Source organism: Mycolicibacter virginiensis (genome assembly GCF_022374935.2).
Taxonomy (GTDB): Bacteria; Actinomycetota; Actinomycetes; order Mycobacteriales; family Mycobacteriaceae; genus Mycobacterium; species Mycobacterium virginiense.
Map to the genome: position 1 here is coordinate 2,283,724 of NZ_CP092430.2, position 57,671 is coordinate 2,341,394.

Consider the following 57,671-nt stretch of genomic DNA (forward strand, 5'->3'; position numbering starts at 1 on the left):
CGGCGATGTCACCGATTTCAGCGAGGAATGGCTGCACAAGTTCAAAGAACTGACCCGCGAGGACCTCGCCGAAGGGCTCAGCGCGGCGGTTGCCGAGAAGAAAACATCCTGACTTTACAGCCGCCCGACAGTCGATTCACAGCGTAAGGACCGCCTGTCTGGGTTGACGCTCACTGGTACCGATGCCACCATTGCGCAGGTAAGGGGGCCGGTGCTTTTGCCCGGTCCTGTTGGTCTCTGTCGGTGTCAGGAGGTGAGGACGAGAGTTGTGTCCCGGCGATAATGCCCGCCCGGAATCGGCGACTGTTTGGTCCCGATCCGGCTCCGGCACCGTTTCTGTTATTTGAACCGCGTTGCGTTGAACACGCTCCGATACGACGTCGTCCCGGGGCCACTGTTCGGCGTAGCGTCGTGAAAGTCGGTCTTTAGCGGCCGGCAATCTTGGAGGAGAGCCCCATGACTTTTGTGAACACCCAACCGGAGGCGCTGACGGCGGCTGCGGGCAACCTGGCCGCCATCGGGTCGGCGCTCAGTGCTCAGAACGCCGCGGCGGCAACGCCGACCACGGGTGTCGTTCCGGCCGCTGCTGATGAGGTCTCGGCGCTGACTGCTGCGCAGTTCGCCGCGCACGCCAGCATGTACCAGGCCATCAGCGCCCAGGCGGAGGCTATCCACCAGGCGTTCGTGGCCACCTTGAACACCAGTGCCAACACCTACGCGGCGACCGAGGCGGCTAACGCCGCATCGGCCGGATAGTTCCAAATACCCCTTAGTTTCAACAACTTTCGCAGAATCGAGGAGAGAACCATGGCAACACGTTTTATGACTGATCCGGACGCGATGCGTTCGATGGCGGGCCGTTTTGATGTGCACGCGCAGACGGTGGAGGACGAGGCTCGCCGGATGTGGGCGTCGTCGACCAACATCTCTGGTGCTGGTTGGGGTGGTCTGGCGGAGCGGACTTCGATGGACACCATGGGTCAGATGCAGACGGCGTTTCGCAACATCGTGAACATGCTGCACGGTGTGCGTGATGGTCTGATTCGCGACGCTAACCACTACGAGCAGCAGGAAGCTGCTTCTCAGCAGATCCTGTCGAGCTAGAAGGAGAACCACGACCATGTCGATTAACTACCAGTTCGGTGATGTGGATGCGCACGGTGCGTTGATTCGTGCTCAGGCTGCGTCGTTGGAGGCCGAGCACCAGGCGATCGTGCACGATGTGCTGGCTGCCGGTGATTTCTGGGGTGGTGCGGGTTCGGTGGCGTGCCAGGAGTTTGTGGCGCAGTTGGGTCGCAACTTCGCGGTGATCTACGAGCAGGCCAACAGCCACGGTCAGAAGGTGCAGTCGGCCGGCAACAACATGGCCAACACCGACGCCTCGGTCGGCTCCAGCTGGGCGTGATCGCCCGGAGCGCGCTGGGGCGCTAGCAGATCTTCACCCCAGCAACGCGGAAAACCGCCCGACGGTCGACTGACCAAAGGCGACTGGCATGGATTTCGGAGCGCTACCGCCCGAAATCAACTCGGGCCGGATATATTCCGGCCCGAGTGCCGGTCCCCTTGCTAGCTGCTGCCGCCGCCTGGCATGACCTGGCCGGTGAGTTGACAACCGCTGCGTCGTCATACGCCACCGCGGGCGAGGGGGCTGGGTTCGGTTCCGGGGCTTCGGCATTGGCAGGTTCGGCGTCGTCTGTGCCGCCCCCAGCGACCGGATCCGAACCGCTATCGGCCCCGGTTGGGCGCGGGGGCCACGGTCGGCAGGATCAGCGTTCCGCCCACTTGGGTGACCAGCGCGCCGGTGGCCGAAGATTCCCACCGGCGGTGTTCGTAGATATGAGCCTGGCAGGGCGGGCGTTGACGGGCGCCGCGCCGCGGAGCCGGCCCGCTGCGGCCATGAATGGCCATTGCGCAGAACCGTCTGGAACGCCTGGTCACCGAATTGGCCGGCACCACCGAGGTGCAGCACTGCCACGTCGATCCCGACCGGCTCGACAGCCTCCTCGAAGGACTTGCCGAGCAGCCCGGCGTGCATGCCGTTCACGTCAACCAGGGCGGCTAGCACCGCACCGGACCGGCTCGCCAACCTGGTTGATACCTGTGCGACTTCTGGCCGAAGGCAAGCGGTTTCGTGTCCGGCACACACTCGTGGACGACAGCCCGCACGCGCCGCGCCGCGTCCGATTGACCCTGCCAGCGCACTGGTGCAGTATTGTTAAGCAAGCACCTCGTTAGGTGAGGCGTCTGCACGGATATAGGCCACTGACCCCGAACGTCGAAAGACGCCCCGGGTCAGGACAGCTCCTCCCGGATTAAGGGTTGAGCCCAAGTGGCTTCCGGGTTTGCACGTTTGTGCAGGCCAGGACACGCCGTGCAGTGCCGAAGCTCTGACGAGAGGGGTGCGGATCTCGGTTGTCGCCGGGTTACTTCACCTCGTCGTGCATAAGTGCAGGCACCCGCGCGTGCCCAGGCCGAGAGGAGGTGAGAGCGACATTGAGTCCGAGTGATAGTTCCTATCCGAGATCGATGTTCGTCTCCTTCGATCTCGGTACTGCTTTCACCATCTGATTCGCACCGGCGCTGAACTCGTCGACTGGCGTACCCTCCCGCAGCGGAAGGCGCCAGGCTTCGTCATGCCCTGAAATCGATTGGTAGCTCGGCTATTTCGTCGAGCCTGCGATCGACTTGGCGTGAGCTGCTCCGGCATGTCGCCATGACCGCTGTCCCGATTTCTCCTGCCGTCCGGATAACGGCTGCAACACATATCGGGCGCCGACCCTGCCTGCACAGCACCCCAGGACCAGCCATTTATGGCCCAAAAACCATCAAAAAGGAGCACTGCCATGGACTTCGGAGCATTTCCGCCGGAAATCAACTCAGCACGTATCTACACCGGCCCCGGTTCGGGACCGATGATGGCCGCTGCGGCGGCCTGGGACAAGATGGCCGCCGAACTCAGCTCGGCCGAAGCCGCCTACCAGGGCGTCATCAACGGCCTCGTGAGCGAAGGCTGGATGGGGCCGGCCTCCAACGCGATGGCCGCCGCGGCGACCCCCTACGCGGTGTGGATGGGCGTCACCGCCGCCCAGGTAGAGCAGGCCGCCATGCAGGCCAAGGCGGCGGCCGCGGCGTTCGACGCGGCATACGCGATGACGGTCGCACCGCCGCTGATCGTCGCCAACCGGTCCCAGCTCGCAGCTCTCGTGGCGACCAATTTCCTCGGTCAGAACGCTGCGGCGATCGCGGCCACCGAGGCCCAGTACGGCCAGATGTGGGCCCAGGACGCCGCTGCCATGTACGGGTACGCGGCGTCGTCCGCAGCGGCCACCAAGGTCACGCCGTTCACCGCACCGCATGAGGTCGCCGACCCGACGGCGCAGGGTACGCAGCAGGCGGCGGTCTCCCAGGCCGCCGGTACGGCCGCCACTTCCAATGCGCAATCCGCAGTGTCCCAGGCGCTTACGAACACACCGAACACTCTGCAGAGCCTTGCTTCGCCGCTGCAGGGAGCGGCTGAGGCCGGCGGCGGCGTCGTCGAACCGCCGATCAGCACCGGCGACCTGGCGAACGGGGTGACCAACCTGATGAGCAGCTCGTTCAGCCCGATGGGCGCGGCGGCGATCTCCAGCTTCGCTGCCGACATGGCGGTGGTGCGTGGTGCTGCCATCGCCGCCGGCGACCCGCTGGGTTTGGGTGCCATCGACCCGTTCACGCCGATGCTCGGCGGGCTGGGCGCTGGATTGGGCAACGGAATGCACGGCTTGGGTGGTCTGGGTACCGCCTCAGCCAGCATGGGCCACGCCGCGTCGGTCGGTGCGCTGTCGGTGCCGCAGTCGTGGGCTGCTGCCGTTCCGGCCACCGCCGCTCCGGGCACCTCGGTCGCGGCCACCGGCTGGACGGTCGCCGCGCACGCACCGGAGGCCGGCGCGGCCGGCATGCCCGGGGTGCCGCTGGCGGGCGCCGGTCAGGGCCGCAACTACGGTTTCGCCGCCCCGCGGTACGGCTTCAAGCCCACCGTGATGGCTCGGCCGGTGGTCGCCGGCTAGGCATGTGTCATCGTTGAAGTCATGCAGACGCTGAGCGTCGCCGAGTTCACGTTGCGACTGGCTGTCGGGCTGGGCTGCGGTGCACTGATCGGGCTGGAAAGACAGTGGCGTGCGCGCATGGCGGGACTGCGGACCAACGCGCTCGTCGCCGCCGGTGCCACGCTGTTCGTGCTGTACGCCGTCGCCGTGGAACCCAACTCCACCCGCGTCGCGTCGTACGTGGTGTCGGGGGTGGGCTTCCTCGGCGGTGGAGTGATTCTGCGCGAGGGGTTCAACGTCCGCGGTCTCAACACCGCGGCCACCCTGTGGTGCTCAGCGGCCGTGGGCGTGCTGGCGGCGGCCGGCGACCTGGCGTTCGCACTGATCGGGACGGGCGCGATCGTCGCCACTCATCTACTGCTGCGGCCGCTGGGGCGGCTCATCGACCGTGATCAGCACGTGGAGGAGGACGAACCGCAGTCGCCGTATGAGGTGCAGGTGATCTGCCGGCCGAAGTCCGAGAAATACCTACGCGCCCAGATCGTGCAGCACACCGCCAGCAACGACCTGATACTGCGGGGGATTCACACCGTTCGCGCCGGCGAGGACAACATCGCGCTCACCGCGTCGATGCTGTCAGACAGTCGGGCGCCCGACCGGCTTGAGCGACTGGTGGGCGAGTTGTCGCTGCAGCCAGGCGTCTACGCGGTCCAGTGGCACGCCGAGGATCAGTCGACACTGTCCTCGGACTGATCGGCCTAGGCTGATGTTTCGGAGGTAGGAGACGGTGGATGCGATCGCGGGTGTGTGGTCGGCGTTGCCCGGGCCGATGCGCGACCCGGTTATCTTCGCCGTGCCTTTTTTCCTGCTGCTGCTGAGCCTGGAATGGTTCGCCGCACGCAGACTCCAACAGTTGGAATCAGAGCGCGCGCCCGTCGGTGCGTATCGCACCGAGGATGCCTGGGCGAGCATCTCGATGGGCCTGGTGTCCATGGCCACCACCGCCGCGTGGAAGTTCATCGCGCTGCTCGGCTACGCGGCGATCTACACCTATGTGGCGCCGTGGCATCTGTCGCCCACGCGCTGGTACACCTGGGTGATCGCACTCGTCGGTGTGGACCTGCTCTATTACACCTACCACCGCATCGCGCATCGGATCCGGTTGATCTGGGCGACTCACCAGGCGCACCACTCCAGCCGCTACTTCAACTTCGCCACCGCGCTGCGCCAGAAGTGGAACAACAGCGGCGAGATCGTGATGTGGATTCCTTTGCCGCTGTTGGGTGTTCCGCCGTGGATGGTGTTCGCCAGCTTCTCGGTGAGCCTCGTCTACCAGTTCTGGGTGCACACCGAACGGATCGACAAGCTGCCTCGGGCAGTCGAGTTCATCTTCAACACACCGTCGCATCACCGGGTGCACCACGGCATGGACCCGGAGTACCTGGACCGCAACTACGGCGGGATCCTCATCATCTGGGACCGGATGTTCGGCAGCTTCGCGCCGGAGCGGTTTCGCCCGCATTACGGGCTGACCAAACCGGTCGACACCTTCAACATCGTGACCCTGCAGTTCCACGAGTACGCCTCGATCATCGCCGATGTGCGGAGCGCGACTCGGTGGCGTGACCGGTTGGGTTACATCTTCGGGCCGCCCGGCTGGCAACCCGTCGCGCCGGCAGTGGCCGTCGCCCAGCAGCCGAGATTGCCCTGACGTAATGCGGGGCACACCGGCGGGTGTTCGCCTAGGCTGACTAACGTCGCATCCGAGCGACAACGCCCGGCGAATCAAGTCGCGGCGTGCCGATGAGAAGGGGACAACGTGGCACAGAGCTTGGGAGACACCCTCACTGCAGGTAAGAAGCTCGTCAAAGGCGAGTCGCTGACCTCCAACAACGGGGCTTACACCCTGACGCTGCAGGAGGACGGCAACCTGGTTTTGGCGGCGCGGGGCAAAGCTATCTGGGCGTCGGGCACCAACGGCAACGACGTGGTGCGCGCCGAGGTGCAGGCGGACGGAAACTTCGTGCTGTACACCGCCGACAAGCCGATTTGGCACACCGACACCAAGGGCAAGAAGGACGTCAAGCTGGTTCTGCAGGACGACCGCAACCTGGTGCTCTACGCCGCCGACGGCGCGGCCTGGTCCACTAAGACCGAGACCGACGCTCCGCCGCCGGAGGAGCCCAAGGCCGAAGAGGCTCCGGCTCCGGCTCCGGTGGAGGAGGCCGCACCCGCGGCACGCACCTACACCGTGGTCGCCGGCGACACCCTGTTCGCCATCGCCGAGCGGTTCTACGGTGACGGCAACAAGTACCCGCAGATCGCGGAGGCCAGCGGTATCGCCAACCCTGACCTGATCCACCCCGGTCAGGAGCTGACGATCCCCTGATCGCCGAGCAACGCCGCTGCGGCGGCCCGGATCCCTTGGGGCCGGGCCGCCGCGCTGCGCCATGGTGGCTTGGTCCGGCCGGACCGAAACCGGCCCTCAACGATAGGAGTCGACGGTTGCGCAGGCTCGTTGCGCGGGTGCTGGCGGTGCTGCTGGGGATCGGTGCGACAGTTACTGGGCCGACGGTCTTTCCGGCCCGAGCCGATCGAGTGCTGGTGTTCCCGGGGATGGAGATTCGCCAGGACACCCATGTCTGCACTCTCGGCTACGTCGACCCGGTGATGCGGATTGCCTTCACCGCCGGCCATTGCCGGGGGAGCGGCACCGTCACCGACCGCGGCGGGGCCGTCATCGGCAGGTTGGCGACGTTTCGCGACAACACTCCTAATGGTTCGACCGTCAACACCGACCAGGTGATCGCCGACTACGAGTCGATCGTGCTGGCCGATGATGTCGACGCAAACGATGTCCTACCGGGGGGTCTGCAGCTGCAGGCCGGCCCGGACATCGAGCTGAAACCCGGTGATCCGGTCTGCCACTTCGGCATCGTCACCGGCGAAACGTGCGGCACCGTCGAACGGGTAAACAACGGGTGGTTCACCATGACACGCAGCGTTCGCAGTCAACAGGGTGACTCCGGCGGCCCGGTGTACGCGCCGGGCGGCTCCGGCCCGGCCCGAATCGTCGGGCTGTTCAACAGTGTCTGGGGCGAGTTCCCCGCCGCGGTTTCGTGGCCGGCGATCTCCCAGCAGGTCCGCGAAGACGTCGGCGTTCCGTCCCCGCTGTCGTGACCCCGCCGCCTCGTCCACCCATCCAGATCGCCTGGGTCACAGGCGATCTCGATGCCACCGAGTCCGCGCTGACTGCATTGCTCGGCGTGCGCAAATGGATCCGTATGGCCGGGGTGCACTTTGCGCCGGACACGTGCAGCTACCTGGGCGAGCCGGCTGATTTCGTCGCCGACATCGCGCTGAGCTACGTCGGTGACATGCAGTTGGAGCTGATCGCACCGGTGCGCGGGCGCAGCCTCTACGACGACTTCCTGCGTGACCACGGGCCGGGCCTGCACCATGTCTGCATCGAGGCCGAGGACCCCGAAAACTTCGACGTTATGCTGAACGACACCGCCGAGCAGGGCGCCCAGGTGGTTGCCCGGGGCGTGATGCCCGGCGGCATGCAATTCGCGTACGTCTCAGCTCCGGAAGCCGGCATCCCCTACCTGGAGATCGCCTACATCCCAGCCGAGATCCGAGCGGTCTTCGACTACATCAAACAGGAGCAGCGGTAACCACCGCATCGGCGCCGATGACCAGCGCCGGCGAAAAAGAGGAGTGGCGGCAATGAGCACCCAGATCCCGGACACCACCAGTGCCGAAGCGGTTTCGGAGTGGTCCGACGAGTTCGACGTCGTGGTGATCGGCTTCGGCATCGGTGGCGGCTGCGCGGCCGTCACTGCGGCGGCAGCCGGGGCCCGGGTCCTGGTGCTGGAGCGCGCCGCCGAGGCGGGCGGCACCACCGCCATGGCGGGCGGCCACTTCTATCTCGGCGGCGGCACCGCGGTCCAGGAGGCGACCGGGCATGCCGACACCGCAGACGAGATGTACAAGTACCTCGTCGCGGTGTCGCGCGAACCCGAGCACGACAAGATCCGGGCCTACTGCGACGGCAGTGTCGAGCACTTCAACTGGCTGGAGGATCTCGGTATTGCTTTCGAGCGCAGTTACTACCCGGAGAAGGCGGTGATCCAGCCCAACACCGAGGGGCTGATGTTCACCGGCAACGAGAAGGTGTGGCCGTTCCTGAACGAGGCCGTTCCGGCGCCGCGCGGGCACAAGGTTCCGGTGCCCGGTGACACCCAGGGCGCCAAGATGGCAATCGACCTGCTGCTCAAGCGGGCCGACCACCTCGGGGTGACGATCCGCTATGAAACCGGAGCCACCGGGCTGGTCACCGACGCCTCCGGCACAGTCGTGGGTGTCTCGTGGAAGCATTTCACCGAAAGCGGTGTGATCAAAGCAAAGTCGGTGGTGATTGCCGCCGGTGGCTTCGTGATGAACCCGGAGATGGTCGCCCAGTACACGCCGAAGTTGGCCGAGAAGCCATTCGTGCTGGGCAACACCTACGACGACGGACTGGGCATCCGGATGGGGATGTCGGCGGGCGGCGCCACCAAACACATGGACCAGATATTCATCACCGCGCCGGTCTACCCGCCCTCGATCCTGCTGACCGGCATCATCGTCAACAAGGAGGGCAAGCGCTTTGTCGCCGAGGACTCCTACCACTCACGCACGTCGGGATTCGTCATGGACCAACCCGACAGCGCGGCCTTCCTGATCGTCGACGAGGCCCACATGCGCAAGCCGCAGGTGCCCTTGGTCCCGCTGATCGACGGATGGGAGACCGTGCCGGAAATGGAAGCCGCACTGGGTATTCCGGAAGGAAACCTGGTGGCGACCCTGGACCGTTACAACACGTATGCGGCGCAGGGACAGGACCCGGACTTCCACAAGCAGCCGCCGTTCCTGGCTCCGCAGGACAATGGCCCGTGGGGCGCGTTCGACCTGTCGCTGGGCAAGGCGATCTACGCCGGCTTCACGATCGGCGGGTTGGCGACGTCAGTGGACGGCGAAGTGTTGCGCAGTGACGGCCAGCCGATACCGGGCCTGTATGCCGCCGGGGCCTGTGCGGCCAACATCGCCCAGGACGGCAAGGGCTACGCCAGCGGGACGCAGTTGGGCGAGGGCTCGTTCTTCGGCCGTCGGGCCGGGGCGCACGCGGCAACTCGCTAGCGGCTAGACCGGGGACAGGTCCCAGCGGCCCTGGCCGAGCAGCTCCAGCACGTGCTTGTGGTGCTGGCGCACCGTGTGCCGGTGGCTCACGCTGACCAGGATGGTGTCGGGCAGCTCGGAGCGCAGCAACCGATACAGCGTCAACTCCAGGCCTTCGTCGAGGGCCGACGTCGACTCGTCGAGGAACGCAGCCTTGGGCCGGGTCAACAGGATTCGGGCGAACGCCACCCGCTGCTGCTCACCGGGCGAGAGCACCTTGGCCCAATCCTCGACATCGTCGAGCCGGTCGACCAGGTTCGGCAGTGACACCTTAACCAACGCCTCGGTGATCTCGGCATCGGTGACCTCGCCGACCGACAGTGGGTAGGACACCACCGCTCGCAGATCACCCAGCGGGATGTAGGGCAGCTGCGAGATGAACATCGTGGCGTTGACCGCATCGGGGCGGCGCAGGGTTCCCGACGCATATGGCCACAACTGGGCCAGGCTGCGCAGCAGTGTCGTCTTGCCGCTGCCCGACGGTCCGGCGATCATCAGTGCGTCGCCGATGCCCAGGTGCACGTCGAGCGCCTCGATCAGCGGGACGCCCTCGGGATTGCGCACCTCGACACCCTCGAGGGCTACCGTGCCGTCCGGGCTGGGCTTGACCAGCAGCTCGGGAAGGTCCCGAGCCTCACGGTTGGCTTCCACCAGGCCGTGCAGACGAATGATCGAGGCACGGTAGCCGGCGAAGTTGTCGTAGGCATTGCGGAAGAATGACAGGGAGTCCGAGATGTTGCCGAACGCCGACGCGGTCTGCGCCACCCCGCCGAACATGATCTGTCCGGAGAACAGCCGCGGCGCCTGAATCACCCAGGGCAGCGGCACGATCGCCTGACTCACCGACAGGTTCCAGCCGGAGAACCCGATGGTCCGGTTCACGAACTTCAGATAGTTGGCGATGATCGCGCGGAACCGCGTCCGCAGCTGGACCCGCTCGGCCAGTTCGCCCCGGTAGAACGCCACCGACTCGGCGGCGTCGCGCACCCGCACCAGCGCATAGCGGAAGGCGGCATTGGTGAGCTCGTTACGGAAGCTCAACCGGATCAACGGACGGCCGATCCAGAACGCCACGATGGTCGCGATGGCCACGTAGACCAGGACGATCAAGAACATCGCCCGCGGAATGTCGAACCCGAACACGGTCAGCGTGCCCGACAGGTTCCACAGGATGGCGGTGAACGACACCACCGTGACCATGGACTGCACGGCGCCGAACAACAGCGTGCTGCCGGTGCCGTTGGCCGGGGCGTTGACGTTGGCGCCGTTGCCCGCGGTGAAGATGTCGATGTCCTGTTGAATACGCTGGTCGGGGTTGTCGATCGCGCCTTCGATGGCTTCGCCGACGGCGGGGTCGAGCGGTGTCTTGACGAAGTGCGCCCGGTAGTAGGCCCGCCCGTCCAACCAGTCACCGGTCAGTCGCTCGGTGAGCCAGCTGCGCCAATTCACCATGAAGTGCTGGGTCAGGTAGATATCAAGCATGACGCGCATCACATGCATTACCGCCATCAGGCTGAAGATGCCGATGGACATCCAGAATCCATGTACGCCCGAGGCTTTGATGGCTTCGTCGCCCCCGGCGGCGCCCTGGAAGGCGGTCTGCAGCGACGAATACATGTCGTTGCCCTGGAAACTGAACAACACGTTGAGCCGGACCGCGGTGATCACCGACAGCAACAGCACACCCAGCATCACCCAGACGCGGACGCTGTCACGCCCGGTGAAGTAGGCGCCGCTGATCTCCCAGAACTGGCGTCCCCACCGGGTGCTGAACCGCAGCAGGGCCGCCACGGCCAGCACGCCGACGGCGCTGATGGTCCAGGCCAGTGCGATCCACACCAGAGAATCGGGCAGTGCATGCGCCCAGTCGATGGACGGCTTGAACACCTTCGAGTCCACTGCCACATCTCCTTCACCGCCGAATCGACGTGCCGGCCGGTAGATCAAAAATCCCGTGCGAAACCTACCGCGTAGCGCGGCGCGGCGTCGGATGAGCACCGCCGAAGCAGCCCGGTACCGTTGTGCTGTGGCTAACACCTCCAAGACTGTCTCCGGAACGCGAACCAAGTCGGGTCGGCTCAGCGGGAAATTCTGGAAACTGCTGGGCGCCAGCACCGAGAAGAACCAGAGTCGTTCGATGGCCGAGGTCACCGCGGCCGGCGAGTACGCCAAGAAGGCCGCTGGGCTCGACGACGAGCAGCTGCGCAAAGCCGCGCAACTGCTGAAACTCAAGGAACTGGCCGACGCCTCGGACATCCCGCAGTTCTTGGCGATCGCCCGCGAGGCCGCCGAGCGCAGCATCGGGCAGCGTCCGTTCGATGTTCAGCTGCAGGGCGCGCTGCGGATGCTGGCCGGGGATGTGGTCGAGATGGCCACCGGTGAAGGCAAGACGCTCTCCGGTGCGATCGCCGCCGCCGGATACGCCATCGGTGGCCGGCACGTGCACGTGGTCACCATCAACGACTACCTCGCGCGTCGTGACGCCGAATGGATGGGCCCCCTGCTCGAGGCCCTAGGGGTCACCGTCGGGTGGATCACCGAGGACTCCACGGCGGCCGAGCGCCGCGCGGCTTACAAGTGCGATGTCACCTACGCATCGATCAACGAGATCGGCTTCGACGTGCTGCGAGACCAGCTGGTCACCGATGTCGACGATCTGGTCTCGCCCAACCCCGATGTGGCGCTGATCGACGAGGCCGACTCGGTGTTGGTCGACGAGGCGCTGGTCCCGTTGGTGCTGGCCGGCACCACCCACCGGGAGACGCCCCGGATGGAGATCGTGGAGCTGGTCGGACGGCTCAAGCCCGGGGTGGACTACGACTCCGACGAGGACCGGCGCAACATCCACCTCACCGAGGTGGGCGCGAACAAGGTCGAGAAGGCGCTCGGTGGCATCGACCTGTACTCCGAGGAGCACGTGGTCTCGACGCTGACCGAGGTCAACGTCGCCCTGCACGCCCACGTGCTGTTGCAACGCGACGTGCACTACATCGTCCGCGACGGCAAAGTGCAGTTGATCAACGCCTCGCGCGGCCGGATCGCCGCCCTGCAGCGCTGGCCGGACGGCCTGCAGGCCGCGGTGGAGGCCAAGGAGGGCATCGAGACGACCGAGACCGGCGAGGTGCTCGACACCATCACGGTGCAGGCGCTGGTCAATCGGTATCCGACCGTGTGCGGTATGACCGGTACGGCGCTGGCGGCCGGCGAGCAGTTGCGGCAGTTCTATCAGTTGGGGGTCTCGCCGATCCCGCCGAATATGCCCAACATTCGCGAAGACGAGGCGGACCGGGTCTACATCACCGCCGCGGCCAAGAACGACGCCATCGTCGCCCACATCGTCGAGGTGCACGCCACCGGGCAACCCGTGCTGGTCGGCACCCACGACGTCGCCGAGTCCGAGGAACTGCACGAGCGGCTGCGCAAGCGCGGTGTCCCGGCGGTGGTCCTCAACGCCAAGAACGACGCCGAAGAGGCCACGGTGATCGCCGAGGCCGGCAAGCTCGGGGTGGTGACGGTGTCCACCCAGATGGCCGGTCGCGGCACCGACATCCGCCTGGGCGGATCCGAAGAGTCCGACCACGACGCGATCGTCGAGCTGGGCGGGCTGCACGTGATCGGCACCGGCCGCCAGCACACGCAGCGCCTCGACAACCAGTTGCGGGGCCGGGCCGGCCGTCAGGGCGACCCGGGATCGTCGGTGTTCTTCTCCAGCTGGGAAGACGATGTCGCCGCGACCAACCTGGAAGCCAACAAGCTGCCCACCGAGACCGATGACGACGGCCGGATCCTGAGCCCCAAGGCCTCCGGTCTGCTCGACCACGCGCAGCGCATCGCCGAGGGCAAGCTGCTGGACATCCACGCCAACACCTGGCGGTACAACCAGCTGATCGCCCAGCAGCGCACCATCATTGTGGAGCGGCGCAACACGCTGTTGTCCACCCCGGCGGCTCGCGAGGAGCTGGCCGAGCTCACCCCGAAGCGCTACGCGGAATTGAAGGAGCAGCTGGGGCAGAACGGGGAGGACGGTGAAGCCAAACTGGAGAAGATCTGCCGGCTGATCATGCTCTACCACCTGGACCGCGGTTGGGCCGACCACCTCGCCTACTTGGCCGACATCCGGGAGAGCATCCACCTGCGTGCCCTGGGCCGGCAGAACCCGCTTGACGAGTTCCACCGGTTGGCGCTCGACGCGTTCGCCTCACTGGCCGCCGATGCCATCGAGGCGTCCCAGCAGACCCTGGAGACCTCGGATTCGATCGAGTCCGAGCCGGGTATCGACCTGTCGAAGCTGGCCCGGCCCACTTCGACGTGGACCTACATGGTTCGCGACAACCCGCTGAGCGACGACAGCATGGACGCGCTGAGCCTGCCCGGGATCTTCCGCTAGGAGGTCGGTATGGCTGCCGGGTCTGGCACCGAGCAAGTCCAAGACCGGGTGCTCACGGTGCCCAACGTGATCAGCCTGGCCCGTCTCGGGCTGATCGGCGTCTTTCTCTACCTCCTGCTGGTCGCGCGGGCGGACGGACCGGCGGTGGCGACGCTGATGCTCAGCGGCGCCTCGGACTGGGCCGACGGCAAATTGGCTCGGCTGTTGAATCAGTCCTCGGCGCTGGGCGCCCTGCTCGATCCGGCGATCGATCGGCTGTACATGATCGCCATTCCGGTCGCGTTCGGGGTGCGCGGACTGGTGCCCTGGGCGATCATCGCAACGCTGCTGGCCCGAGACCTGCTGCTGGCCGCCACGCTGCCGGCGCTGCGGAGTCGGGGGTTGACCGCGCTGCCGGTGACCTATATCGGCAAGGCGGGCACGTTCGCGCTGATGTCAGCGTTTCCGCTGATCCTGTTGGGACAGTGGGATCAGCTGTGGAGCCGGGTGGTGCTCTCGGCCGGATGGGGTTTCCTGATCTGGGGCCTGGGTATGTACCTGTGGGCGTTCGTGCTGTACCTGATCCACGTGAGACTGGTGGTCCGCACCATGCCGAAGGTTGCCGGTGGCTGAGCCGTTCTTCGCGCTGAGCGGATACGACTCCCAGGGGGCGGGCGCCCATCAGGCCGGCCGGCCACAGAGATTCGCGGTGCCGTCTCTGCTGCGCTCCCTGCTGTCCGAACATCTCGACCCCGGCTATGCCGCCGCTGCGGCCAGGCGGGCACGCCGCACCGCGCCCCCGGCGGCCACCGCCCGCGCCGCGGGGTGGGCATGGGAGGCGGTGGCTGCGTTGCTGGTGGCGACGGTGTTCGCCGTCGCGGTGGCGCAGGCACGGTCGGTGGCCCCCGGGGTGCACGACGCCCAGCAGGTGCTGGCGACCAATGTCCGAGCCGCCGAAGCTGTCACCGGCCGGCTGGCCGACAAACGTGACACCTACTCCAACCGTGTCGACGAGTTGCGCCGGCACCGGCTGGCCGACGACGCTCAGGGGCAGCGGGTGCTGGCCGGCCTGGATGCGCTCAGCCTGGAGGCTGCCAGCACGCGGGTGAGCGGTCCGGGGGTGACCGTCACCGTCACAGACCCCGGAGCCGGGCGAAATCTCTCCGACGCCTCCAAACAGCGGGTGTCGGGCAGCCAGCAGATCATTTTGGACCGCGACCTGCAGCTGGTCGTCAACTCACTGTGGGCCAGCGGCGCCGAGGCGATCGCCGTCGGCGACGTGCGCATCGGCCCGAATGTCACGATCCGGCAGGCCGGTGGAGCGATCCTGGTCGACAACAAGCCGATCAGCAGTCCCTATGCGCTGCAAGCCATCGGACCGCCGGGCGGACTGCGCGACGCCTTCGACCGCAGCCCGGGGCTGTACCGGCTACGGCTGTTGGAGGCCTCTTACGGGGTGGTGGTGCGTGTTGACGGCCGCAACTCGGCCGACATCACCCTGCCGGCCGGATCGGTACGAGATGTCCGGTTTGCCAAACAGATAGGGGCATCGTGACGCAAGCTTGCGCTGCGGGCCGCGGCTTGGCCGCCGTGGCCGGCACGGGTCGGGTTCGGGAGGCTGGGGTGATGTCGCAATGATCGGTATCGCCGCACTGATCGCCGGCATCGTCTTGGGGTTGATCTTTCACCCCAGCGTGCCGGAGGTGGTTCAGCCCTACCTGCCGATCGCCGTGGTGGCCGCGCTGGACGCCGTGTTCGGCGGCCTGCGCGCCTACCTGGAGCGGATTTTCGACGCGAAGGTGTTCGTCGTGTCGTTCGTGTTCAACGTTCTGGTCGCGGCGCTGCTGGTCTACCTCGGTGACCAGTTGGGGGTCGGCACACAGCTGTCGACCGCGATCATCGTGGTGTTGGGCATCCGCATCTTCGGCAACGCGGCGGCGCTGCGGCGACGGCTGTTCGGGGCCTGACACGCATGAGTAGCACCGACCCGCCGTCACACGGCCGCCACGAGCTGCCGCAGCCGCCCCCGCAGAACGGTGTGCCGCCGCCCCGCGGCCGTTCCGGGCCGCTGTTCAGCGTGCTGGGAATGCTGCTGTGCCTGCTGCTGGGCGTGGCGATTGTCACTCAGGTGCGCCAGAACGACTCCCAGGACGCGCTGGAGACGGCCCGGCCCGCTGACCTGCTGGTGCTGTTGGACTCGCTGCGCCAACGCGAGGCCACCCTCAACACCGAAGTCGCCGAACTGCAGCAGACGCTCAACGCCCTGCAGGAGTCCGGCAGCAGTGACCAGGCCGCCATCGAGAACGCCCAAGCGCGCCTGGCCGCCCTGGCGATCATGATCGGCACCGTGGGTGCGGTCGGACCCGGTGTCGTGATCACCGTCGACGATCAGGCCCGCGGGGTGGCACCCGAGACGATGCTCGACGTGATCAACGAGCTGCGGGCGGCCGGTGCCGAGGCGATGGAGGTCCGCGACGGCACTAAGGCGGTGCGCATCGGGGTGGATTCGTGGGTTGCGGGCACGCCCGGTGCGCTGGAGTTCGACGGAACGCCTCTGACGCCCCCGTATTCTGTTCTGGCGATTGGGGATCCCCCCACCTTGGCGGCGGCGATGAACATTCCCGGCGGGGCCGTCGACAGCGTCAAGCGGCTTGGCGGCGCGATGACCGTGCAGCAGGCCGACCGCGTTCAGGTGACCGTGTTGCGACAACCGAAACCCCGCCAATACGCTCAGCCAGTCAAGTGAGCCCGACAGCGCAAGGAGCACGATCACCGTGAGCTCGGAAAGCCTAGTTCCATCGGACCTGTACTACACCGCTGAGCACGAGTGGGTTCACCGCACCGGACCGGACACCGTCCGCGTGGGTATCACCGACTTCGCGCAGGCCGCCCTGGGTGACGTGGTGTTCGTGCAGTTGCCCGCAGCGGGTACCGGGGTCACCGCGGGAGAGGCCTTTGGCGAGGTGGAGTCGACCAAGTCGGTTTCGGACCTCTACGCACCGATCACCGCGTCGGTGAGCGCGGTCAACGCCGAACTGGACGCCAACCCGCAGTTGGTGAACTCCGACCCCTACGGTGCCGGGTGGCTGCTGGAACTTCAGGTGGCGAACGCGGATTCGGCGGCTCTGGACCAGAGTCTGTCGGGACTGCTGACCGCCGATGCCTACCGGGCGACGTTGTCGGAATGACGATTGTTAGCCTGCCTGCCGGGACGCGCCGGGTGTCCGGCGACACGATCCCGCGGTGCGGGGGACATGACGGACCGCTGCGCGGTACGGTCGACTCAACGATTCAGGGTTGGGCGCAACACATGTCCGGCGGGTGCGACCAGGTAGCAAATCAGCGGCCAGTGAGGAGTAGCGGGTGACGGAGAAGGACCCGGCAACGGGGCAAGACCAGGCAGGCGATGAGGTCACGGTGGAAACCACATCGGTTTTCCGCGCCGACTTCCTGAACGAACTCGACGCTCCCTCGCAGGCGGGCGGCGAGAGCCTGACCTCGGGTGTTGAAGGGCTGCCCGTGGGTTCGGCACTGCTGGTCGTCAAGCGCGGTCCCAACGCCGGATCGCGGTTCCTGCTCGACCAACCGGTCACCGCGGCCGGTCGGCACCCCGACAGCGACATCTTCCTCGATGACGTCACGGTGAGTCGTCGTCACGCCGAGTTCCGGCTGGAGGGCAACGAGTTTCAGGTTGTCGACGTCGGCAGCCTCAACGGGACCTATGTCAACCGGGAGCCGGTCGATTCGGCGGTCCTGGTCAACGGCGACGAGGTGCAGGTCGGCAAGTTCCGCCTGGTATTCCTGACCGGCCCGAAGACGGGTGAGACCGAGGCCGGGCCGGGCAGCTAATGACCGCGCCTGACAGCCCTGAACTGGCCGGGATGTCAATCGGAGCGGTGCTGGACCTGCTTCGGCCGGATTTTCCCGACGTCACGGTCTCCAAGATTCGTTTCCTGGAAACCGAGGGGCTGGTCATGCCGCAGCGGGCGGCGTCGGGCTACCGTCGATTCAGTGCCTACGACTGTGCACGGCTGCGTTACGTGCTGACCGCACAACGCGACCATTACCTGCCGTTGAAGGTGATCAAGGCGCGGCTGGACGCAGAAGCGGACGGCGCGCTGCCGTCGGCGGAGTCGCCGTACCCCACGCCCCGACTGGTGTCGGCAGGCGGCGAGACCGCCCATGACGGGACGGCGCGGCCTGTGCCGCCGCGGCAGGTGCGGTTGAGCCGGGAGGATCTGCTGCAGCGCTCGGGCGGCGACGACGCGCTGTTGACGGCATTGGTCAGATCGGGCGTGATCACCTCCGGGGCGGGTGGGCTGTTCGACGAGCACGCGGTGGTGATCGTCCAGTGCGCGCGCGGCCTGGCCGACTACGGCGTGGAGCCACGGCACCTGCGAGCGTTTCGCTCGGCGGCAGACCGGCAATCCGACCTGATCGCCCAGATTGCGGGCCCGCTGGTCAAGGGGGGCAAGGCGGACGCACGCGACCGCGCCGACGACTTGGCGCGCGAGGTCGCGGCGCTGGCGATCGCGCTACACACCGCGCTGCTCAAGTCGTCGGTACACGACGTACTGCACGGCTGAGGACTAGACTTCGCCTCGGCGGCTCGTTGCGCGGCATGCGGTTTCCGACCGGGGGTTTCGCAGCGAGTCATACTGGGACGACAGGGACTTGGGACGACAAGGACTTGGGACGCAGCGAACGCGGAGGGCTGACTGGAGATGGGTGAAGTACGCGTGGTCGGCATCCGCGTCGAGCAGCCGCAGAACCAGCCGGTACTGCTCCTGCGCGAAGCCGACGGTGATCGATATCTCCCGATCTGGATCGGGCAGGCCGAAGCCGCCGCCATCGCCTTGGAGCAACAGGGCGTGGAGCCCGCCCGGCCCCTGACTCACGACTTGATCCGTGACTTGATCGGCGCCCTCGGACATTCGCTCAAGGAGGTCCGAATCGTCGACCTGCAAGAGGGCACGTTCTACGCCGACCTGATCTTCGACCGCGACATCACGGTGTCGGCGCGCCCGTCGGACTCGGTGGCCATCGCGCTGCGGGTGGGTGTGCCGATCTTCGTCGAAGAAGCGGTCCTGGCCGAGGCGGGCCTGCTGATCCCCGACGAGGGCGATGACGAGACCGCCGGCGCGGTACGTGAAGACGAGGTGGAGAAGTTCAAGGAATTCCTCGATAGCGTGTCGCCCGACGATTTCAAAGCAACCTGACCCGGCGCGGCGGACTCAGCCTCGTCACAGATCCGTTTCATCTCTCTGCCGTCGGCGCGACACGCCCAAACGAAAGCAACACGCATAAAACGCGGCACCCATACTTGAACCACGGCGGGAACAACTGCACGGCAGCTCGTCGGACGGCGTATGCTCACGACCAACTCGGGCAAGAGCAAACGCGGCCACTGGCCAGTCAGTGGCAACGAGCGCGATCGGCGAGAGGAAGCAGCGTGGGCGACCAACCGGGGCAGGAACAGCTGGACTTCACGGGTCAGTCCGACAAGGGCGACCGCGAAGTCCCCGCGGCCCCCTCCAGCGCCGGCCAACCCGTACAGGGCGGCCTGTTCCCGGACGACTCCGTTCCCGACGAACTCGTCGGTTACCGGGGCCCGAGCGCCTGCCAGATCGCCGGCATCACCTACCGTCAGCTCGACTACTGGGCTCGTACCTCGCTGGTGGTGCCCTCCATCCGGGGCGCGGCCGGCTCCGGTAGCCAGCGGCTCTACTCGTTCAAAGACATCCTGGTGCTCAAGATCGTCAAGCGACTCCTCGACACCGGCATCTCGCTGCACAACATCCGGATCGCCGTCGACCACCTTCGGGAGCGCGGCGTCCAGGATCTGGCCAACATCACGCTGTTCTCCGACGGCACCACCGTGTACGAATGCACCTCGGCTGAAGAGGTCGTCGACCTGCTGCAGGGCGGCCAGGGGGTGTTCGGTATCGCGGTATCGGGCGCGATGCGCGAGCTGACCGGCGTGATCTCCGACTTCCCCGGCGAGCGTGCCGACGGCGGCGAGTCGATCGCCGCGCCGGAAGACGAACTGGCCAGCCGCCGCAAGTTCCGCGACCGCAAGACCGGTTAGGGCTCAAAGCCTCGGCGCAGCGGTCGAAAAACCGTTGCTGAATCCTGGTCGACCGGGCCCGACGGGTAGTATTGGGTCCGCATCAGCCTCTCGCGGGAGAGTTCCGTGGCAGCCAGCCGCGGACGCCGAAGGAGCAATACCTCTCCGTCAACCTCTCAGGCACCCGGACCGCGGCCGGCATTGATGCCTCTGGAAAGCGGTGACGCCCGTACGGGTTACACCCGCCCATGGGGAAAGGCGCCGCAGGCAGCTCGGCGCCGAATCTCTCAGGCGCCCGGGCCGGGCAGACGACAGAGGGGGAGGACACGAATTCGTCTCGCAGTCGTCTAGCGCCCAGGAGTTCCCGTGTCCGAGTACACCGAATCCCGCTTTGTTGACCGGCACATCGGCCCCGACAGCACCGCGATCAGCGCGATGCTCGCCGCCATCGGTGTCGCGTCGCTGGAGGACCTGGCCGCCAAGGCCGTGCCCGCCGGCATCCTCGACGCGCTGAGCGCTGACGGCATCGCGCCCGGGCTGGAGGTCCTGCCGGCCCCGGCCACCGAGGCACAGACCCTGGCCGAACTGCGCGAACTGGCCGATACCAGCACGGTTGCGGTGTCGATGATCGGCCAGGGCTACTACGACACGCTCACCCCGCAGGTGTTGCTGCGCAACATCATGCAGAACCCGGCGTGGTACACCGCTTACACGCCGTACCAGCCGGAGATCAGCCAGGGCCGGCTGGAGGCCCTGCTGAACTTCCAGACCATGATCGCCGACCTGACCGGGTGCGAGATCGCCAACGCCTCGATGCTCGACGAGGGCACCGCGGCCGCCGAAGCGATGACGTTGATGCACCGCGCCACGCGCGGCACCTCGCATCGGCTGCTGGTCGACTCCGACCTGTTCACCCAGACCGCGGCGGTGCTGGCGACTCGCGCCGAGCCGCTGCGCATCGAGATCGTCACCGCCGACCTGCGGGAGGGACTTCCCGACGGCGACTTCTTCGGGGTGATCGTGCAGTTGCCGGGCGCCTCGGGCCGGATCACGGATTGGTCGGGGCTGATCGAAGCCGCCCACGAGCGCGGCGCACTGGTGGCGGTGGGCGCGGATCTGCTGGCATGCACGCTGCTCACCCCGCCGGGCGAGATCGGCGCCGACGTGGCATTCGGCACTGCCCAACGGTTCGGGGTGCCGATGGGCTTCGGCGGCCCGCACGCCGGCTACCTGGCCGTGCACTCGGGTCACGCCCGCCAGCTGCCCGGCCGGCTGGTCGGGGTGTCCAGGGATCGGGATGGCGCTGATGCCTACCGGCTGGCGCTGCAAACCCGCGAACAGCACATCCGCCGGGACAAGGCCACCTCGAACATCTGTACCGCACAGGTGCTGCTGGCGGTGATGGCCGCGATGTATGCCAGCTATCACGGCGCCGACGGTCTGACCGCGATCGCGCGGCGCGTGCACGCCCACGCCGAGAAGATCGGCGCCGCACTCGGTGAGGCGCTGGTGCACGACCGCTATTTCGACACGGTGCTGGCGCGGGTGCCGGGCCGGGCCGACGAGGTGATCGCTGCGGCCAAGGCCGACGGGATCAACTTGTGGCGGGTCGACGCCGACCACGTCTCGGTGGCCTGCGACGAGACGACCACCGACGCGCAGGTGGCCGCGGTGCTGGATGCCTTCGGGGTGGCGGCGGTCGAGCCGGCCGACGCGCCCATTGCCACCCGCACGTCGGAATTCCTGACCCACCCGGCGTTCACCCGCTACCGCACCGAAACCGCGATGATGCGTTACCTGCGCACGCTGTCGGACAAGGACATCGCCTTGGACCGCAGCATGATTCCGCTCGGGTCGTGCACGATGAAGCTCAACGCCGCCGCCGAGATGGAGTCGATCACCTGGCCCGAGTTCGCGCGCCAGCACCCGTTCGCCCCGGCCGGCGACGCCGTGGGCTTGCGGACGCTGATCGCGCAGTTGGAGACCTGGCTGGCGGGCATCACCGGATATGACGCGGTGTCACTGCAACCCAACGCCGGCTCGCAGGGGGAGTACGCGGGTCTGCTGGCGATCCACGCCTATCACGCCAGCCGCGGCGAGTCGCATCGCGACATCTGCCTGATCCCCTCCAGTGCCCACGGCACCAACGCCGCATCGGCGGCGCTGGCCGGAATGCGCGTGGTGGTGGTCGCCTGCCGTGACAACGGCGACGTCGACCTCGACGATCTGCGCGCCAAGGTCGACCAGCACGCCGCGGCGCTGTCGACGTTGATGATCACCTATCCCTCCACGCACGGCGTCTACGAGCACGACATCGCCGAGATCTGCGCCGCCGTGCACGACGCCGGCGGCCAGGTCTACGTCGACGGCGCCAACCTCAATGCGTTGGTCGGACTGGCTCGGCCCGGAAAGTTCGGGGGAGACGTCAGTCACCTGAACCTGCACAAGACCTTCTGCATCCCGCACGGGGGCGGCGGCCCGGGCGTCGGGCCGGTGGCGGTGCGCGCGCACCTGGCCGAGTTCCTGCCCGGTCACCCGCTGGCCGCCGAGTTGCCCGCCGGGCATCCGGTGTCGGCAGCGCCGTACGGGTCCGCGTCGATCCTGCCGATCACCTGGGCCTACATCCGGATGATGGGTGCCGATGGCCTGCGTGCGGCGTCGTTGACGGCGATCGCATCGGCCAACTACATCGCCCGACGGCTGGACGAGCACTACCCGGTGCTCTACACCGGCGAGAACGGCATGGTCGCCCACGAGTGCATCCTGGACCTGCGCGAGATCACCAAGAGCACCGGTGTGACCGTCGACGATGTCGCAAAACGGTTGGCAGACTACGGTTTCCATGCCCCGACCATGAGCTTCCCGGTGGCTGGAACCCTCATGGTGGAACCCACCGAGAGTGAGAGCCTCGCCGAGGTCGATGCGTTCTGCGAGGCGATGATCGCCATTCGCGGCGAGATCGACCGGGTCGGTTCCGGCGAATGGTCGGTGGAGGACAACCCGTTGCGCGGGGCCCCGCACACCGCGGAATGCCTGGTGGTCGACAAGTGGGAGCACCCGTACACCCGGGAACAAGCCGCCTACCCGCTGGGCCGCGGATTCCGGCCGAAGGTGTGGCCCCCGGTGCGCCGGATCGACGGTGCCTTCGGCGACCGCAACCTGGTCTGCTCGTGCCCGCCGGTGGAGGCCTACAGCTGAGTCGCCGGCGTTCGGGAAATAGCCAGCAAAGTCTCAGCTAGAACCAAAAAGAGTCTAGGATCGCCCTTATCCAATTCATGGTTGAGGTGCGCATCTAGGAGGACTCGTGCAGGAGCCCCTTTCTCGCTCCTGCGTCACCGCCGGCATCGCACTCGTCGGTGCGGGGATCGTCACGGTCGCTCCGGTTGCGGTGCCGCCACCGGCCTCCGCGGTTTCCCCTGGCGTGGCGCTGACCACTTCGTACGGCGACCTGTTCTCCAACACCTGGGACAACGTCGAGCGCATCAGTGCACACGCGGACTGGTCGGCGATCTCGCAGCTGTTCACCGCGATGTTCTCCAATCCGGTCGGGCTGTTCGATGCGGCCAGCAACTTCACGCTGGCGGTGGACACCGACACCGCGTCGCTGCCGGCGACGCTCTCGGTGCAGCTGTCGCCGGGGCTGGAGTTGCTGATCGCGGCCCTGGCATCGCACGTGGCGACGCTGGACGCACTGTTCGGCGTGGTCGACGATCTGGGTGACCCCAGCACCGCGTTCACCGCGCTGTTCAACGCGCCGGCCACGCTGCTCGACGCCCACCTCAACGGCCAGCACAACCTGTCCTTGCTGGGCGGCATCGTCAGCATCCCGGTGTTCAACGGGGTTCTGGCACCCGAGCAGAACCTGGAGATCGACCTCGATTTGTCCAGGTTGCTGGAGATGCTGGGGTTGGGCACTCCGGATCTGAGCAACCTGAACCTCGACGGCGTGATCGACCAGATCCGTCTTGGCACCCTGACCGTGGGGGGACTGCTCAGCGGCCTGGGTTACGGCGACGAAGGCGTGGGGGACCTGCTGAAGCTGGCCACCAACGTCAGCACCCTGGGAGATCTGCTCGACTTCTTGAGCCTGGGCGACTTGGGTCTGAGCCGCTACAGCCTGACCGCCCTCTTGGGCGAACTGGGCCCCGACACCGACTTCTACCGCGATCTCGATCTGGACCTCCCGCTCGGCAATTTCGGGCTGGTCGACGTGCTGAGCGCGTTCGGGATCGACGCCCAGATTCCCGTGGCACTGGGCCAGGTGCTGGTCGGGCTTGGCGACGGCAACCTGGCCGGCGAACACCTCGGCAGCCTGCTGTCGGACGTCGGCCTACTCAGCCAACTACTGAGCTGGCTCAATGCGACCGCGGCTGACCTCTTCGACCCCATTCCCCTGCTAGGGCCCTTGCTGACTGACCTGGTCAGCGACCTCGTGGGGGCCGATGACCTGGAGGCCCTCCTCAACACCTTCACCGTCGGCGATCTGCTGGGCGACCTGCGCATCGACGACACCGTCAGTTCGCTGTTGGAGAGTGTGGGCAGCGCGTTGATGTTCGTCGGCAACCTGACCGTCGGCGGCTTCCTGGAAGATCTCGGGTTCACCGATTCCATCGGCGACCTGACGCTGCGCGACGTGCTCAACGGCCTCGGCGGCGCACTCGGCGGCGTACTGACCGATGGCCCGCTCGGGTTGGACCTGACCTGGCTGTTGAACGGCTTTGACGTGGGTGACCTGGTCAGTTTTCTGGGGCTCGACGGTTTGTCGCTCAACCTCGGCGACCTCGTCGGAGACTGGGTGAACCCCTACCTCGCCGACCTACTCGAGGGCTTCGTCCAGGGGCAGGTGAGCCTGGCCGGCGCCACTGTCGGCTCGTTCGGCGGCACGTTCACCGAACTGTTCGTCAGCATGCCCCAGCAGCTCCTGGCCATGCTGGGCGCGTAGCGGCGTTCGTAACACTCGCAGCAGTGCTGCGGGGCGCTGAAAGTACCAGCGAAAAAATTCAGTGGAATCTCAAGTTAATCCCTAAAAGGGTTTACGCTGAACTCATCCGAATCGTGATTAACATCATCTGAGGAGAGATCATGCAACAGCTCACTCTTCGCCCCTACCTCACAGCCGGTATCGCCGTCGCAGGTGCCGGGATGCTCGCGGTCGTGCCGGTCATGCCCGTAGCTGCGCCGGAGCTCTCACCAGTCGGCGCGCCTGCTGTCGAGCTGACCACCTCCTACACAGAGTTGTTCACCAACACCTGGGACAACGTGCAGAACATCAGTGCGCACGCCGACTGGTCGGGGATCCTTCAAGTCTTCACCGCGATGTTCACCAACCCGCTTGGCGTGATCGATGCCGTCACCGACCTCACCCCGACGGTGGACACCGACATCACATCGCTGCCGGCGACGGTGTCGGTACAACTGGCGCCGGCAATGGAGTTGCTGATCGCCAACCTCGGTTCGCAGGCGGCGACGCTGAACGCGATCAACAGCGTGATCACCGAGCTGAGTGATCCGGCGACCGCATTCACCGCACTGCTCAACGCGCCCGCCACCGTGCTCAACGCCTACCTCAACGGCCAGGACAACTTGAGTCTGCTCGGCGGCATCGTCAATATCCCGGCATTCAACGGCATCCTGGCGCCGGAACAGAACCTGGAGGTCGACCTCAACCTGACCAAACTGCTGGACGCCCTGGGGTTGGGCAACCTCGATCTGACCGATGTCAACATCGCGGCCTTGATCGACCAACTCGGCTTGGGCGATCTGACCCTGGGGGGATTGCTCACTGAGCTGGGAATCAGCGGTGAGGGCTTGGGTGACCTGCTGAAGCTGGGCAGCAACATCTCCGACCTGGGCGGGCTGCTCGACTTTCTGGGCCTGGGCAACCTCGGGCTGGGCAGCCTCAGCTTGACCGGCATCCTGAGCGGGTTGGGCCTGGACACCGACGTCGACCTGAACAGCCTGAGCCTCGACGACGTGCTGAACGCGTTCGGCATCAATACCGAAATCAACCTCGGCCTGGCTCAATTGCTGACGAATCTGGGTTTCGGAGGTCTGGTCGACTCCTCGCTGGGGTCGCTGCTCGAAGGGCTTCCGGGAGGTGTGCTCACCGATATCACCGGCCTCCTGAACTCCGTCCTGGCGACCATCATCAACAGCCTGCCGCTGCTCGGGCCCGTTCTGGAAGAGGTTCTCGATGCCGTCGTCCTTACCCCGCAGAACCTGATCGACGCGCTGAACACCGTCACCTTCGGTGATCTGTTGGGCGGTCAGAGCATTGACGAGACCGTCAGCTCACTGCTGGGCGCTCTCGGGGTATCGCTGCCGACCGGCGACCTCACTATCGGTGGAATCCTGGAAGGTCTCGGCTTCGCCGACTCCACGGGCGAGCTGACGCTGAGCGGCTTGCTGGGCGGACTCGGTGGTGGACTGCTCGGACTCGACGTCACCGGACTGTTGAACGGTTTGGATCTCGGTGGTCTGATCGGCGGTCTGGGCCTCGACAACCTGCCGCTGAACCTCGGCGACTTGGCCGGCGACCTGTCGAACCTGAACCTCGGTGAGCTGCTTGACGATCTCGGCCTGGGCAACCTGGACCTGGCCAGCATCAGTGTCGGATCGTTCGGCGGGATGATCACCGAACTGCTGGTCACCGTGCCGCAGCAGATCCTGGACGCGCTGGTCGGGTAGCGCAGCTGGGCGCCGGCCTGGCGGTGCGTCAGCTCAGCAGTGAGTTCAGCGCGCCGGCCAGTTCGGGGGAGTTGGCCCCGCGCAGATTCTGGTACGTGCCACCGGAAAGTTGTGCCACCGACTGCCACGTGGCTTGGTCGGCGTCCGCGCCGAAGTCGATGACGTTGACCGCCACCGGTCGTTCCGGATCGGTGTTGGCCCGGATGAAGTCCAGGAGCCCAGGGCCGTCCAATGTCCGGTCGGTGTGCGGACCTGCGGTGATGACCAGTACCGAATTGGCCTGCCCGGGGTGGTAATTGGCCAAGGCCTGGTTGTACACCAGACGCAGCGTGGTAAAGGACACCGCACCTCCCGGCGTCGAGCTCAGGTCGTTGAGCTCGCTGACCAAGGCCTCCGCGCGAGTCCCGCCGTTGAGCGGCTCGTCCAGCGGGCCACCGGTCACCACATTGCGGCCCTCGGTGCCGTCGAAGGTCCACAAGCCCACCGACGAATTCGGGGACAGGCCCTTGATCCGTTGATCGAGCGCCGCGATCACATGGGCCAACCGGCTCTTGCCGCCTTCGTCGGTAGTCATCGACTGGTCGAGCATCACCGTGACGGCCGCACTGCCCGGCAAGGTGGTCAGGGCGTTGGCCAGGGCGGCGCGCGTTGCGTCGTCGCCGGCCGACAGCGTGTCCGACACCGCCGGGAAGCCGGTTACCTCGCTGCTGGGCGGTTCGACACCTTCGACGCGGAATCCGGCTTTGGCCAGCTCTGCGAGCTGATCGGGCTTGCGGGCGAAGCGCGCGAACTCGCTGGCGGCGCTGACCTGTTCCTGCGACAACCAGGACCCGGCGAGCAACACCGTGGGGTAATCGGCGACCGGCACCGGACCCGGCGGCCGCCAGGATGCCAGCTGGGTCGCCGGATCCGACAGCGACTGGCCACGGGTGAACAGTTGCTGCTCGGTGGTCACTACCGCGTGCACCGGCGACGCCGCCAGATCTCCCTGGCGCAGAAGCACGTTCAACGCTTCAGCGAGCGAAGCGTCGGCGAGCTTGGGTTCTCCGCCCGCGAGCCGGTGCACCCCACCGACGCCATCGATGATGGGTGCGCCCTTGGGGGCTACTCCGGCAGCCACCGCCTCGCCGGCCAGGAAGGCGGCGTCGCCGTTGCCGCCGATCGGCAGCGCCAGCCGCAGCGGGCCCCAGCCGGCCAGCCCGAGATGGCCCAGCCCGTCCGGGTCGGACTGCAGGTCGGGCAGACTCGCCCAGCTCTGCTTCTGCAGCGCGCTCTTGAGCTCGGGGCGGATCGCCAACAACACCGGTGAGGTGACCAGAGAACGACTGTCGCTGACCGTTTCCGCGCCGGTGGAGGCCTGCAGCCGGGCCGTGGAGACCGAACTGCCCGGAATCCACAGCGCCGGCCGTTGCCCGAGTTGCGCGGGCCAGTCGCCGATGAAACCGCTGACCACGGCATCGGAATCGACCGGCTTGACCTGCACCGACACGCAGCGGTCGCCGATCGGCTTGGCGGTCTTGTTGAACCTGTCGGCGAAGCCCTGTACGTGGTCGGCGATCGTCGGGTCCGCGACGACGGCCACTGTCAGATCACCTGCCGGGCAGTTGCCGGCGGCGACGGCGGAACGATGCGACAACGAGTTGCCGAAGAACCGCCACAGGATCACCGCGCCAACGATGACGATCACCGACACCAGCGCGGCGATCACACCGACGCTGACGCCGCGTGGCCCGGAGTCGTTGCGATGCCGACGCCACCGCTCGAGGTTGCGGTGCCCGCCGCGCGGCTCGTCTTGATCGGCGACCGATGGCTCGCCGGCCACGCCGCCGATGGCGCCGAAAGGACCGGTGCGGTAACGCGACTCCTCATCAGGCTCACCGCCGCGGCGCATGTACTGCGCCGGGTCGGCATCGTCGAATCCGGCCTCGAAACGGGCGTCGTATCGCGGCTCGCGATATCCGGCGTCAGCACCGTCGGAGAACGACTCGTCATAGAACGCGTCGTGATAGTCGTCGACGTAGTCGTCATCGTCCGGGTCGCCGAAGCCGAACAGGTCGGGGCCGTCGGAAAAGTGGCTGTCGTCGGGCTCGCTGCCGCCCACCGGCTCGTCGGAATCGTCCGGGCCGGGGAAACTGTGCCTACCCACGGTGGGTGCGTCCTCTCCGCCTGGTCAGTTGTCCGGCCACGGTGATGTCCATCGGGTCTGCGTTGGGTCAGACACCGGCCTGGGCTTTGAACTCCCGCCGGCGTCGGTGCAGGATCGGCTCGGTGTAGCCGTTGGGCTGCGTGGTCCCGGACAGGATCAGCTCGCGTGCGGCCGCGAACGCGATGCTGGACTCGAAATCGGGGGCCATCGGCAGGTAGCTCGGGTCGCCGGCGTTCTGGCGGTCTACCGCCGGCGCCATCCGCTCCAGGCTGGACTGCACGTCGTCGGCGGTGATCACCCCGTGCCGCAACCAGTTCGCCAGCAGCTGCGACGAGATCCGAAGCGTGGCACGGTCTTCCATCAGTGCCACGTCGTGGATGTCGGGAACCTTCGAGCAGCCCACACCCTGGTCGATCCAGCGCACCACGTAGCCCAGGATCGACTGGCAGTTGTTGTCGACCTCTTCGCGGATCTCGTCGGGCGCCCACGCCAGACCCTCCGACAGCGGGATGGTCAGCAGCGCATCGATTGTGGCGCGCCGCTTTCCGGCCAGTTCCTTCTGCACCTCGAACACATCCACCTGGTGGTAGTGCATCGCGTGCAGGGTGGCGGCGGTGGGGGAGGGCACCCACGCGGTGCTCGCCCCCGAGCGCGGGTGGCCGATCTTCTGGGTGACCATGTCGGCCATCAGGTCGGTCATCGCCCACATGCCCTTGCCGATCTGGGCGTGGCCGGTCAAGCCGGTGGCCAATCCCGCGTCGACGTTGTTGTCCTCGTAGGCCAGGATCCACGGCTGCGACTTCATGCTCGCCTTGCGGACCATCGGCCCGGCCTCCATCGACGTGTGGATCTCGTCGCCGGTGCGGTCCAGGAAGCCGGTGTTGATGAACACCACCCGGTCGGCGGCGGCCTTGATGCACGCCCGCAGGTTGACCGTGGTGCGCCGCTCCTCGTCCATGATGCCGATTTTGAGGGTCTTCTGCGGCAGGCCCAGGACGTCTTCGACCCGGCTGAACAGCTCGGCGGTGAAGGCGACCTCATCGGGACCGTGCATCTTGGGCTTGACGATGTAGATCGACCCGGTGCGGCTGTTGACCAGCGGCCCGGTGTCGTCGGATGCGGTCAGGCCGTGCGAGGCGATCAGCCCGGTGAACAGCGCGTCCTGGATGCCCTCGAACACCTCTGCGCCGGCGCTGTTGACGATGGCGTCGTTGGTCATCAGGTGACCCACGTTGCGGACGAACATCAGGCTGCGGCCCGGCAGGGTCAGGGTGCCCCCGTCCGGTGCCGTGAACTCCCGGTCGGCGGCCAGGGTGCGAGTGAAGCTCTTGTCACCCTTGCTGACCTGCTCGGACAGGTCGCCTCGGTTCAGTCCCAGCCAGTTGCGGTAGCCGAGCACCTTGTCCTCGGCGTCGACCGCGGCCACCGAGTCTTCGAAGTCCATGATCGTGGTGACCGCCGATTCGAGCACCACGTCTTTGATGCCGGCGGCGTCGGTGGATCCGATCGGCGACTCCGGGTCGATCAGGATCTCGAGGTGCAGGCCGTGGTGGGACAGCAGCACCGACGACGGCGAGGCCGCGTCACCGGTGTAGCCGACGAATTCCGCGGGAGCGGCGACCGCGGTCTCCAGGCCGTCGCCCAGCGTGACCACCAACGCGCCGTCGTTCACCGCGAAACTCTTGACCTCGGTCCAGGCGCCGTTGGTCAGCGGCACGGAGTCGTCGAGGAACCGGCGGGCGTAGGCGATCACCTTGTCGCCGCGCACCTTGTTATACGACGTGCCCTTCTCGGCGCCGTCGTCTTCGCTGATCACGTCGGTGCCGTAGAGGGCGTCGTACAGGGAGCCCCAGCGGGCGTTGGCGGCGTTGAGCGCGAACCGGGCGTTGAGCACCGGAACCACCAGCTGCGGGCCGGCCTGCGCCGCGATCTCGTCGTCCACCCCGGCGGTGGTGACCGTGAAGTCCTCGGGTTCGGGCAACAGGTAGCCGATCTCGGTGAGGAAGGCCCGGTACGCCTCGGTGTCCAGCGGCTCGATGACCCGGTGCCGGTGCCACTTATCGATCTGCGCCTGCAGTTCGTCGCGACGTGCCAGCAACGCCTGGTTCTTGGGCGTCAGATCGGTGACGACTTTGTCCACGCCGGCCCAGAAGCTGTCGGGGTCGACACCGGTGCCCGGCAGGGCCTCGTCGGTGATGAAGTCATACAGCACGCGTGCGACCTGCAGGTCGCCCACCGACACCCGGTCCGTCATGATTTCCTCCCTCATAGCCGATCTACCACCTTACCGGCAGGTCGCGAGGCTATTCGCATCCGGCGATTTCTGTCAGCAGGTCGCACCGATCCAACAGTGCGGCCCGTAGCGGTGCGGCGCGGTGTGCGATCTCGCTTTGGTGGCGGACGTATTCGGCACGGCCGGCCGCACTTTCGATCGGGATCGGCAGATAGCCGTAATCGCTCAGGTCATAGGGGCTGGCGCGCATGTCGATCTCGCGCGCCGACGCAGCCAACTCCAGGCAGGCCAGCTGTAGTTCGGAGTCGACCAGCGGACCCAACTTGTAGCACCACTTGTAGATGTCCATGTTGGCATGCAGGCAACCTGGCTGCTCCCAAGCGATTTGGGTGGCCCGGCTCGGCGCCGCGGCGTTGCGCGGCGCCGCGGCCGGGGTGAAGAAGCGGACCGCGTCGAAGTGGGTGCAGCGCAGGGGGATTGATTCCACCACCGCGTCGATCTCAGCCGCAGCCAGGCGCAGCGGAACATGATCGTGGCGCACGGCTTGCAGTACTGGGCCGCGATACACCATTGCCCACTCGTGCAGGCCGAAGCAGTTCAGCTGGGCCGGCCGCTCGCCGGTGGCGCGCAACAGCCGTGCGATGAACGTCACGGTGTCGGCTCGCTCACGCAGGTATTCCGCGGACACGCCGACCTGGCCGCCGCGCACCGCGTACCCGCGCCGTGCGCGATAGTCGCGCACCGCCTCCGGCCCGGCGAGAGCCACCCCGAAGCCGGGATTCCAGCTGCGCAACTGCGCCGGCCGCAGGCTGTAGTAGCTGAACAGGAATTTCGGCACCGGGTCGCCGGCCGCGATCCGCCGCAAGAGTGGGGCCAAAAAATCCTCAAGGCGCTGCCGGTATTCCTCGGCCCGGGCCTGCCACTGCCTGCCTTCCAGAACCCGTTCCGCCAGGTCAAACACGGTGCGTCCCGTCGCGAACGGTACCGACCACGTCCTCGACCATGTCTTCGAGGGTCACCATCCCCACCGCCGTACCGTCCTCGGTGACCGCCAGCGCCAGATGGCTGTTACGGCGCCGCAGTCGTGACAACGCATCGGCCAGCGGCAGAGAGGCGGGGATGCGCGGCAGGGGGCGCACAACGGCGACGTCCACAACGGCGTCGCCTGCCGCCGCCAACCCGGTCGGGGTCTCGCTGAGCAACAGCACATCCTTGATGTGCAGGTAGCCGACGAATTCGCCCTGGTCGACAACCGGGAACCGGGAGTAACCGGTCTGGGTGAAAGCCTTTTCGATAGCCGCGACGGTCGGGCCGCGCCCGGTCGCTGCCACCGGCACGGCCCGAATGTCGCCGATCGGCAGCGCGACATCGGCGACCACCCGGGTGCGGATCTGCAGGGCGCGGGTCAATCGGGTGTATTCCTCCAGGTCGAGCAGACCCGCCGAGACCGACTCGGCGATCATCTCGCTCAACTCGACGGTGGACACCGTGATCTCCAGCTCGTCCTTGGGCTCGACCCGCATGGCGCGCAGAGTGATGTTGGCGCACCAGTTGTAGAAGACGATGAACGGCCGGGCAGCGGCCATGTAGACCAGGTAGGGCGGGATCAGCAGCATCGCCGCGGTCTCCGGGCCCGCCAGGGCGATGTTCTTGGGCACCATCTCGCCCAACAGCAGATGCAGCGCCACCACGATCGTCAACGCGACGACGAACGCCACCGTGTGCAGCAGCGGATCCGGGATTCCGGCCAGCCGAAACGCGGGCGCAAGCAGGTCGGCCACAGCCGGCTCACCGATGCGGCCGAGCAGGATCGAGCACACCGTGACGCCCAATTGTGCTCCGGCCAACATTCGTGACAGCTGCTCACCGGCCCGGATCACCGTAACCGCACTTTGCCTGCCCTGTTCGGCCAGCGCCTCGAGCCGGTCGCGTCGTGCTGAGATCAGCGAGAACTCGGCGGCGACGAAGAAGGCGTTCGCCGCGATCAGCAGCGCGGTCAGTGCGATGTTGAACAGATCAGCCATCGCGTGCCCCCAAGTGGGTGAGCTCCAGCAGGTCGATACGTCGGCCGTCCATCCGGACCACCCGGGCCAGCCAGCGTGGCGGGTGCGCGGAGAGCTCGTCGGGGTCGAACGCCGTCAGTTCGACAGTCTCGCCGGCCTCCGGAATGTGGCCGAGCTCCTGCAGTACAAGTCCGCCGATGGTCTCGTAGGAGCCCTCCGGTGCACGGTAGCCGGTGGCGGCGGCCACCTCGTCGATGCGCAGTAGGCCCGATACCTGCCAACCCCCGCCGGACGCCACCACGTCGGGGGTGGCATCGTCGTGTTCGTCGCGGACATCACCGACGATCTCCTCGATGAGGTCTTCGACGGTCACCATCCCGGCGGTGCCGCCGTATTCGTCGACGACCATGGCCGCCTGTTGGCCGTTGGCCCGGATCTGTTCCATCACGGCGTCGCCGTCGAGAGTCGAGGGCACCACCGCGACCGGTTGGGCCACGGTCGTGACCCGGGTGGATGCGCGATCGGCGACAGCGACCGCGAACACCTGCTTGACGTGAACGATGCCGACGGTGGCATCCAGATCGCCGTCGACCACCGGAAACTTAGAGAAACCGGTGTCGATGGCGACCGCGGCCAGATCGGCGACGGTGTCGCCGGCCTGCAGACTCACGATCTTCGATCGCGGCGTCATCAGCTCGGCAGCGGTCAGCGCACCGAATCGCAGCGAACCCTCCACCAAAGCGGCGGTTGTCGGGTCGAGGGCACCGCTGCGAGCCGAATTGCGCACCAGCGACGCCAGCTCACGCGCCGAGCGGGCCGAGGCGAGCCGTTCGGCGGGCTCGATCCCGACTCGGCGCAGGATGCGATTCGCCGTCCCGTTGGTCACCCTGATCGCGATCGCGAACACCCGGGAGAACAACAGCTGCGGCCCCGCCACTGCGCGGGCGATCGGCAGCGGGCGCGCCACGGCCAGATTCTTGGGCACCAACTCGCCAAAGACCATGGACAACGACGTGGCGATCACCAGCGCGAGGGCCAGCGCAACCCCGCCCGTCATCCGCTCGGACAGGCCCACGGCCACCAGCGGGGGGCGCAGCCAGCGGGCCAGCACGGGTTCGGCCAGATAGCCCGTGGCCAGCGTGGTTATCGAGATGCCCAGTTGGGCGCCGGACAGCTGAAATGACAGCGTGCGGTGGGCGTCTTGGATGTAGGCGTCTCGACGGCCGCCACGCTGGGCGTTGGCCTCCACGACGCTGCGTTCCAGGGTGGTCAGGGAGAACTCGGCGGCAACGAACACCGCGGTGCCCAGGGTCAGGATCGCGAACGCCAGCAGACTGGCCACCGTGACAGCGATGGTCATGGCGACATCCTGCGAGCTGTCGCGAAGCCGTTACGCGTGCTCGCGCCCATGGGTCTCACCAGCCGAACGGTAGCGGATGGCCCTCGGCGAATCCCGCAGCTGACTGCACTCCCAGTACCACCCGGTCATGCAACTCGGCCAGGTCGGCCGCTCCGACGTAGGTGCAGGTGCTGCGGAGGCCGGAGGTGATGTGGTCCAGCAGATCCTCGACGCCGCCGCGTTCGGGGTCCACGGCCATCCGCGACGTCGAGATGCCTTCCTCGAACAATGCCTTGCGGGCGCGGTCGAACGCACTGTCGGCGGCGGTGCGCGCGGCCACCGCGCGTTTGGACGCCATTCCGTAGCTTTCCTTGTAGGGCTTGCCGTCGCGGTCGACCATCAGATCGCCGGGGGACTCATATGTTCCGGCGAACCAGGAGCCGATCATCACGTTCGACGCTCCCGCGGCCAGCGCCAGCGCGACATCGCGGGGATGGCGCACCCCGCCGTCGGCCCACACGTGTGCGCCGAGTTCGCGCGCCGCGGTCGCACATTCGACGACAGCGGAGAACTGGGGGCGGCCCACCCCGGTCATCATCCGAGTGGTGCACATGGCGCCGGGCCCGACGCCGACTTTGACGATGTCGGCGCCCGCGGCGATCAGATCCCGGGTGCCCTCGGCCGACACCACATTGCCGGCCACCAGCGGCACCCCCGGCTTCAGTGCCGCGACCGCGCGGATGGCCTGTAAGGCCTTTTCCTGATGCCCGTGGGCGGTGTCGATGACCAGCAGGTCCACTCCGGCCGACAGCAGGGCTGCGGCCCGGGCCGTGACGTCGCCGGTGATGCCCACCGCGGCGGCGATCCGCAAGCGCCCGGAGCCGTCGGTCGCGGGGGTGTAGATACCGGCCCGAATCGTGCCGGTGCGGGTCAACACGCCGGCCAGAGTGCCGTCGGGATTGGTCAGTACCGCGACATCGACCGGCGCGTGCTCCAAAAGATCGAACACGGCGCGCGCATCGGTGCCGACCGGTGCGCTGATCAGCTCGGCGAGTGCGACATCACGGACTCGGGTGAAGCGATCCACGCCCTCGCAGCATGCTTTGGTGACCAAGCCGGTGGGCCGACCGTCGACCACCACGACCGCGACGCCATGCGCGCGTTTGGTGATCAAAGCCATCGCGTCGGACACCGAGTCTTCGGGAGAGAGCACGACCGGGGTGTCGGCGACCAGGTCGCGACTCTTCACGAAGGCCACGGTGTGGCTCGCGGCGTCGATCGGCAGATCCTGGGGCAACACCACGATCCCGCCGCGACGGGCCACCGTCTCGGCCATCCGTCGGCCGGCCACCGCGGTCATATTGGCCACCACCACCGGGATCGTGGTGCCCGAGCCGTCGCGGGTGGACAGGTCGACGTCCAGACGTGAGTCGACGGCCGAACGGTTGGGGACGATGAAAACGTCGTTGTAGGTCAGGTCGTGGGTGGGGTCATATCCGCTGACAAATCTCATCGAGCGGCCACCATCGGTCTGTCGGGTTCCGAAGAGCCCATCTATTCGCCTCCACACGTCGTGAGCCGGATCCGGCATCCGCCGGGCGACACCGCCCGGTCAGCCACGCTACCGCCCGCGCGACGACGGCGGCCAGGCGCGGGCACCACCGGACGAAGTTCCCCGCGGGCGTCGAAACAAAAATTGACCCTCCGCACCGCCGGATCCGACGCGGCCGGCTCGGCAATTGTCGATCTGCTGGCGCTGATCTGAGGTGCAGCGCACAATGACCGCGATGACGAATGCGCCGTGGCGAAGCAGTGTGAGCGAGTGGCAAGACGGTGGCCGGTGGGTGTCGACCGACGCGGGCCGGTTGTTTGTGCGATCAGGTGCGGGGGATGGGCCGACTGTCCTACTGCTACACGGCTTTCCATCGTGTTCCTACGATTTCCGGTCGGTCGTGGACCGACTCGCCGGCCGGTCCTGGCTGACGATGGATTTCCTCGGGTTCGGCCTGTCGGAGAAACCGCGCCCGCATCGCTACAGCCTGTTCGAGCAGGCCGACCTGGTGGAGCAGGTGGTGGCATCGAGCGCATCGGGTCCGGTGGTGTTGGTCGCCCATGACATGGGCACCTCGGTCGCCACCGAACTGTTGGCCCGCGATCTCGAGGGCAACCTAACCTTCGACCTGCGACGTGCGGTGCTGACCAACGGCAGCGTGATCTTGGAGCGGGCCAGTCTGCGGCCGATCCAGAAGGTGCTGCGTGGCCCATTCGGTGCTGTCGCCGCTCGACTGACCAACCGGCGCAGCTTCGTTCGCGGCTTCGGCCGACTGTTCAGCCCGCAGCACCCGCTGACCCCCGATGAAGCCGCCGCGCAGTGGGCCCTGCTGACCCACAACGGCGGAAACCGGATCGCGCACCTGCTCTCGGCCTACCTCGACGAACGGGTGCGGTACGCGCAACGCTGGCACGGCGCAGTGCGCGACTGGCCCAAGCCGCTGGGCTTCGTGTGGGGCCTGGGCGATCCGGTCGCCACCACCAATGTGCTGGACGGCCTGCGGCAGCTGCGCCCGGCCGCCGACGTCGTCGAGCTGCCCGGGCTGGGCCACTACCCGCAGATCGAGGACCCGCAGGCGTTCACCGACGGCGTGCTGGGCCTGCTGGTTTAGCTCTCTAGACCGGCACTTCGCTGCGATCGGCGCTCCACAGCGTGTGGAACTTGCCGTCCGAGTCCGTGCGGCCGTAGCTGTGCGCACCGAAGTAGTCGCGCTGGGCCTGGGTCAGCGCGGCCGGCAACCGCTCGGTCCGCAGGCCGTCGTAGTAGGCCAGGGCCGAGGAGAAGCCGGGGGCCGGGATACCGAGGCTCACCGCCGTGGTCACCACCCGCCGCCAGGAGTCGATGGCAGCCTCGACCGCGCTGCGGAAATACGGCGCGGCCAGCAGGCTCACCAGGTCGGCGTCGGTGTCGAAGGCCTCTTTGATGCGGTTGAGGAACTTCGCGCGAATGATGCAGCCGCCCCGCCAGATGGTCGCCAGGTCTCCCGGGGTCACATTCCAGCCATGCTCGGCGCTGCCGGCCTGAATCTGGTTGAAGCCCTGCGCATACGCGACGATCTTGGAGGCATACAGCGCCTGGCGGACGTCCTCGGTGAACCGGGCCGCATCCGCGGGGCGTTCGCCGAGGCTTCCGGCGGCCAGACCCACCGCAGCGCGACGCTGCGGGACCGAGCCCGACAGTGCCCGGGCGAACACCGCCTCGGCGATGCCGGTGACCGGAACCCCCAGGTCCAGAGCAGACTTCACGGTCCAGCGGCCGGTGCCCTTCTGCTCGGCTTCGTCGACGATGATGTCGACCAGCGGCTGGCCGGTCTTGGCGTCGACCTGCCGCAGTACCTCGGCGGTGATCTCGACCAGGTAGCTGTCCAGATCCCCGGCGTTCCACTCGGTGAACACCTCGGCGATCTGCGGTGCGGCCAGGCCCAGCCCGTCGCGCAGCAGTTGGTAGGCCTCGCCGATCAGCTGCATGTCGGAGTACTCGATGCCGTTGTGCACCATCTTCACAAAGTGCCCTGCGCCGTCCGGCCCGATGTGGGTGCAGCACGGCACGCCGTCGACGTGGGCTGAGATCTCCTCGAGCAGCGGGCCCAGCGACTCGTAGGACTCTTTGGGGCCGCCCGGCATGATCGAGGGACCGTTCAGTGCGCCTTCCTCGCCGCCGGAGATCCCGGCACCGACGAAGTGCAGGCCGCGGGCGGCCATCGCCTTCTCCCGGCGGATGGTGTCGGTGTAGAGCGCGTTGCCGCCGTCGATGATGATGTCGCCGGGCTCCATCGCGTCGGCGAGTTCGTTGATGACGGCGTCGGTGGGGTCACCGGCCTTGACCATGATCAGCACACGGCGCGGCTTCTCTAGGGCGGCAAGGAATTCCGGAATCGTCTCGCTGCGCACGAAGCTGCCTTCGGAGCCGTAGGCGTCGAGCAGTGCGTCGGTTTTGGCGACCGACCGGTTGTGCAGCGCCACGGTGTAGCCATGACGGGCGAAGTTGCGCGCGATGTTGGATCCCATGACTGCCAGTCCGGTCACGCCGATCTGGGCGGTGCCAACAACTTCCGACGCGCTCATGTATTCGCCTCTCGGTGGTAGGTGATTCGATGCCCGGCACGCCGGACGGCGCGGGTTACCCCGCGATCAGTCGGTGCAGCTCGGTGAGCCACGGTACCGCCAGTGCCACCGTGGGCACCGTCAGCACCCCGGCTGCGGCCGAATAGGCGGCAGCGGCCAGCGCTGGACTGTTGCCCTGCCCCGACAACCGTTGCACGCGCAGCACCGTGTTGGTGCCGCCCGCCGCCAGCGCGCCGGCGGGAACTTTGGTTGCGGCACAGGTCACCAGGGCGCGGGCCAGCGGAGGGGCGCCGGCCACCCGAACGGCCGCGTCGTCGGCAAGCAGTTCGATCAACAGCCGCACCGCGTCTAGGGCGCTCGCGCTTCGCACGAACCAGGGGAATGCGGTGTGCACGGCCGAGAACGCCTCGAGTACCAGGTCGTGCCGTGCCCGCAGGTGGGCCCGCTCATGGCAGAGCAGCGCGGCCAACTCGGTGTCACCGAGCGCGTCCAGCGTGCCGGAACTGACCACCACCCGGCTCCGCACCCCGGGCAAACAGTAGGCGAGTGGCTGCATCACCTGCAGAATGCGCAGTCCACTGGTGCGCAGGGCGGGCGGGCGGTCGGTGACACTGACCAGGTCGACGAGCATGCGGTGGTGGGCCCGGCGTTGCCGGGTGCGGATCGCGACCCGCAACACCGTCCACGTGAGGCGCATCCCGACCATCAGGGTCAACACGAAGACCGCGACGTAGAAGGTCCACAGCCCCCAGCCCAAGCGGTCGAGGGAGCCGAGGATCGTCGAGGTGGGGCGGCCGTCCGGGCCGGGCATCAGCAGGCGGCTGGCGGTGGCCAGGCCCGCGCTGAACGCGGACAGCACCGCGGCAATGGCGATGGCCTGCCAGAGCACCAACGCGGCTCGCGGAGCACGGAGCGGCCAGTCAGCGCGCGCCAGCAGGGCGGGTACCGGCCCTACGAGCAACAGCGCGACGATGGAAAAGGCCAGCGCGGACACGCTGTAAGTCTCCCTCAGGACGCAGGTCGGCCGCTACCTGGGAGGCGGATGCGATGTTTGGCCTCCAGTTCGTCCAGCGCACGACGCAACGCGTCGGCCTCGTCGACGCCGACGCGTTCGACGAAATGCACCAGCGCAGCCCGGCGGTCTCCGGAGTCAGCGGCCTGATCGAGTGCCTCCACCATCAGCCCAGCAACCAATTCGTCGCGGCCCCGGACCGGTGTGTAACGGTGTGCACGGTCATCGCGAATCTGCGACACGAGATTCTTCTTGGCCAGTCGCTGCAGGACTGTCATCACGGTCGTATAAGCCAGGTCGCGCTGCCTTGACAGCGCCTCGTGGACCTCGCGCACCGTCTGAGACTCCGGCGATGACCACAGATGGTCCATCACCGCACGTTCCAAGTCCCCTAAATGGGTCTGCTTCGCCATGTTTGTTATCAACTCCCCGGGCAACGGAGCAAGCCTACCCTTAATTACTACCGGGCGTCGTATCAGAAGCTGAGGGTCTGCTGCGACCCCGGTGTGAGCGGAACGGATCGCCCAGGAGGGCCCAAGCGGGCGTCGTGTACAACCATCACATGGCAGCCACCGGATTCCCGTCCGACTTCTCCGCGCCCTTCGACTCCGAGATCGGCCTGGTCTACACCGACATCGGCCCGGACGGTGCGCACGCGCAATTGGAGCTGCAGCCCAAGCTCTGCCAGCCGGCAGGGATCGTGCACGGTGGCGTGTACTGCTCAATCATCGAAAGCGTGGCCAGTGTGTCGGCGCACACCTGGCTCAACCGCGACGGCGGCGACCCGGTCGGCACCGTCGTCGGGGTCAACAACAACACCGACTTCCTGCGAGCGGTCTCGTCGGGAACCGTCTACGCGGCGTCCACCCCGATTCATCGCGGCCGGCGACAGCAACTGTGGCTGGTGACGATCACCGATGCCGACAAGCGCGTGCTCGCCCGCGGCCAGGTCCGGTTGCAGAACCTGTCGGATTAGATTCTCGGCGACGCCAAACCGCCGCTGTGGCCGATGGCGGTGGTCTGCTGCGCCCGGCTCCGCCGCGCTTGCAACCGCCGCTGTGCCGATGGCGGTGGTCTGCTGCGCCCGGCTCCGCCGCGCTTGCAACCGCCGCTGTGCCGATGGCGGTGGTCTGCTGCGCCCGGCTCCGCCGCGCTTGCAACCGCCGCTTGCCGCTAGCTGACCGCGCGCTCCGCGCCGCGTTGCGCCTCGGCCGCCAGCACTTCGAGCTGCTCCAGACGTGTTCTGGCGAACGCCTGCTGCTCGGTGATGGTGAGCTGGCCGCGCCGGGTGCTCAGGAAGGTCACGTTCCACGACAGCAGCGTGCTGATCTTGTTCTTGAACCCGACCAGGTAGATCAGGTGCAGCCCCAGCCAGGCCAGCCAGGCCAGGAAACCGCTGAACTCCAGCGGCCCGATCTTGGTGACCGCGGAGAACCGAGACACGGTGGCCATGGAGCCCTTGTCCAGGTACTGGAAGGGCTCCCGGTCGGCCGGGTCGGCGCCACCCAGTTCGGCCTTGATGGTGCTGGCGGCGTGCTTGGCGCCCTGGATGGCGCCCTGCGCCATACCGGGGACACCGTCGATGGCCGCCATATCGCCGACGACGAAGACGTTCGGGTGGCCCGGCACGGACAGGTCCGGCAACACCTTGACCCGCCCGGCGCGGTCCAGCTCGACGTCAGACTGCTCGGCGAGATCCCGGCCCAGCGGGCTGGCCGACACACCGGCGGACCACACCTTGCACTGGGATTCGATGCGCCGGATCTTGCCGTCGGCGTCCTTGACCGTCAGGCCGTTGCGGTCGACGTCGGTGACCATGGCACCGAGCTGGATCTCCACGCCCATCTTCTGCAGTCGCTCGGCGGCCCGGCGACCCAGCTTCTCGCCCATCGGCGGCAGCACGGCCGGAGCGGCGTCGAGCAGGATCACCCGCGCCTTGGTCGAGTCGATGTTGCGGAATGCGCCCTTGAGTGTGTAGTTGGCCAACTCGGCGATCTGCCCGGCCATTTCGACGCCGGTGGGGCCAGCGCCGACCACGGTGAAGGTCAGCAGCTTCTCCCGGCGGGCTTCGTCTCGGGACCGCTCGGCCTGCTCGAAGGCGCTCAGAATGCGCCCGCGCAACTCCAGCGCGTCATCGATGGTCTTCATGCCCGGCGCGAACTCGGCGAACTGGTCGTTGCCGAAGTAGGACTGCCCGGCGCCGGCCGCGATGATCAGGCTGTCGAACGGGGTGTCGTAGGTGTGGCCGAGCACCTCGGAGGTGACGAACTTGCCGGCCAGGTCGATGCGGGTGACGTCGCCGAGCAGCACCTGGGCGTTGCGCTGCTTGCGCAGCACCACGCGGGTGGACGGCGCGATCTCACCCTCGGAGAGGATGCCCGTCGCAACCTGGTACAGCAGGGGCTGGAACAGGTGGTGGGTGGTGCGGGCGATCAACTTGACGTCGACGTCGGCGCGCTTGAGCTTCTTCGCCGCGGTCAGTCCACCGAATCCCGAGCCGATGATGACGACCTGGTGGCGTCGGCTCTGCTGCGCAGTGACTTCAGGCTGGGCGCTCATGGGAATCCGGTTGCTCCTCGACGGTGACTGCGTTCCCCCAATACGCTAGTCGACCTAAAAGGTGCTCACTGCATCCAGTGGTTGTGGGATTAGCCACTCCCGTCACAGTCAGCCGAAGCAGGCCAGCGCTCCGTGGCCGACGTGCAGTGTCTGGCCGGTGATGTGCCGGGCAGCCGGCGAAGTCAAAAACACCGCGAGGCGGGCGATTTCGGCGGCCCCGGTGGGCGGCACACGGGTCAGTCCGTCGTAGCCGGGCTGGGCGCCTTCGCCGGCGGCCACCACGTTGACGGTGATCCCGCGGGTGCCGAACGTGGTGGCCTGGCCGGCGGTCCAGTTCGACAAGGCGGCTTTCACCGCCGCGTCGGCACTGCCGTCGCGGGGGTTCTCCGGCAGCACCGAGATGATCGAGCCGCCCGAGCGCAGGTGGTCGCCGATGGTCCCGACGGTCAGCACGGCTGAGAGCACGGTGGCGTCGAGCGCGCTGCGCCAGGCGTTGGCCTGGTCGGCCAGCGAATAGCCGCGGGGGTCGCCGCCCTGCCAGCGCGGTGCCGGGACGTTGACGATGGTGTCGAGGTGGTGCGGAAACAGCCCACGGGCCTGCAGCATGCTCGCCGGGTCGGTGTTGTCGCAGACGACCGCGTTGGCGTCGAGTTCTTTGGCGGCGACTTCGAGCTCGGGGCCCCGCAAGCCGGCGAGCGTCACCTTGTGGCCAGCCTCGCTGAAACCCTCGGCAATGGTGCGACCCAATTCGGTGTCACCACCGGTGACCAGCACATCCATCGGTAGATCCTCCTCGTGTTCCGGGCTATGTTACTGGACGGTAGCCGGTTTGCGGGGCTGGGGCGGAACTCGGCCTAGACACGATCCGGCCACAGTCCGGGGTGCGCCCGGCGCCGATCCGCGGCGCGCTGCTTCGCAGCGCTTGCGATCGCCGCGGTGTTGATGGCGCCGATCCGCGGCGCGCTGCTTCGCAGCGCTTGCGATCGCCGTTAGGCTCCCAGCCATGGGGCGTACCCAGGTGGTCTGCGGGGCGATGGCGGTCATGCTGGCGACGGGAGTGGCCGGCTGTAGCTCGGAGCCGGCGTCCCCGACGATCACGGTGTTCGCGGCGGCATCCCTGCAGCCGGCGTTCACCGAAATCGCCGAGCAGTTCAAAACCGACAATCCCGGCGTGGCGGTGGCCTTCAACTTCGCAGGATCCTCGGACTTGGCTACCCAACTGACACAGGGCGCGCGCGCCGACGTCTTCGCCTCGGCCAACACCACCCAAATGGACAAGGTCGCGCAGGCCGGCCTGCTGGACGCGGCGGCGGTGCCGTTTGCCACCAACACGCTGGTGATCGTGACGGCACCTGGCAATCCGCACGGGGTGCGGTCCTTCGCCGATCTGGCCACACCAGGGCTCGCGGTGGTGGTGTGTCAGGCGCCGGTCCCATGCGGCGCGGCGACCCACAAGGTCGAAGACGCCACCGGCGTCACGGTGACACCGGTCAGCGAGGAGCCCGACGTCACCGACGTCCTCAACAAGGTCACCACCGGCCAGGCCGACGCCGGCGTGGTGTACCGCACCGATGCCCAGCACGCTGGAGACAAGGTGGCCACCATCGAGTTCCCCGAGGCTGCCGACGCGGTCAACACCTACCCGATCGCGCTGCTGGAGGAAGCGCCTTCGCCCGGGCCGGCCCGCGCGTTCGTCGATCTGGTCACCGGCGAAGCGGGGCAGAAGGTGCTGCACGCGGCCGGTTTCGGTAAGCCCTGACCGGCCGTGGTCGGCCGGCCTGATGACCTGCCGGGCTGGGTCTATGTGCCCGCCGCGATCGGCGCGGCGTTCGTGGTGCTGCCACTGGTGGGGATCGCAGCGAAAGTCGACTGGCCACATTTCTGGTCGCTGATCAGCAGCCCGGCTGCCACCACCGCGCTGCAACTGAGCCTGCGCACCGCCGCGGCCAGCACGGCCCTGTGTGTGCTGCTGGGTGTGCCGATGGCGCTGGTCCTGGCACGCAGCCAGGCCCGGGTGGTGCGCGTGCTCCGGCCGTTGGTGTTGTTGCCGCTGGTGCTGCCTCCGGTGGTGGGCGGAATCGCGCTGCTGTATGCGTTCGGCCGGCTGGGATTGCTGGGCCGTTATCTGGAGGCCGCCGGCATCCATATCGCGTTCACCACGACCGCGGTGGTGCTGGCGCAGACCTTCGTATCGTTGCCGTTTCTGGTAATCGCCCTGGAAGGCGCGGCGCGGACCGCCGGCGCCGACTACGAGAGGGTGGCGGCCACGCTGGGTGCCCGGCCCAGCGTGGTGTGGTGGCGGGTCACGCTGCCGCTGTTGGCGCCCGGCCTGATCTCCGGGGCGGTGCTGGCATTCGCGCGGTCGCTCGGGGAATTCGGGGCGACGCTGACTTTTGCCGGCTCCCTGGAGGGCGTCACCAGGACATTGCCGCTGGCTATCTATCTGCAGCGCGTGTCGGATGCGGACGCCGCGGCGGCGATGTCGCTGTTGCTGGTGGCTGTTGCCGCAGTGGTGGTGCTCGTCGTGGGTGTCCGGCGACTGAGCAGCATCGGATGAGCGCCCAAGCTGGCGGGCTTACGTTGCAGGCGGTCGTCGCCGAACGCGGCCTGGACGTGCAGTTGAACGTCGAATCGGGCGAAGTGCTGGCGGTCCTGGGGCCCAACGGCGCCGGGAAGTCGACCTTGCTGCATGTGATCGCGGGGCTGCTGCGACCCGACGAGGGCCTGGTCCGCGCAGGTGATCGGGTACTGACCGACACCCGGGCCGGAGTTCAGGTGGCCACCTGCGACCGCCGGGTGGGCCTGCTGCTGCAGGATCCGCTGCTGTTCCCGCACTTGAGCGTGGCGGCCAACGTCGCATTCGGATCGCATCATCGGCGTCGCTTCGACCTGCGCCGGGCGCGCGCCCATGCCCTCGCGGCGCCGTGGCTGCGGGCGGTCGACGCCGAAGGCCTGGCCGCGTGCCGGCCGCGCCGGCTGTCCGGGGGGCAGGCGCAGCGGGTCGCGATCGCCCGTGCCCTAGCCGCCGAACCGGAAGTGCTGTTGCTCGACGAGCCGTTGGCCGGACTCGACGTGGGTGCGGCGTCTGCGGTGCGCACGGTGCTGCGCGACGCGCTTGGTGCGGCAGGGCGCACCACCGTGCTGGTCACCCACGACCTGCTCGACGTATTTGCGTTGGCGGATCGGGTGTTGGTTCTCGAATCCGGGCGGATCGCCGAGATCGGCCGCGCCGCAGAAGTATTGGCCGCACCGCGGAGCCGCTTCGGGGCGCAGATCGCCGGTGTCAATCTGGTCGCGGGGGTGCTTGACTCCGCCGGCCTATTGCGCACCGGGTGGGGAGAGCAGTGGCACGGCACCACCGACGACGGTGTGGAACCGGGTCGGCCGGCGGTCGCGGTCAGCGCACCACGGGCGGTGGCGGTCTACCGGGAGCCGCCGCGCCACGGCAGTCCCCGCAATCTGCTCGAGGTGATCGTGGCCGAGCTCGACGTACGCGGCAGCACGGTCCAGGTGCGTGGCGTGGAGCAGCCCGATGGAGCGCCGGGACTGGCCGCGGACATCACCGCCGACGCGGCGGCGGAACTGCGTCTGGCGCCGGGGGAGACGGTCTGGTTCGGGGTCAAAGCCCAGGAAGTGACGCTGCGTGCGACACACCCCGGCACGGCGTAACTTGCGTACCGATGCCAACGCGGTAGGTTTTTCTGCCATGAAGCAGGTGGACCTGACCTCCAGGGGAATTCGGGCGATGGCCGCGACCGCGGTCGCCGGTGCGTTGGCATTCGCCCTTGCGGCGCCGGTGTATGCGGACCCGGTGCCGCCGCCTCCTCCCGCGCCGCCGGCCACCGCGGATGCCCCGCCGGCCGACCCGAACGCCCCGGCTCCGGCCGCCGAGCCTGCGCCGCCCGAGGTGGGCCGCGTCGACGACGTTGCGGGCGGTTTCAGCTTCGTGCTGCCGGGCGGCTGGGTGCAGTCCGACACCAGTCACCTTGAGTACGGTTCGTCGCTGCTGAGCAAGAAGACCGGTGAGCCCATGCTGCCGGGTCAGCCGGCGCCGGTGGCCAACGACACCAGGATCGTGCTCGGCAAGCTCGACCAGCGGCTCTACGCCAGCGCTGAGGCCGACAACGCCAAGGCCGCCACCCGCCTCGGATCGGACATGGGCGAGTTCTTCATGCCCTACCCCGGCACCCGCGCCAACCAGGTGAACGCTCCGCTCAACGGGGGCGGTTTGACCGGTAGCGCGTCGTACTACGAGGTCAAGTTCACCGACCCGGCCAAGCCGGTCGGCCAGATCTGGAGTGGCGTGATCGGTGTGCCGCCGGCCAGTGGCACCGGCCCGCAGACCGAACGGTGGTTCGTGGTGTGGCTGGGCACGGCCAACAACCCGGTCGATACCAACGCGGCCATCGCGTTGGCGGAGTCCATCCGGCCGTTGGGCGCGACTCCCGCCGAAGCAGCGCCTGCCCCGGCGCCGGGGATTCCGGGAATCCCGGCCCCTGCCCCTGCTCCGGCGCCTGCTCCCGCTCCGGCGCCTGCTCCCGCTCCGGCACCCGCTCCGGCCCCAGCTGCGTAATCCCTGCTGATCACGCCCATGGCCGCAAGCTATCTCGCTGCTGCACTGTCGACACCGACGTCGGTCAGCTGGCTGGCCTATGTCCTGATCGGCGGCGTCGCCGGCTGGCTGGCGAACCGCATCATGAAGCGCGGTGGCTCCGGGATTCTGCTCAACGTCTTGATCGGCGTCATCGGCGGATTCATCGGCGGCATGCTGCTCGGCTGGATTGGTGTGGACGTTGAGCACGGCCGCAGGTGGTTCACCTTCTTCGTCTCGCTGGGCGGGGCCATCATTCTGCTGTGGGTCGTCGGGTTGGCTCGCCGCAGGTAGCCGTCCCGGCTGTCGAACGCGCACCATAGGTCTATGGCGTCGCAGTTGGCCGGGGTGTCGATGTCGGGATGGCGCGTTCAACGGCCGGGCCCGATAGCCAACCGACCGCTCGAGCGGGTCAGTACCGCGGTGCCGCGACCGCAGCCGGCAGAACTGTTGCTTGCCGTGCAGGCCTGCGGCGTGTGCCGCACCGACCTGCATGTCGCCGAAGGCGACCTTGCGGTGCACCGGCCCGGTGTGATCCCCGGCCACGAGGTGGTCGGCGAAGTCGTCGAGGTCGGCGCCGACGTCGGTGACGAGTTCGTGGTGGGGGACCGCGTCGGTATTGCCTGGCTACGACACACCTGCGGCACCTGTCGCTACTGCCGCCGCGGCGATGAGAACCTCTGCCCGCAGTCGCGCTACACCGGCTGGGATGACGACGGCGGCTATGCCGAATTCGCCACCGTGCCCGCAGCTTTCGCGCTGCGCCTGCCCGACGGCTACAGCGACACCGAGTTGGCGCCGTTACTATGCGCGGGCATCATCGGCTACCGGTCCTTGCAGCGCGCGGACCTGCCCCCGGGCGGGCGGCTGGGGATCTACGGATTCGGCGGCAGTGCGCACATCACCGCGCAGGTCGCCCTCGCCAGCGGCGCCGAGGTACATGTGATGACCCGCGGCGAACGAGCGCGCGAACTGGCTTTGGAACTGGGCGTTGCCTCGGCCCAGGGCGCCGCCGATCCGCCACCGGTGCCGCTGGACTCCGCGATCCTGTTCGCCCCGGTCGGCGAGCTGGTGCTGCCCGCCTGCCAGGCGCTGGACGCCGGAGGGACACTGGCCATCGCCGGCATCCATCTCAGCGACATCCCACCGCTGAACTACCAGCGCCACCTGTTCCGTGAGCGTCAGATCCGGTCGGTCACGTCCAACACCCGCGCGGACGCCCACGCCTTCCTCGATTTCGCGGCCGCGCACCACATCGACGTGACGACGCCGGTGTACGCGCTGGGCGATGCCGACCGGGCCCTGGCGGACCTGGCTGCGGGCCGGATCGCAGGTGCGGCAGTGCTGCTGGTCTGAACCGCGGGGCTGACGCGGCGGTCCCAGTTTCGGCTCTCCTTCGTCGAGCCTCGCTGAACCGCCGGGGCTGATGCGGCGGTCCCAGTTTCGGCTCTCCTTCGTCGAGCCTCGCTGAACCGCCGGGGCTGATGCGGCGGTCCCAGTTTCGGCTCTCCTTCGTCGAGCCTCGCTGAACCGCCGGGGCTCAGCCAGAGACCTGCCACACCAGCGCGGCGGCCAGCGCACCGACCCCGTTGAGTGACCAATGCAGTGCGATGGGTGCGATCAGGCTGCCGCTGCGTCGTCGCAACCAGCTGAACACGAAGCCCGCAGCCCCGGTGGCCAGCACCGCGAGCGTCACGCCGGCCAGCATGCCGAAGAACCCGCCCCCGAGAACGCGCGTGAAACCGACGTTGCTGCTGGTCAGGCCCAGCGATGTGGCGACATGCCACAATCCGAACAGCAAGGAGCCGGCCGCGGCCACTCCGCGAAACCCCCACGCCCGGTGCAGCGCGCCGTGCAGCGCGCCGCGGAAAGCCAACTCCTCGGGGATCACGGTCTGCAGCGGGATGACGACCATCGATGCCACCAGCGCACCCGAGACCGTGGCGTAGTGGTTGTTCAAGAACATCGGCCGGGTCACGGGCAGCATCACGCCGATCGCGATCACCGACACCACGACTACTACCGCGGCCAGTGCGTAGCCGAACCCCGATTTCCAATGCGCGCGGCCCAGGCCGAGCTCGCTCCAGGTCAGGCCGTTATAGCGGACCAGGGCGATCAAGCCGATCGCGGTGGCCGGGACGGTGGCGACCGCAGCCCACGGGGTAGTGAAGTGGGCGATCAAATTGGCAAGCGCGAGCACCACCACGACGACGGCGACGTCGACGAAGGCGCGAAAGTGATTCAGCGCCGAGAGTTGCGACACCAATGGGTGCCGCCCCCAGGGCACCGCGAACTCGTGGCCAGACATTGCACCGAATTCTACGCGCGACGGCGCGTTGGGGCCTGGGCGTCGTCAGGGACGCCTAACCGCCGGGCTTGATTCGCTTGATTCGGGCTACTTGGGCCCGTGGGTCTCGCACAGCACGCGCGCCGGGTTGCCGGTGGCGGTGTTCTCGCTGACCACCTTGCCGTTCACGGTGACGGTACAGGTCAAGGCACCAGGACCGGCGCTCTGCGCGCTCAGCGAGTACGAGGACGGACTGGTTGCGTTCGTCATCGAGCCGGTCAGCTGAATCGACCACGGCAGCGGGGCGTTGGTGGCGTGCGCCTGACCGTTCTGGCCTTGGTAGGTGATGTAGCTGGCGACCCCGGTACCGGTGAGGTCGTAGCGGACCGGCACCTTGGTGTGGTCCGGCGTCGCGCCGGCCGCCCCGGCGCCGGCCATGGTGGCCGACGCGACGAGGGCGCCGAGCAGCAACGACATCGCCTTGCGGGGCATCCGGACCGGTGCGGGGTGAGCAGTCATGGCCGTCACCTTATCTCGCCGCTGTTCGGCTCTGCGCCCGATCGCCATGTCCAGTTGGTGATCCGGGGATCGTCCTCCCCGTGCTCGCGGGTGTAGAGCCGCGCGGCCATCCGCGCATCGACCATCTGCTGGCGCAGTACCGCATGGCGACCGCCCAATCCGGGCACCCGATCGATCACGTCCATCACCAAGTGGAAACGATCCAGATCGTTGAGCATCACCATGTCGAACGGCGTTGTGGTGGTGCCGCGTTCGCGATAGCCGCGCACATGCATCTGATCGTGATTCGCCCGCGAGTAGGTCAGTCGGTGGATCAACCAGGGGTAGCCGTGGTAGGCGAAGATCACCGGCTTGTCGCGGGTGAACAGCGCATCGAATTCGGTGTCCGGCAACCCATGCGGATGTTCGGTCGTCGGTTGGAGGCGCATGATGTCGACGACATTCACCACACGCACGGCGAGGTCGGGCAGTTCGTCGCGCAGAATGTCTGCGGCGGCCAGGGTTTCCAGCGTGGGAATATCCCCGGCGCACGCGAGCACCACGTCCGGCTCGCCGGTGGTGGTGCCGGCCCACTCCCAGATACCCAGACCACGGGTGCAGTGCGCCACCGCCGCCGGCATATGGAGGTAGGCCAGCGCCGGCTGTTTGCCGGCGACGATCACGTTGACGTAATTGCGGCTGCGCAGGCAGTGATCGGCCACCGACAGCAGCGTGTTCGCGTCCGGCGGCAGGTAGACCCGCACCACCTCGGGCCGCTTGTTGGCCACCAGATCGATGAACCCAGGATCCTGGTGTGACGCCCCGTTGTGGTCCTGGCGCCAGACGTGGGAGGTCAGCAGATAGTTCAGTGAGGCGATCGGTTGGCGCCACGGAAGTTCGCGGCTGACGGCCAGCCATTTGGCGTGCTGGTTGAACATCGAGTCGACGATGTGCACGAACGCTTCATAGCAGTTGAACAGCCCGTGCCGACCGGTCAGCAGATAGCCCTCCAGCCAGCCCTGGCACAGGTGCTCCGAGAGCACTTCCAGGACTCGCCCGTCCGGGGCCAGGTGATCGTCACCGGGGAGGGTCTCCGACAACCAGACCCGGTCGGTCGTGTCGAAGACCGCCGAGAGCCGGTTGGAGGCGGTCTCGTCGGGCCCCATCACCCGGAAGCGGTCGCGGTTGCGGTTGATGACGTCGCTCAGGAACGCGCCGAGCACCCGGGTGGCCTCGTGCAGTTCGGTGGCGGGCCGGGACACCGGCACCGCGTAGTCGCGAAAATCAGGCAGGTCCAGATCGCGGAGCAGCTGCCCTCCATTGGCATGCGGGTTGGCGCTCATCCGCCGGCCCCCGCGCGGCGCCAGCGCCGACAGCTCGGGCAGCAGGCGCCCGGAGGAGTCGAACAGCTCCGCTGGGCGGTAGCTGCGAAGCCATTCCTCCAGTTGGCGGCGGTGCTCGGGGTCGGTACGGGTCTGCGCGAGCGGCACCTGATGTGCCCGCCAGGTTCCCTCCACCTGTTGTCCGTCGACCACTTTCGGGCCGGTCCAGCCCTTCGGGGTGCGCAGCACGATCATCGGCCATACCGGCCGCATCGACGAGCCCTCGGTGCGCGCGGTGCGCTGGATCGCCGCGATGTCGTCGAACGCGTCATCGAGTGCGGCGGCGAGCAGCTGATGTACGACGGCGGGGTCGTCGCCGGCGACGGTGATCGGCCGGTACCCGTAACCGCGCAGCAAAGCCTCCAATTCCGGCTGCGGAATGCGGGCCAGCACAGTGGGATTGGCGATCTTGTAGCCGTTGAGATGAAGAATCGGCAGCACCGCGCCGTCCACGGCGGGGTTGAGAAACTTGTTCGAGTGCCAGCTGGCCGCCAGTGGTCCGGTCTCGGCCTCGCCGTCGCCGATCACGCAGGCGACCACCAGTTCGGGGTTGTCGAAGGCCGCGCCGAAGGCATGCACCAGCGCGTAGCCGAGCTCGCCGCCCTCATGGATGGAGCCCGGCGTCTCGGCCGCCACGTGGCTGGGGATGCCGCCGGGAAAAGAGAACTGCCGGAATAACTTCCGCAGCCCGTCGACGTTCTCGCCGATGCCGGTATAGACCTCACTGTAGGTGCCCTCGAGATAGGCGTTGGCGACCAGTGCCGGACCGCCGTGGCCGGGGCCGGTGACGAAGATGACGTCGGCGTCGCGGTCGCGGATGATCCGGTTGAGATGCAGATAGAGCAGATTGAGCCCTGGGGTGGTGCCCCAGTGCCCGAGCAGTCGGGGCTTGACGTGCTCGGCCCGCAGCGGTTCGGACAGCAGGGGATTGTCCAGCAGATAGATCTGGCCTACGGAGAGGTAATTCGCGGCCCGCCAGTAGGCATCGAGGCGGGCCAGTTCATCGTCGGAGAGTGTGGGCTTAGGTGGAGTCGCGTTGGCTGCACTCACCTTTTCCATTGTCGCGCCCAACTCCGAACGCGGCAACCGATTCATTACCCTGACTCCCGTGCTGCTGAAATCGGTTCGTGTGCTCGATCTGGCCGGCGGCGACGCCGACGCGGTCACCCGGTTGCTCGCCGACCTGGGAGCCGACGTGCTCAAGGTGGAGCCCCCCGGCGGTAGCCCGGCGCGGGCCGCGGCTCCACTGCTGGGCGGTGCGAGCATCGCGTTCGCGCTGCACAACGCGAACAAGCGCAGCATCACCTTGGACCCCGCCGAGGAGCGGGACCGCCGCCGCTTCGACGAGTTGGCCGGTACCGCCGACATCGTGGTGGACAGCGGCCTGCCAGGACGTGCGACGGCGTTCGGGACCTCCTGCGCCGAACTGGCCGACCGATTCGCTCACCTGGTGACAATGTCGGTCACCGATTTCGGGACGAGCGGTCCGCGAGCACAGTGGCAGGCCACCGACGCGGTGCTCTACGCACTCTCCGGCGCCCTGTCTCGGTCGGGTCCCACCACCGGGACCCCGGTGCTGCCGCCGGAGGGGATCGCCTCGGCGACTGCGGCGGTACAGGCCGCCTGGGCTGTGCTGGTCGCCTATTTCAACCGGTTGCGCTGCGGATCCGGCGATTACATCGACTTTTCCCGGTTCGACGCGGTGGTCACCGTGCTCGACCCGATATTCGGCGCGCACGGCCAGGTCGCCGCGGCCCAACGTGCGTCGAGCCGGTGGCGTGGGAGGCCCCGCAACCAGGACGCCTACCCGATCTATGCGTGCCGCGACGGCTACGTCCGACTGTGCGTCATGTCCCCGAGGCAGTGGCGCGCACTGTGGAGCTGGCTGGGGGAGCCGGCCGAGTACGCCGATCCCAAGTTCGGCGTGATCGGCGAGCGGTTCGCTGTTTGGCCGCAGATCAGTGCCCTGATCCGTGCACTATTCGCCGGCCAGGACATGGCCGATCTGGTCACTGCCGGGCAATCTCGCGGTGTCCCGATCGCCGCGGTCGGCGATCCGGCGCAGGTACTGGCCGAAGAACATTTCGCGGTCGCGCAAGCGGTCACCCAGGCCGAGCTGGCTCCGGGGCTGCCCGCGGTGATCCCGACCGGCTACTACGTAGTCGACGACCAGCGCGCAGGATTTCGGACCCCCGCCCCGGCCGTCGGCGAAACAGCGGCCGGATGGCTGGCCGAACCGTTGACGGAGCCGACGGTGCGCGGTGCGGTCGGCGCCCGGCCGTTCGAGGATCTACGGATCGTCGACCTGGGTGTGATCGTTGCCGGCGGGGAAGCGAGCCGGCTCTTCGGCGACCTGGGCGCCGAGATCATCAAGGTGGAGAGCGCTGCCTACCCCGACGGGCTGCGGCAGGCCCGCCCCGGATCGGCGATGAGCGAGTCGTTCGCTTGGACGCACCGCAACAACTCCGGACTCGGCCTGGATTTGCGCAGCCCGGCCGGCAAGGAGATCTTCACTCGTCTGGTCGGCGCGGCGGACGCGGTGTTCGCCAACTTCAAGCCGGGAACGCTTGCCGCCCTTGGCTTTTCTTACGATGCACTGCGTGAGATCAACCCGCGAATCGTCCTCGCTGAGAGCAGCGCCTTCGGCGAATCCGGGCCGTGGAGCGACCGGATGGGCTATGGCCCACTGGTACGTGCCACCACCGGGGTCACCGCCCTGTGGACGGCCCCCGAAGGGGCCAGCGACACCGAACGCCACCCGTTCTACGACGCCACCACGGTCTTCCCCGATCATGTGGTTGCGCGGGTCGCCGCGATCGGGGCGCTGGCGGCGCTGATCGGGCGTCGGCGCACCGCCTCCGGCAGTCACGTCCACGTGTCGCAGGCCGAGACCGCCGTCAACCAACTCGACACCAGCTACGTGGCCCGCGCCGCGGGCCCATCGGTCCAGCCGGACACCGCCGTGGACCTGGTCTGCCCGTGCACCGGCGATGACGAATGGTGTGTGATCTCGATCCGGACCGACCCCGATATGCGTGCTGTCGCTACGGTTTTCGGTGATGGCGGATTGGCCGACGAGCCACGCTTCAGCACCGGATCCGGTCGCCTGGCTCACCGTGCGGAGCTGGCTGCAGCGTTGGGTCGCCACACCATGGCCCACTCCCCGGCCGGGGTGGCCGAACTGCTGCAGGGACGCGGCGTGGCCGCCGCGCCGATGAACCGGCCGCCCGATGTCGCCGACGACCCCCAACTGGCCCACCGGGCGGTGTTCGCGCCCATGACGCATCCGCTGATCGAGCACCCGCTGCCAGCCGAAACCGGTCCCGCGCCCTTCCGCAACATCCCGGTGGCACCGCAGCGGCCCGCACCGCTGCCCGGTCAGGACACTCGGGAGATCTGCCGGGCCGTGCTCGGACTCGACGACGGCGAGATCGAGAAGCTGATCGCCGACGGTGTGCTGTTCACCGGCGGTTCAGCGAGGCTCGACGGAGGAGAGGCGAAGCTGGTTCCGCCGCAGGAACCCGGCGGTTCAGCGAGGCTCGACGGAGGACAGGCGAAGCTGGGACCGCCGCAGGAACCCGGCGGTTCAGCGAGGCTCGACGGAGGAGAGGCGAAGCTGGGACCGCCGCAGGAACCCGGCGGTTCAGCGAGGCTCGACGGAGGAGAGGCGAAGCTGGGACCGCCGCATGAACCCAGCGGATTAGTCTGACGTCCATGCCTGTCGACCCCCGGACACCGGTGCTGATCGGCTACGGCCAGGTCAACCACCGCGACGACACCGACGCGATAGAACCCGTCGATCTCATGGCGACCGCGGCACGCCATGCCGCTCACGACCGGGTGCTGCGCGCGGTCGACTCGATTCGGGTGGTGAACCTGCTTTCCGCGCGTTACCGCGATCCAGGCGCACTGCTCGGACAACGGATCGGGGCGCAGCGCCCCGCCACCCGGTACAGCCCGGTGGGCGGCAACGTGCCGCAGTCCCTGGTGAATCAAGCCTGCCGGGATATTCGCGACGGCCGCGCCGGTGTCGTGCTGGTGGCAGGCGGCGAGACGTGGCGCACCCGAACCAGGCTGCGGCGTGCCGGCGGGAAACTGGTGTGGACGCAGCAGGACGACTCTGTCCCGATAGCCCAGTGTGAGGGCGAGGACGTTCCGATGGTCGGCCCGGCCGAAGAGCGCATCGGGTTGGACAGGCCCGCCTACGTCTACCCGTTGTTCGAACAGGCGTTGCGGATCGCCGCGGGGGAGAAGGTCGAAGACCACCGTCGGCGCATCGGTGAACTGTGGTCTCGATTCAATGCGGTCGCCGTCGACAACCCGCACGCCTGGATCCGGAACCCCGTGGCCGCGGAGGAGATCTGGCAGCCGAGTCCGAAGAACCGGATGATCAGCTGGCCCTACACCAAGTTGATGAACTCCAACAACATGGTCGATCAGGCGGCCGCGCTGGTGCTCACCTCGGTTCAGACCGCCACCGAGTTGCGGATCCCCACCGAGAACTGGATTTTCCCGCAGGCCGGTGCCGACGCCCACGACACCTATGCCATTGCCAATCGCGCCGAACTGCACCGATCGCCGGCGATCCGGATCGCGGGGGCCCGGGCATTGGAGTTGGCCGGGGCCGCCGGAATCGGCGAGATCGATTACGTCGACCTGTACTCGTGCTTCCCGTCTGCGGTGCAGGTCGCGGCGGCCGAACTCGGGCTGCCCATCGACGATCCCGACCGGCCGCTCACCGTGACCGGCGGGCTCACCTTCGCCGGTGGTCCGTGGAACAACTACGTCATGCATTCTATCGCCACCCTGGCCGAACTGCTGGTGGCTAATCCCGGGCGGCGCGGGCTGATCACCGCCAACGGCGGCTACCTGACCAAGCACAGCTTCGGCGTGTACGGAACGCAGCCGCCGCCCGAGGGATTCCGTTGGGAGGACGTACAACCCGAGGTGGACGCGCAGGCCACCCGGCCCTCGGTGGTGCAGTGGCAGGGGATCGGTGCGGTGGAGTCCTGGACCACACCGTTCGATCGTGACGGGCGCCCGTTGCAGGCGTTCCTGGCGGTTCGCACGCCCGACGGTTCGCGGACCCTGGCGGTGGTGCGAGACCCGGATGCCGCCGAGGCGACGGTGCGCGAGGACATCGCCGGTGCCGCGGTCGACGTCCACGAAGACGGCACCGCGACGCTGCGCTAGGTGGTCAGCCGGTCCGGATTGACGGGCGCTTGGGCGTTGATCAGCGCCTTGATGTCGTCGAGCCCGTCCCAGATGTTGACGTTCATCCCGGCCAGCACCCGGTTGTCGTCATCGAGCCAGAAGCTGGTGTATTCGCGGCCTGCGGGATCACCGCGAAACACCACGCGGGCGTAGCGCGGCGCGTAGCCGACATACTCCATCCCGAGGTCGTATTGGTCGGTGAAAAAGTAGGGCAGCTCGGTGTATTCGGCGGCTTCGCCGAGCATGCCGGACGTAGCGACCGCCGGTTGTTTGAGGGCGTTGGCCCAGTGCTCGGTGCGGATTCGGGTGCCGAACAACGAATGCTGCGCGGCCGCGATGTCGCCGACGGCATAGATGTCGGGGTCGCTGCTACGCAGCCCGGTGTCCACGAGCACTCCGCCGTCACCGGTGGATAGGCCGGCGTGCTGGGCCAATTCGATGTTGGGCTGGGCGCCGACCGCGACGAGCACCGCGTCCGCGCGGATCTGCGAGCCGTCGCCCAGTCGCAGCCCGGCGGCGGCACCGCCGGCAGTGGTGATCTCGGCGACCGTCGCCCCGGTACGCAGGTCCACACCGTGCTCGCGGTGCAGGTCGGCGAAGACCGCGGCGTTCTCCGCGCCGAGGCCGGCCAGCAGCGGCAGCGCGGCACTTTCGACCACGGTGACGTCGACGCCGCGCTGGCGTGCGGCGGCGGCCACCTCCATACCGATCCAGCCCGCACCCACCACCGCCAGCGAATCACCGCTCGCCAGCACCGAATCCAGCGCCGAGGCGTCCTCGACAGTCCGCAGATAGTGCACGCGGGGGGCGTCGGCTCCCCGGATCGGTAGCCGCCGCGACCGTGACCCCGTCGCCAACAGGAGCTTGTCGTAGCCGAGGCTGGCGCCGTCGGCCAGCGTGACGTTGTGACCGGACGGATCGACACTGACGACGCGGTTGCCCAGCCGCAGGTCGATCTCGTGTTCGTGGTACCAGGACCGGGGTTTCACCGTGAAGTCTTCGAGGGTCTTCTTGCCCGCGAGGAATTCCTTGGACAGTGGCGGCCGCTCGTAAGGCAGCTGGTGCTCCTCCCCGATAAGCACGATCGTTCCGTCGAAGTCCTTGTCGCGGAGGGCTTCGGCGGCCTTGGCCCCCGCCAGACCGGCACCGACGATCACGAACGCGGCCGATGTAGACACGTCTGGTCCTCTCTCGTCATTCGGTCAGACGCTCGCGGACACCGGCATCGGCGGAGTAGCGCACCAGGGCTGCAGCCAGTTCGGCATTGCGTCCCTGCGACAGTGCGCCGAGTTGTTTCGCGTCACTGGGCAAGCCGAGATCGCGCGCGGCATCCAGGGCGCGGTCGTCGAACGTGGAGCGGGCCCAGGGCCAGACGTCCTGGACCTCACGGAGAAAGATGCTCGCACCCACATCACCGATTCCCTTGAAGGACGTCAGTGCCTCGGCGGCCGCCGCGATATCGCGTCCGCTGCGTTCCGCCAGCAGCCGGAGATCACCGCCATAGTCCGACTGCACCGCCTCGGCCAATTCGACCAGCATGGTGGCTGAGCTCTCGTCGTAGCGGCGGTAGTGCGCCCGGCCCATCGCATCGATCAGCGTTTGTCGATCGGCTTCGAGCACCTTGTGCGGCGTGCGCAACCCGCACTTGAACAGCTCGCGGGCGGCGCGGGCCGCGATGCTGGAGTCGATGGGCTTGCTGGCCAGCATGCACAGCATCAACAACTGGAACAGCGGCATGGGTTGGTTGCGCAACCGGATTCCGGCCTCTTGGGCATAGGTCGTACCCGCACGCCGCAGCAGTCGGCGTACCAGTTCCTTGTGGGCAATCACAGCAGCGCATATACCCGGATTCGTCGCAGCGAAAACCGGGCATGACTAGCGGGTGCGCAAGCGCTAGTGCGAAAGGCTGCGCGCCGGATATCTCGG

General features: G+C 67.7%; 53 protein-coding genes, 2 pseudogenes and 2 riboswitches (2 of these 57 only partly in view). Of the genes and pseudogenes, 37 read left to right on the top strand and 18 right to left on the bottom strand.

Features of this window, described 5'->3' with window-relative positions; genetic code table 11:
• The 14 genes and pseudogenes from eccA to MJO54_RS11030 form a co-directional block, all read left to right on the top strand.
• Nucleotides 1–112: the final stretch of a type VII secretion AAA-ATPase EccA gene (gene eccA / locus MJO54_RS10965; RefSeq protein ID WP_105294895.1), read on the top strand. 1,679 nt of this gene lie to the left of the window's left edge; 112 of the gene's 1,791 nt are visible here — the last part of the coding sequence; its start codon lies beyond the left edge, outside the window; it ends in the stop codon at nt 110–112.
• Nucleotides 113–456: 344 nt separating this feature from the next.
• Nucleotides 457–756 carry a PE family protein gene (locus MJO54_RS10970; RefSeq protein ID WP_046286641.1) on the top strand — a complete coding sequence of 100 codons (300 nt, stop codon included), beginning with the start codon at nt 457–459 and terminating at the stop codon, nt 754–756.
• Nucleotides 757–807: 51 nt separating this feature from the next.
• Nucleotides 808–1,104: a WXG100 family type VII secretion target gene (locus tag MJO54_RS10975; RefSeq protein ID WP_047317297.1), complete on the top strand. Its 297-nt coding sequence runs from the start codon at nt 808–810 to the stop codon at nt 1,102–1,104.
• A 16-nt stretch (nt 1,105–1,120) separates the two neighbouring features.
• The gene (locus MJO54_RS10980; RefSeq protein ID WP_047317298.1) at nt 1,121–1,405 is read left to right on the top strand and encodes a WXG100 family type VII secretion target; all 285 of its coding nucleotides are present in this window, start codon (nt 1,121–1,123) and stop codon (nt 1,403–1,405) included.
• A gap of 88 nt (nt 1,406–1,493) precedes the next feature.
• A pseudogene (locus MJO54_RS10985) lies at nt 1,494–1,630 on the top strand (PPE domain-containing protein); the annotation flags it as partial.
• A gap of 108 nt (nt 1,631–1,738) precedes the next feature.
• Entirely contained in the window at nt 1,739–1,834 is a 96-nt protein-coding gene (locus MJO54_RS10990; RefSeq protein WP_233428719.1) for a PPE family protein, SVP subgroup, read from the top strand.
• A gap of 66 nt (nt 1,835–1,900) precedes the next feature.
• Complete coding sequence (locus MJO54_RS10995) at nt 1,901–2,062, top strand: hypothetical protein (protein WP_234783259.1); 162 nt, start codon at nt 1,901–1,903, stop codon at nt 2,060–2,062.
• A 158-nt stretch (nt 2,063–2,220) separates the two neighbouring features.
• A riboswitch (M-box (ykoK) riboswitch) is annotated at nt 2,221–2,406 on the top strand.
• A 437-nt stretch (nt 2,407–2,843) separates the two neighbouring features.
• Entirely contained in the window at nt 2,844–4,046 is a 1,203-nt protein-coding gene (locus MJO54_RS11000) for a PPE family protein (RefSeq protein WP_046285966.1), read from the top strand.
• Between the two features lie 21 nt (nt 4,047–4,067).
• Nucleotides 4,068–4,778, top strand: coding sequence for an MgtC/SapB family protein (locus MJO54_RS11005; protein ID WP_046285965.1), 711 nt, complete (start codon nt 4,068–4,070; stop codon nt 4,776–4,778).
• A 34-nt stretch (nt 4,779–4,812) separates the two neighbouring features.
• Nucleotides 4,813–5,736 carry a sterol desaturase family protein gene (locus MJO54_RS11010; RefSeq protein WP_064887482.1) on the top strand — a complete coding sequence of 308 codons (924 nt, stop codon included), beginning with the start codon at nt 4,813–4,815 and terminating at the stop codon, nt 5,734–5,736.
• A gap of 120 nt (nt 5,737–5,856) precedes the next feature.
• Nucleotides 5,857–6,414, top strand: a complete 558-nt coding sequence (locus tag MJO54_RS11015) for a LysM peptidoglycan-binding domain-containing protein (RefSeq protein ID WP_105294860.1) — start codon at nt 5,857–5,859, stop codon at nt 6,412–6,414.
• Nucleotides 6,415–6,530: 116 nt separating this feature from the next.
• Nucleotides 6,531–7,205 carry an Rv1815 family serine proteinase gene (locus MJO54_RS11020; protein WP_105294843.1) on the top strand — a complete coding sequence of 225 codons (675 nt, stop codon included), beginning with the start codon at nt 6,531–6,533 and terminating at the stop codon, nt 7,203–7,205.
• Nucleotides 7,202–7,702: a VOC family protein gene (locus MJO54_RS11025; RefSeq protein WP_046285962.1), complete on the top strand. Its 501-nt coding sequence runs from the start codon at nt 7,202–7,204 to the stop codon at nt 7,700–7,702. Before MJO54_RS11020 ends, MJO54_RS11025 begins: the two co-directional genes overlap by 4 nt.
• 52 nt (nt 7,703–7,754) lie before the next feature.
• Nucleotides 7,755–9,206, top strand: coding sequence for an FAD-binding protein (locus MJO54_RS11030; RefSeq protein ID WP_046285961.1), 1,452 nt, complete (start codon nt 7,755–7,757; stop codon nt 9,204–9,206).
• Between the two features lie 3 nt (nt 9,207–9,209).
• On the opposite strand, the gene MJO54_RS11035 is transcribed toward MJO54_RS11030, so the two are convergent.
• Nucleotides 9,210–11,144 (bottom strand): ABC transporter ATP-binding protein/permease, encoded by a 1,935-nt coding sequence (locus MJO54_RS11035; protein WP_046285960.1) that lies wholly within the window; start codon nt 11,142–11,144, stop codon nt 9,210–9,212.
• Between the two features lie 91 nt (nt 11,145–11,235).
• On the opposite strand from MJO54_RS11035, the gene secA2 reads away from it, so the two are divergent.
• The 13 genes from secA2 to MJO54_RS11100 all read left to right on the top strand — a co-directional run bounded on the left by secA2 (nt 11,236) and on the right by MJO54_RS11100 (nt 26,365).
• Nucleotides 11,236–13,632 carry an accessory Sec system translocase SecA2 gene (gene secA2 / locus MJO54_RS11040; RefSeq protein ID WP_240175914.1) on the top strand — a complete coding sequence of 799 codons (2,397 nt, stop codon included), beginning with the start codon at nt 11,236–11,238 and terminating at the stop codon, nt 13,630–13,632.
• A gap of 9 nt (nt 13,633–13,641) precedes the next feature.
• Nucleotides 13,642–14,244 carry a CDP-alcohol phosphatidyltransferase family protein gene (locus MJO54_RS11045; protein WP_064887474.1) on the top strand — a complete coding sequence of 201 codons (603 nt, stop codon included), beginning with the start codon at nt 13,642–13,644 and terminating at the stop codon, nt 14,242–14,244.
• Complete coding sequence (locus MJO54_RS11050; RefSeq protein WP_064887472.1) at nt 14,237–15,166, top strand: DUF881 domain-containing protein; 930 nt, start codon at nt 14,237–14,239, stop codon at nt 15,164–15,166. The genes MJO54_RS11045 and MJO54_RS11050 overlap by 8 nt, the downstream gene beginning before the upstream one ends.
• A gap of 79 nt (nt 15,167–15,245) precedes the next feature.
• A complete protein-coding gene (locus tag MJO54_RS11055; RefSeq protein ID WP_046284969.1) occupies nt 15,246–15,578 on the top strand; it encodes a small basic family protein in 333 nt (110 codons plus the stop codon).
• 5 nt (nt 15,579–15,583) lie between these two features.
• Complete coding sequence (locus MJO54_RS11060) at nt 15,584–16,357, top strand: DUF881 domain-containing protein (protein WP_064887470.1); 774 nt, start codon at nt 15,584–15,586, stop codon at nt 16,355–16,357.
• Between the two features lie 28 nt (nt 16,358–16,385).
• Complete coding sequence (gene gcvH, locus MJO54_RS11065) at nt 16,386–16,799, top strand: glycine cleavage system protein GcvH (RefSeq protein WP_046284971.1); 414 nt, start codon at nt 16,386–16,388, stop codon at nt 16,797–16,799.
• 175 nt (nt 16,800–16,974) lie between these two features.
• Entirely contained in the window at nt 16,975–17,460 is a 486-nt protein-coding gene (gene garA, locus MJO54_RS11070; RefSeq protein ID WP_046284972.1) for a glycogen accumulation regulator GarA, read from the top strand.
• On the top strand, nt 17,460–18,197 hold the full coding sequence (gene ftsR / locus MJO54_RS11075) for a transcriptional regulator FtsR (protein WP_064887466.1): 738 nt from the start codon (nt 17,460–17,462) through the stop codon (nt 18,195–18,197). The genes garA and ftsR overlap by 1 nt, the downstream gene beginning before the upstream one ends.
• Before the next feature lie 138 nt (nt 18,198–18,335).
• Nucleotides 18,336–18,830, top strand: coding sequence for a bifunctional nuclease family protein (locus MJO54_RS11080; protein ID WP_046284974.1), 495 nt, complete (start codon nt 18,336–18,338; stop codon nt 18,828–18,830).
• A gap of 233 nt (nt 18,831–19,063) precedes the next feature.
• Nucleotides 19,064–19,699 carry a MerR family transcriptional regulator gene (locus tag MJO54_RS11085; protein WP_046284975.1) on the top strand — a complete coding sequence of 212 codons (636 nt, stop codon included), beginning with the start codon at nt 19,064–19,066 and terminating at the stop codon, nt 19,697–19,699.
• An 83-nt stretch (nt 19,700–19,782) separates the two neighbouring features.
• Nucleotides 19,783–19,880, top strand: a riboswitch (glycine riboswitch).
• A gap of 164 nt (nt 19,881–20,044) precedes the next feature.
• Nucleotides 20,045–22,876 (top strand): aminomethyl-transferring glycine dehydrogenase, encoded by a 2,832-nt coding sequence (gene gcvP, locus MJO54_RS11090; RefSeq protein ID WP_240175915.1) that lies wholly within the window; start codon nt 20,045–20,047, stop codon nt 22,874–22,876.
• A gap of 106 nt (nt 22,877–22,982) precedes the next feature.
• Nucleotides 22,983–24,620 carry a hypothetical protein gene (locus MJO54_RS11095; protein WP_240175916.1) on the top strand — a complete coding sequence of 546 codons (1,638 nt, stop codon included), beginning with the start codon at nt 22,983–22,985 and terminating at the stop codon, nt 24,618–24,620.
• A gap of 140 nt (nt 24,621–24,760) precedes the next feature.
• Complete coding sequence (locus MJO54_RS11100; protein ID WP_240175917.1) at nt 24,761–26,365, top strand: hypothetical protein; 1,605 nt, start codon at nt 24,761–24,763, stop codon at nt 26,363–26,365.
• Between the two features lie 28 nt (nt 26,366–26,393).
• Here the strand turns inward: MJO54_RS11100 and MJO54_RS11105 are convergent, their stop codons facing one another.
• From MJO54_RS11105 to MJO54_RS11130, 6 genes are all read right to left on the bottom strand, one after another.
• Nucleotides 26,394–28,511 (bottom strand): vWA domain-containing protein, encoded by a 2,118-nt coding sequence (locus tag MJO54_RS11105; RefSeq protein WP_434085437.1) that lies wholly within the window; start codon nt 28,509–28,511, stop codon nt 26,394–26,396.
• A 67-nt stretch (nt 28,512–28,578) separates the two neighbouring features.
• Nucleotides 28,579–30,765 (bottom strand): malate synthase G, encoded by a 2,187-nt coding sequence (locus MJO54_RS11110; RefSeq protein ID WP_046284979.1) that lies wholly within the window; start codon nt 30,763–30,765, stop codon nt 28,579–28,581.
• Nucleotides 30,766–30,814: 49 nt separating this feature from the next.
• The gene (locus MJO54_RS11115) at nt 30,815–31,705 is read right to left on the bottom strand and encodes a hypothetical protein (RefSeq protein WP_046284980.1); all 891 of its coding nucleotides are present in this window, start codon (nt 31,703–31,705) and stop codon (nt 30,815–30,817) included.
• Nucleotides 31,698–32,768, bottom strand: coding sequence for a hemolysin family protein (locus tag MJO54_RS11120; protein ID WP_046284981.1), 1,071 nt, complete (start codon nt 32,766–32,768; stop codon nt 31,698–31,700). Before MJO54_RS11120 ends, MJO54_RS11115 begins: the two co-directional genes overlap by 8 nt.
• Complete coding sequence (locus tag MJO54_RS11125) at nt 32,761–34,107, bottom strand: hemolysin family protein (protein WP_046284982.1); 1,347 nt, start codon at nt 34,105–34,107, stop codon at nt 32,761–32,763. Before MJO54_RS11125 ends, MJO54_RS11120 begins: the two co-directional genes overlap by 8 nt.
• 55 nt (nt 34,108–34,162) lie before the next feature.
• Complete coding sequence (locus MJO54_RS11130; protein WP_046284983.1) at nt 34,163–35,599, bottom strand: GuaB1 family IMP dehydrogenase-related protein; 1,437 nt, start codon at nt 35,597–35,599, stop codon at nt 34,163–34,165.
• A 265-nt stretch (nt 35,600–35,864) separates the two neighbouring features.
• Here MJO54_RS11130 and MJO54_RS11135 point away from each other — a divergent pair, with 265 nt between their 5' ends.
• A complete protein-coding gene (locus tag MJO54_RS11135; protein WP_396876101.1) occupies nt 35,865–36,749 on the top strand; it encodes an alpha/beta fold hydrolase in 885 nt (294 codons plus the stop codon).
• Between the two features lie 4 nt (nt 36,750–36,753).
• On the opposite strand, the gene gnd is transcribed toward MJO54_RS11135, so the two are convergent.
• Genes gnd through MJO54_RS11150 form a run of 3 tightly spaced genes read right to left on the bottom strand, consistent with a single transcriptional unit; the run spans nt 36,754 to nt 39,627 of the window.
• Nucleotides 36,754–38,202, bottom strand: coding sequence for an NADP-dependent phosphogluconate dehydrogenase (gene gnd / locus MJO54_RS11140; protein WP_065152981.1), 1,449 nt, complete (start codon nt 38,200–38,202; stop codon nt 36,754–36,756).
• 55 nt (nt 38,203–38,257) lie between these two features.
• A complete protein-coding gene (locus tag MJO54_RS11145; protein WP_064887451.1) occupies nt 38,258–39,196 on the bottom strand; it encodes a M56 family metallopeptidase in 939 nt (312 codons plus the stop codon).
• Nucleotides 39,197–39,210: 14 nt separating this feature from the next.
• The gene (locus MJO54_RS11150) at nt 39,211–39,627 is read right to left on the bottom strand and encodes a BlaI/MecI/CopY family transcriptional regulator (RefSeq protein ID WP_046284986.1); all 417 of its coding nucleotides are present in this window, start codon (nt 39,625–39,627) and stop codon (nt 39,211–39,213) included.
• Nucleotides 39,628–39,776: 149 nt separating this feature from the next.
• Between MJO54_RS11150 and MJO54_RS11155 the strand changes: the two genes are divergently transcribed.
• On the top strand, nt 39,777–40,190 hold the full coding sequence (locus MJO54_RS11155; protein ID WP_065152992.1) for a PaaI family thioesterase: 414 nt from the start codon (nt 39,777–39,779) through the stop codon (nt 40,188–40,190).
• A gap of 197 nt (nt 40,191–40,387) precedes the next feature.
• Here the strand turns inward: MJO54_RS11155 and MJO54_RS11160 are convergent, their stop codons facing one another.
• The gene (locus MJO54_RS11160) at nt 40,388–41,773 is read right to left on the bottom strand and encodes a type II NADH:quinone oxidoreductase Ndh (RefSeq protein ID WP_046286210.1); all 1,386 of its coding nucleotides are present in this window, start codon (nt 41,771–41,773) and stop codon (nt 40,388–40,390) included.
• Between the two features lie 108 nt (nt 41,774–41,881).
• Complete coding sequence (locus MJO54_RS11165; protein ID WP_046286209.1) at nt 41,882–42,553, bottom strand: SDR family oxidoreductase; 672 nt, start codon at nt 42,551–42,553, stop codon at nt 41,882–41,884.
• Nucleotides 42,554–42,776: 223 nt separating this feature from the next.
• Between MJO54_RS11165 and modA the strand changes: the two genes are divergently transcribed.
• From modA to MJO54_RS11195, 6 genes are read left to right on the top strand one after another with little or no spacing between them, the layout of a single operon-like run.
• Nucleotides 42,777–43,532: a molybdate ABC transporter substrate-binding protein gene (gene modA, locus MJO54_RS11170; RefSeq protein WP_065152980.1), complete on the top strand. Its 756-nt coding sequence runs from the start codon at nt 42,777–42,779 to the stop codon at nt 43,530–43,532.
• Nucleotides 43,533–43,538: 6 nt separating this feature from the next.
• Nucleotides 43,539–44,330 (top strand): ABC transporter permease, encoded by a 792-nt coding sequence (locus tag MJO54_RS11175; RefSeq protein ID WP_046286207.1) that lies wholly within the window; start codon nt 43,539–43,541, stop codon nt 44,328–44,330.
• Complete coding sequence (locus MJO54_RS11180; RefSeq protein WP_046286206.1) at nt 44,327–45,442, top strand: sulfate/molybdate ABC transporter ATP-binding protein; 1,116 nt, start codon at nt 44,327–44,329, stop codon at nt 45,440–45,442. The genes MJO54_RS11175 and MJO54_RS11180 overlap by 4 nt, the downstream gene beginning before the upstream one ends.
• A gap of 37 nt (nt 45,443–45,479) precedes the next feature.
• Nucleotides 45,480–46,346, top strand: coding sequence for an alanine and proline-rich secreted protein Apa (locus MJO54_RS11185; RefSeq protein ID WP_064887444.1), 867 nt, complete (start codon nt 45,480–45,482; stop codon nt 46,344–46,346).
• 6 nt (nt 46,347–46,352) lie between these two features.
• Nucleotides 46,353–46,658, top strand: a complete 306-nt coding sequence (locus MJO54_RS11190) for a GlsB/YeaQ/YmgE family stress response membrane protein (RefSeq protein ID WP_396876110.1) — start codon at nt 46,353–46,355, stop codon at nt 46,656–46,658.
• A 33-nt stretch (nt 46,659–46,691) separates the two neighbouring features.
• The gene (locus MJO54_RS11195) at nt 46,692–47,720 is read left to right on the top strand and encodes a zinc-binding alcohol dehydrogenase family protein (protein ID WP_240175918.1); all 1,029 of its coding nucleotides are present in this window, start codon (nt 46,692–46,694) and stop codon (nt 47,718–47,720) included.
• A 184-nt stretch (nt 47,721–47,904) separates the two neighbouring features.
• Here MJO54_RS11195 and MJO54_RS11200 read toward each other — a convergent pair whose 3' ends face one another.
• The 3 genes from MJO54_RS11200 to MJO54_RS11210 all read right to left on the bottom strand — a co-directional run bounded on the left by MJO54_RS11200 (nt 47,905) and on the right by MJO54_RS11210 (nt 51,581).
• Nucleotides 47,905–48,672, bottom strand: coding sequence for a CPBP family intramembrane glutamic endopeptidase (locus MJO54_RS11200; RefSeq protein ID WP_046286202.1), 768 nt, complete (start codon nt 48,670–48,672; stop codon nt 47,905–47,907).
• An 87-nt stretch (nt 48,673–48,759) separates the two neighbouring features.
• A complete protein-coding gene (locus MJO54_RS11205; protein ID WP_240175919.1) occupies nt 48,760–49,170 on the bottom strand; it encodes an MmpS family transport accessory protein in 411 nt (136 codons plus the stop codon).
• 5 nt (nt 49,171–49,175) lie between these two features.
• The gene (locus MJO54_RS11210; protein ID WP_240175920.1) at nt 49,176–51,581 is read right to left on the bottom strand and encodes a phosphoketolase family protein; all 2,406 of its coding nucleotides are present in this window, start codon (nt 51,579–51,581) and stop codon (nt 49,176–49,178) included.
• A 43-nt stretch (nt 51,582–51,624) separates the two neighbouring features.
• Here MJO54_RS11210 and MJO54_RS11215 point away from each other — a divergent pair.
• A pseudogene (locus MJO54_RS11215) lies at nt 51,625–53,994 on the top strand (CoA transferase); the annotation flags it as partial.
• 251 nt (nt 53,995–54,245) lie between these two features.
• Complete coding sequence (locus tag MJO54_RS11220; RefSeq protein ID WP_240175921.1) at nt 54,246–55,724, top strand: acetyl-CoA acetyltransferase; 1,479 nt, start codon at nt 54,246–54,248, stop codon at nt 55,722–55,724.
• Here MJO54_RS11220 and MJO54_RS11225 read toward each other — a convergent pair.
• The 3 genes from MJO54_RS11225 to MJO54_RS11235 form a co-directional block, all read right to left on the bottom strand.
• Nucleotides 55,721–56,923, bottom strand: coding sequence for an NAD(P)/FAD-dependent oxidoreductase (locus MJO54_RS11225; RefSeq protein WP_064888597.1), 1,203 nt, complete (start codon nt 56,921–56,923; stop codon nt 55,721–55,723). The genes MJO54_RS11220 and MJO54_RS11225 overlap by 4 nt on opposite strands.
• A 16-nt stretch (nt 56,924–56,939) precedes the next feature.
• Nucleotides 56,940–57,575 carry an HhH-GDP family DNA glycosylase gene (locus MJO54_RS11230; RefSeq protein ID WP_105294846.1) on the bottom strand — a complete coding sequence of 212 codons (636 nt, stop codon included), beginning with the start codon at nt 57,573–57,575 and terminating at the stop codon, nt 56,940–56,942.
• Nucleotides 57,576–57,638: 63 nt separating this feature from the next.
• Nucleotides 57,639–57,671: the final stretch of an NAD-binding protein gene (locus MJO54_RS11235; protein WP_046285439.1), read on the bottom strand. 1,782 nt of this gene lie beyond the right edge of the window; only the last 33 of its 1,815 coding nucleotides appear in the window; its start codon lies off the right edge, out of view; it ends in the stop codon at nt 57,639–57,641.

Bases quoted from the DNA above. Each gene is read 5' to 3' on its own strand.
- MJO54_RS11195 (WP_240175918.1), top strand. From the start codon at position 46,692: ATGGCGTCGCAGTTGGCCGGGGTGTCGATGTCGGGATGGCGCGTTCAA.
- MJO54_RS11130 (WP_046284983.1), bottom strand. From the start codon at position 35,599: ATGAGATTTGTCAGCGGATATGACCCCACCCACGACCTGACCTACAAC.
- MJO54_RS11100 (WP_240175917.1), top strand. From the start codon at position 24,761: ATGCAACAGCTCACTCTTCGCCCCTACCTCACAGCCGGTATCGCCGTC.
- MJO54_RS11060 (WP_064887470.1), top strand. From the start codon at position 15,584: ATGAGTAGCACCGACCCGCCGTCACACGGCCGCCACGAGCTGCCGCAG.
- MJO54_RS11135 (WP_396876101.1), top strand. From the start codon at position 35,865: ATGACCGCGATGACGAATGCGCCGTGGCGAAGCAGTGTGAGCGAGTGG.
- MJO54_RS11150 (WP_046284986.1), bottom strand. From the start codon at position 39,627: ATGGCGAAGCAGACCCATTTAGGGGACTTGGAACGTGCGGTGATGGAC.
- MJO54_RS11005 (WP_046285965.1), top strand. From the start codon at position 4,068: ATGCAGACGCTGAGCGTCGCCGAGTTCACGTTGCGACTGGCTGTCGGG.
- MJO54_RS11155 (WP_065152992.1), top strand. From the start codon at position 39,777: ATGGCAGCCACCGGATTCCCGTCCGACTTCTCCGCGCCCTTCGACTCC.
- MJO54_RS11055 (WP_046284969.1), top strand. From the start codon at position 15,246: ATGATCGGTATCGCCGCACTGATCGCCGGCATCGTCTTGGGGTTGATC.
- MJO54_RS11120 (WP_046284981.1), bottom strand. From the start codon at position 32,768: ATGGCTGATCTGTTCAACATCGCACTGACCGCGCTGCTGATCGCGGCG.
- ftsR (WP_064887466.1), top strand. From the start codon at position 17,460: ATGACCGCGCCTGACAGCCCTGAACTGGCCGGGATGTCAATCGGAGCG.
- MJO54_RS10995 (WP_234783259.1), top strand. From the start codon at position 1,901: ATGGCCATTGCGCAGAACCGTCTGGAACGCCTGGTCACCGAATTGGCC.
- MJO54_RS11110 (WP_046284979.1), bottom strand. From the start codon at position 30,765: ATGACGGACCGGGTGTCGGTGGGCGACCTGCAGGTCGCACGCGTGCTG.
- MJO54_RS11000 (WP_046285966.1), top strand. From the start codon at position 2,844: ATGGACTTCGGAGCATTTCCGCCGGAAATCAACTCAGCACGTATCTAC.
- MJO54_RS11030 (WP_046285961.1), top strand. From the start codon at position 7,755: ATGAGCACCCAGATCCCGGACACCACCAGTGCCGAAGCGGTTTCGGAG.
- MJO54_RS11125 (WP_046284982.1), bottom strand. From the start codon at position 34,107: ATGACCATCGCTGTCACGGTGGCCAGTCTGCTGGCGTTCGCGATCCTG.
- MJO54_RS11045 (WP_064887474.1), top strand. From the start codon at position 13,642: ATGGCTGCCGGGTCTGGCACCGAGCAAGTCCAAGACCGGGTGCTCACG.
- MJO54_RS11080 (WP_046284974.1), top strand. From the start codon at position 18,336: ATGGGTGAAGTACGCGTGGTCGGCATCCGCGTCGAGCAGCCGCAGAAC.
- MJO54_RS10980 (WP_047317298.1), top strand. From the start codon at position 1,121: ATGTCGATTAACTACCAGTTCGGTGATGTGGATGCGCACGGTGCGTTG.
- MJO54_RS11185 (WP_064887444.1), top strand. From the start codon at position 45,480: ATGAAGCAGGTGGACCTGACCTCCAGGGGAATTCGGGCGATGGCCGCG.
- MJO54_RS11165 (WP_046286209.1), bottom strand. From the start codon at position 42,553: ATGGATGTGCTGGTCACCGGTGGTGACACCGAATTGGGTCGCACCATT.
- modA (WP_065152980.1), top strand. From the start codon at position 42,777: ATGGGGCGTACCCAGGTGGTCTGCGGGGCGATGGCGGTCATGCTGGCG.
- MJO54_RS10975 (WP_047317297.1), top strand. From the start codon at position 808: ATGGCAACACGTTTTATGACTGATCCGGACGCGATGCGTTCGATGGCG.
- gnd (WP_065152981.1), bottom strand. From the start codon at position 38,202: ATGAGCGCGTCGGAAGTTGTTGGCACCGCCCAGATCGGCGTGACCGGA.
- MJO54_RS11205 (WP_240175919.1), bottom strand. From the start codon at position 49,170: ATGACTGCTCACCCCGCACCGGTCCGGATGCCCCGCAAGGCGATGTCG.
- secA2 (WP_240175914.1), top strand. From the start codon at position 11,236: ATGAGCACCGCCGAAGCAGCCCGGTACCGTTGTGCTGTGGCTAACACC.
- MJO54_RS10970 (WP_046286641.1), top strand. From the start codon at position 457: ATGACTTTTGTGAACACCCAACCGGAGGCGCTGACGGCGGCTGCGGGC.
- MJO54_RS11160 (WP_046286210.1), bottom strand. From the start codon at position 41,773: ATGAGCGCCCAGCCTGAAGTCACTGCGCAGCAGAGCCGACGCCACCAG.
- MJO54_RS11180 (WP_046286206.1), top strand. From the start codon at position 44,327: ATGAGCGCCCAAGCTGGCGGGCTTACGTTGCAGGCGGTCGTCGCCGAA.
- MJO54_RS11200 (WP_046286202.1), bottom strand. From the start codon at position 48,672: ATGTCTGGCCACGAGTTCGCGGTGCCCTGGGGGCGGCACCCATTGGTG.
- MJO54_RS11220 (WP_240175921.1), top strand. From the start codon at position 54,246: ATGCCTGTCGACCCCCGGACACCGGTGCTGATCGGCTACGGCCAGGTC.